Raw genomic sequence first — 57,671 nt, forward strand, 5'->3', positions numbered from 1 at the left:
GGCCAGCAGCAACGCCAGGCTGGCGATCACGAACAGCTGCTGATGATGGCCGCCGCTGGCATTGAAGATCAGCGAGTAGGCGGCCCCGGCCAGCGCCTGGAAGCTGGCGAAGGCCACGGTCGCGCGGCTCCAGGCGACCTGTTGGGCATGGGCGTGTTGCTTCAGTTCGTGGACCCTGGCCAGGGCCAGAGGCACGATGCCGGGTGGGAACGAGCCGACCAGTACCGCCAGCCCGCACAGCAGCCACGGCTGGCTGGTGATGCTCAACGCGCCCACCGCCAGCGCCTGCACGATCAGTACCCAGCGGATGCTGCGGCGGGCCCCGAGGTGGTCGGCGAGCATGCCGTAGACCATCGGCCCAAAGATCGCGCCGACCCCATACATCACCCACACCAGCGCCGCCACATGGGTGCCGGCATCGAGGCCGCGGGCCACGTAGTCCACCAGGAACACCATGGCCGGCACCAGCCCGGTGGCCATCAAGGCGTACTGGGTGAACAGCAGGCGCAGGCCGCGGCCGGACGCCGGGTCTTCATGGTTGGCCGGCTCGCTGGCCTTCACCGCGACAGCGGGCTCGGGCTGGCTCTGCGGCCAGCAGAACCAGCTGGCGGCGGTCAGCACCGCGGCCACCAGCCCCAGGCCTAGCCAGGTGTCGCGCAGGCCCCATTCCAGCAGGGCCGGCACCAGGGTGCCGGAGCCGGCGATGCCCAGGCCGATGCCGAGGAAGATCGCGCCGCTGGCCGCGCCTCGGCGCGCCGCCGGTACGTGGGGCAGCACGGTGGAGGCCACCAGCACCATGATGGCGCCGCCGGCAATGCCCGAGAGCAGGCGCCAGACGAAGAACCAGCTGAAGGACAGGGCCCAGGCACAGGCGAAGAACGACAGGGTGGCGACCACCAGCATCAGCCGCAGCACCCGCGGATTGCTCAGGCGCTTGCCCAGGGGATGGCCGATCAGCGCACCGATCAGGTAACCGGCGAGGTTGGCGGCGCCGAGGTAGACCACGTCGGCCTGGACGAACCAGTGGGCCTGGATCAGTTGCGGGATCAGCGGGGTATAGGCAAAGCGCGCCAGCCCGATACTGACCAGGCTGGCGCACAGGCCGGCGAAAATATGCAGCCAGACTGCATTGCGCATGGGGAGTGTCGCGGTGGTAGGCGCTGACATGGGGGCGTCCTTGATGGGTGAGCGGTGGAAAGGGATGGGCTGGGGTGGATTCTGCAAGGCGGCGCCTGTGCGGCGGAAATCATCGGCATCGATAGCGGATATGCCTCGCCGATATCGCCTCAAACGCTTGCGGGGCCTTGGCCGTTCGCCAGTCAGGCCCGGGGGCAAACGCCCCCAGGCCAGTGCCGGTCAAGGCATCTCGGGCAGTTCCTGCGCCCGCAGATCGAACACCAGCACTTCGGCATCCGCGCCGTTGCTCAAGGTCAGTGCCTGTTCCTTGCGGACCCGCACGCCATCGCCTTCCTGCAAGGACAGGCCGTTGAGCTCGACCGAGCCGCGGGCCACATGCACATAGGCGTAGCGGTCGGCGTCGAGCGTCAGGGTGGCGCTTTCCTGGCCATCGATCAGCCCGGCATAGACCCGCGCATCCTGGCGCACCTGCAGCGAACCGTCGGCGCCCTCGGGGGAGATGATCAGTTGCAGGCGACCGCGTTTTTGCTGCGGGCTGAAATGCTCCTGCTGGTAACGCGGCCTGGCGCCGCTGACATCCGGCACTATCCAGATCTGCAGGAAGTGCACAGGCTGGGTGGCCGAGTGGTTGTACTCGCTGTGCGCCACGCCGCTGCCAGCGCTCATCAGTTGCACGTCGCCAGGGCGGATCACCGAACCGGTGCCCAGGGTGTCCTTGTGTTCCAGGGCGCCTTCGAGCACATAGGAGAAAATCTCCATGTCCCGGTGCGGGTGCTGGCCGAAGCCCTTGCCGGCGGCGACCCGGTCGTCGTTGATCACCAGCAGGTCGGAAAAACCCTGCTCCCGCGGGTTGCGGTAGTTGGCGAAGGAAAAGGTGTGGAAGGACTTCAACCAACCGTGGTTGGCGGCGCCGCGATCAGAGGCTTTGCGAAGGGTCAGCATGGGGGAATCTCCTGTCGGGACGGGAATTCGTCCGGTTGAGGAGAAGGCTAATGTTTACCCTGTGATGCAATAAGTAGATGGAAACTGAAAGACTGTCCCTTTCGGGTTGACAATTTTGTGCGCTGAATCACGTATTCTTGTCCGACGATCGCGCGCCGTCCGGGCATAATCTGCAGGGTCGGCGTTAGGCTTTTAACCCTTTGATATCAGTGATCTTTACCCATGAAAACCGTGGCAATGGTGCTGTTTCCAGACTTTCTCCTGCTCGACATGGCCGGGCCCATGGAGGTGTTTTCCATCGCCAATCGTTATCTGGAGCCGAAGGACCATTACCAGCTCTCGACGATCGGCACCGAGCACGGCCCGTTGCGCGCTTCCAACGGCGTCAGCGTCCAGGCCGACATGCATATCGACCAGGCGCGCGACAACTATGACCTGCTGCTGGTGCCCGGGGGGCCGGGGGCCTACAACGAAAAGCATCCACCCTTGCTCGACTGGCTGGCGGGAGCCGTGCGCCGCTCGGCCGTCTATGGCTCGATCTGCACCGGGGCCTTCATCCTCGGGCATGCCGGGTTGCTCGACGGGTTTCGGGTGACGACCCACTGGCACTACACGGAGCGCCTGATCCGGGCCTTCCCCAAGGCAACGGTGGAGACCGATCAGATCTTCGTCGAGGACCGCAACCTGATCACCTCGGGCGGGGTCACCGCCGGCATCGACCTGGCATTGGCGGTGGTCGCCCGCGACCATGGCAAGAAAGTCGCCCAGGACGTGGCCAAGGTGTTGCTGGTGGTGATGAAGCGCCAGGGCGGGCAGGCGCAGTTCAGCCCGTTGATGGCCACGGTGGCGCCGCAGGAAACGCCGGTGACCCGGGTGCAGAACCATGTGCTCGAACGCCTGGACGAAGCCTTCAGCATCGAGCGCATGGCCAGCCTGGCGAACATGAGCACGCGCCATTTCGCCCGGGTGTTCGCCCGGGAAGTGAACATGACGCCGATGGAGTTCCTGCAAAGCGCACGCATCGACCGCGCGCGGAACCTGCTGGAGACCAGCGACCTGCCGCTCAAGACCGTGGCCTACAAAAGCGGCTTCGGCAGCGTGCGCCACATGCGCTTTCTGTTCAGTGAAAAGCTCGGCCTGACCCCCACCCAGTACCGCGAACAGTTCAGCTAGTGCCGGCTTGTCCGTCTGGCGCACCGCGATGGCCGTGACGCTCCCTCCAGGGCGGTTGTACCGTCATCGCTGCCTGCCAAGATACTGGGGAATTCTTGGTAATGGAGGTGCGGGAGCCTGGCGCCAGGCCGGGTTTCCAGCACGTGGATGCGCATGAACAGCGTCAGAGACTTGAACAGTGATGCAGTGCTGCGGTTCGGCCCCTACGCCTTCCACCTGCGGCAGCGGCTGGTCCTGGACGGCGATCGGCCGTTGCGCATGGGCGGGCGTGCCCTGGACATCCTGCGGGTGCTGGTCGAGCGCGCCGGCCAGGTGGTGGGCAAGGACGAACTGATCGCCTGCGTCTGGCCGAACTCGGTGGTCGAGGACATCAACCTGCGCGTGCACATCGCCGCCCTGCGGCGCGCCCTTGGCGAAGGCCCGGACGGGCAAGGCTACATCGTCAACATTCCGCAGCGCGGTTATTGCTTCATCGCCCCGGTGCTGCGCGAGGCGCAAGAAGAGCCGGTCGCGCTGGCCAGCCTGCACAAACCCCAACACAACCTGCCGGCACGGCTGACCCCGGTCACCGGTCGCGACCCGCTGGTCGGCAGCCTGGTCCGGCAGTTGCCAGTGCGCCGCTTCATGACCCTGGTCGGTCCGGCGGGGATCGGCAAGACCACGGTCGCGCTGCGGGTCGCCGAGCTGCTGTTGCAGCACTACTGCGATGGCGTGTGGTTCATCGACCTGGCGGCCATCGACGACCCGGCGCAACTGGTCGAGCACATGAGGCACAGCCTCGAGCTGGACGCCGGCCTGGAGGCGCTGGCAACCCGGCATGCCTTGCTGGTGCTGGACAATTGCGAGCACCTGCTCGAACGCTGCCGGGCCGTGGTCGAGCAGTTGCTGACCTCGGCGCCACGGCTGTCGATCCTGGCCACCAGCCGCGAACCGCTACAGGCTGCGGGGGAGACCGTGCATGGCCTGGCGGCCCTGTCGGTGCCGCCGGCTTCGGCGTTGCACAGCGTGGCCGAGGTCATGAGCCATTCTGCGGTGCAACTGTTCGTCAGCCGCGCCCGGGCCCGCCAGCAAGACTTTGCCTTGCGGGAACAGGACCTGGCAGCGGTGCGCGAAATCTGCCGACGGCTCGATGGCTTGCCATTGGCCATCGAACTGGCGGCGGCGCAGATCGATGCGCTGGCGCTGGTGGGGCTGCAAGCGCAGCTGGACAACTGCTTTCAACTGCTGACCCAGGGCCGGCGCACCGCCGTGGCGCGGCATCAGACGCTCAAGTCCGCCCTGGACTGGAGCTATCAACGCCTGAGCCGGCTGGAGCAGACACTGCTGCAGCGCCTGGCGGTGTTCGACACGGCCTTCACCGTGCGGGCCGCCACCGACGTCATCAGCTGTGCGGTGCTGCGGCCCGAGTGCGTGGCCGAGGTCATGGCGCAGCTGGCGCGCAAATCGCTGCTGGCGCTGGAGCAGGGCCAGGGCACGACGCATTACCGCTTTCTCAACACCACCCGCGCCTACGCGCTGGAAAAGCTCGAACACAGCGGGCAGTTGCGGGTGTTCGAACGGCGGCATGCCCACGCCATCGGCAAGACCCGCTGGCTGTCAGTCAGGAAGGTCTCGTTGCAGCTCATCGAGCAATTCACGGACGCGGGTTAGGTCCGGCGTGGCAAAACCTTCGGTGAACCGGGCGTAGAGTGGTGCGAGCAGCTCATGGGCGCGCCGGGCCTGGCCCTGGCGCTGCCAGAGCCGGGCGAGCGAGGTGGCGCTGCGCAATTCCCAGGTCAGCGCGCCCTGGGCCCTGGCCACTGCCAACGCCTGGTGCAGCACCGCTTCGGCGGTGCCAGGCGCATTGTCGGTCAGCAGCGCCTCGGCCCTGGCGCGCAGGATCTCCGCCGTGCTCCAGCCGGCCGTGCCGCTTTCGGCCCGTTGCAGCAAGGCGTTATCGATGAAAGCGCCGTCCAGGGTCACCATGATTTCGCCGATCAGCCCGACGCCGGATTGCGTCGGCGAGAACTCAGGGGCGCCTTCGATGACCTGCGCATAGTGCCGGCCCCAGGTGTAGAACAGCAGCACCGAATGCTTCTGCGCCTGCTCCAGCAGCAGGCGCAGGAGTTCGCGGGCGGTCGCGGTGTCGCCGTTGTAGTGGGCGATCAGGCAGCCGGCCAGCGCCAGGGTGTAGCAGATGGACGTGCCGTGGTTGATCTGCAAGGCGATCTCCAGGGCCTGGCGCGCGGTGCGCCAGGCTTTTTCCGGATGGCCCTGCAACCAGAGGATCCGCGCCAGGATCGTCAGGGCGGCGACGCTCTGGTCGTACTGCACGCCAAAGCCGCGGGTGAAGCGGCTCAGGTTGCCGCTCTGGGCCATCAGCTGGATGACTTGCTCGGCCTTGTCCCGGGCCTGCGGTTGGTCGCCGGCAAAGTGCAGGGCCAGCACCTGCAGGCGCTGGGTGCTGAGGGACATTGCGTTGGCGCCGGCGTCGCGCAGCGCCAGGTGGTCGAACTGCCGGCTTTGCTCCAGGGCCAGTTGGTAGTGGCCGCAACTGAGGTTGACCGCCATGTGCCCGGACACCGCCTTGAGCTGGGCGGCCACATCGTCGCTGCCTTCGGCCAGGGTCCTGGCGGCGACGAAGGCCTCGATGGCTTCGGCGCTGTTGCCCTGGGTGTGGTAGCAGGCGCTGCCGAGCGCCAGCTTGAGGGCCTGGGTCAGGCGCGGGCAGGGCTGCTCTGTCGCGTGCAGCAGGGTCAGGGCCTTGCGCACATGGGCGCCATGTTCCTTGAGCAGCGACAGCTCCTGCCACAGCGGCGCGGAGACCGCGGCCAGGCGGATCGCCAGCTGTTGCGGGCCCTGGGCATTCAGGCCCCAGTCGAGCGCCGCGCGGATGTCTTCCAGGCTGCGGGCGTGCCGCTCGACCCAGAGCGTCGAGGGGGTCTGTTCCCAATCGTCCTGGGCCTGGTGCATCAGGGCCAGGCAACGTTCGGCGTGTCGCCTGCGGGTAGCCGGCAGCTCGGCGGCCTGCTCGAGTTTTTCCAGGGCATAGCTGCGGGTGGTGTCCAGCAGGCGATAGAACACTTCCTCGTCGCCGACCTCCACGTTCAGCAGGGACTTGGCCACCAGTTGGGTGATCGAGGTAAAGACCACGCGGGCTTCGATGTGCTCGCCGACGATCACCGCCGCGGCCGATTGCAGGGTGAAGCCGCCCCGGAAGATGCCCAGCCGGCGCAGGCAGGCCTGCTCGCAGGCGCTGAGCAGCTCGAAGCTCCAGTCCAGGGTGGCGCGCAGGGTCTGATGACGGCCCGGGGTGATCTGGCCGCCCTGGGGCAGCAGGCGAAAACTGCCTTGCAACTGGCTGAGCAAGCCGGCGAGCCCCAGGTTGCCGACCTGGGCGGCGGCCAGTTCGATGGCCAGGGGAATGCCGTCCAGGCGCCGGCAGATATCGATCGCCAGGGGCAGTTCGGCGTGGCTCAGTTCGAAACTGTCGTGGCTGGCCATCGCCCGTTCGACGAACAACTGCAGGGCCGAAAAAGTCAGGGCCTGGGCGCGGTCCAGCACCGCGATGGGCGGTGGGCAATCGAGGGATTCCAGGCGTTGCACGAATTCGCCCTCGGCCCGCAGGCTCTCGCGGCTGGTGGCCAGGACATGCACCTGCGGCGCCGCGCGCAGGATGCTTTCGCAGAGCGGCGCAATGGCGTCGAGCAGGTGCTCGCAGTTGTCGATCACCAGCAGCATCTGCCGCTCGCGCAGGAAGCTCGCCAGGCCGGCCACCGGTTCGCCGTCGTGCAGCGCCAGGTCGAGGAGGGTCGCCAGGTGGCTGGTGATCATTTGCGGGTCGTTGAGCGGCGCCAGGTCCAGCAGGCGGATGCCGTCGCGGTACTGGCCGATCAGCTGTTCGGCGACCCGCAGGGCCACGGTGGTCTTGCCGATGCCGCCGGGGCCGACCAGGGTGATGAAACGCTGGCGTGCCAGTTGCCGCATCACATTGTCCACCAGCACCTGGCGGCCGATCAGGCGGGTGCGGCGCACCGGCAGGTTATGCCCACTCGGCTCGGTGGGAGCGCCTGCGGGGCTTTGCTCGAAACGCTCGGGGGAGAACGGCTCCAGGGAGAAGGGCGCGACGAAGCTGTAGCCGCGCTGGGCCACGGTGACGATGTAGCGCTGGCCGGCCTGGCCGTCGCCCAGGGCCTTGCGCAGCGCCGCCATGTGCACCCGCAGGTTGGTGTCTTCGACCACGCTCCTGGGCCAGACCCGGGCGATCAGTTGCTGCTTGCTGACCACTTCGCCGGCGTGTTCCAGGAGGATCAGCAGGATGTCCATGGAGCGGCGGCCCAGGCGCAAGGGCCGCTCGGCTTCCAGGATCAGGCGTTGCCCGGGGTAGATCCGGTAGGGGCCGAAATGCACAGCTTGTTCGGGGGCTAGGGTCAACGGCTCACTCCTGCTGCTTTGCTTTTTTCCAGTGCTTCCCGTGGCACCTGTGCGGGAAGGGCGGACGAAGGGCACGACCTTCTATCTCGCGGTTTTCGAGCATGTTCCTCAGGTTTCCCGAACAACGCAACGCGGCGCGGACGGGCGTGCATCCGGTGCGCTGACCGCAGCAATCTCCTTGCCAGCGATGAGGCCCGTATTCATTGGCCGCGGTCCTGGCGACGAGCGGGCAGGGGCGATGCCCGCGCCATTGAAAATTAACAACGTTTAACTCGCCCTGTATCCGCCCTACGCCCAAAACTCCAGGTCTTCATGTCGCCGATCGAAGGGACGATCGTGCATGCCGCGCGAAGAAAAAAGGGATGAACACGTCTGGAGGATGCCGGAATGAGCAAGGTGGTGGTGGTCTATCACAGTGGCTATGGCCATACCCGGGTCATGGCCGAAGCCGTGGCCCAGGGGGTGGAAAGCCACCTGAACAGCGCCTGCCGGCTGATCCCGGTCGAGGAGGTGCACGACCAGTGGGAGCGCCTGCACCAGGCCGACGCCATCATCTTCGGCGCGCCGACCTACATGGGCAGCGCCTCGGCGCCGTTCAAGGGCTTCATGGAAGCCACCGCGGCCTTCTACCTGGCCCAGCCCTGGCGCGACAAGCTCGCCGCCGGCTTCACCAATTCCGGTTGCCTGTGTGGCGACAAGCTCAACACCTTGTTGCAGATGGCGGTCTTCGCGGCCCAGCACTCGATGATCTGGGTCGGCCTCGACCTGCTGCCGGCGCGCTCCAGCAGCGGGGTATTCGATGGCCAGTTGAATCGCCTTGGCAGTTCCCTGGGCGCCATGGCCCAGTCGAATGTCGAACAGTCCCCCGAACACGCACCCCCGCTCGAAGACCGCCGCACCGCCGCGCACCTGGGCCAGCGGGTGGCGCGCCTGGCCGAGCGTATGGCCCATTCATCGATTTGAGTCACCCAACCCCCTGAAGGAGCAAAACGCCATGAGTACATTCACCACGCGCGACGGTACCGAGATCTATTACAAGGACTGGGGCAGCGGCCAACCCATCGTCTTCAGCCATGGCTGGCCGCTGAATGCCGACAGCTGGGAGGCGCAGATGATCTTCCTGGCGTCCAAGGGCTACCGGGTCATCGCCCATGACCGCCGCGGGCATGGCCGCTCCAGCCAACCCTGGTCGGGCAACGAGATGGACACCTACGCCGACGACCTGGCGCAGTTGATCGAACGCCTGGACCTGCAGAACGCGGTGCTGTTCGGCTTCTCCACCGGCGGTGGCGAAGTGGCGCGCTACATCGGTCGCCACGGCACGGCACGGGTCGCCAAGGCCGGGCTGATTTCCGCGGTGCCGCCGCTGATGCTCAGGACCGCGGCCAACCCTGGCGGCCTGCCGATCGAAGTCTTCGACGGCCTGCGCGAAGCGTCGCTGGCCGACCGTTCGCAGCTGTACAAGGACGTCGCCAGCGGGCCGTTCTTCGGGTTCAACCAGCCTGGCGCCAAGCCGTCCCAGGGCATGATCGACTGGTTCTGGATGCAGGGCATGATGGCGGGCCACAAGAACACCTATGACTGCATCAAGGCCTTCTCCGAAACCGACTTCACCGAAGACCTGAAGAAATTCGACGTGCCGACCCTGGTGGTGCACGGCGACGCCGACCAGATCGTGCCGATCGAAGCCGCCGGCATTGCCTCGGCCAAGCTGGTCAAGGACGCGAAGCTGCTGGTCTACCCAGGCGCGCCCCATGGCCTGACCGACACCCACAAGGATCAGCTCAACGCCGACCTGCTGGCGTTCATCGAGGCCTGAGTCGCTCGGCGACCTGCGCCTGATCCATAAAAAAACGCCGGGAGGTTTTTGCCTCTCGGCGTTTTTTATTGCCGGATCTCAAGCGTGTCGCGGCCTTATGCGCTTGCCTGGTTGAGGCAAGGGCGGGCGCGCAGGACCCGGCACCGCCAGGCGAACGGGTTGATGCCTTCGCTGTGGGTGAAGATGTGGCAGAAGTGCGCCTGGTCGCAGAAGCCGCATTCCAGGCTGATCTGCGTCAGGGTCAGGTCGGTGTCCTGGATCAGTTGCTTGGCCCGGGCGATGCGCTGGCAGCGGATCCATTCCTGGGGCGACAGGCCGGTGCTGCACTTGAAGGCGCGGGAGAAATGGCTGCGGGACAGGGCGCAGGCCCGGGCGAGCTCGGTGACTTCCAGGGTGCTGCTCAGGCCGTCGAGGATCATTTGCTTGACCAGGCTTTCGCGCCAGGGAGAAAGGCCGCCGGGGGTGGTTTTTCGGCTTTGTGGGGCGGGCGCCCTGACGGCGTTGTGCTGAGCGTGGGCCATGACGAAATTCCGTGTCGGTGGGCATGCGCCGACGCACCGCAGGGTGGGTCGGGCGCTTCCCGATTTAGAAAACAGGTCTGCGCAGAGGGCTTCATTCTTGGTGGCGTGGCGGGGGCTTGCGAGTTAAACGTTGTTAATTCCGTTAATCCGCAGGTGGGCAGTGGCCGCAACTGAGCACATGGCTGCAATTTTTGCGGCGCGCGGCCGGTGCATGATCGACCTTGTACGGCTGGCTCGGGAGTGGCCGTTTTTCTGACTCGATCAAAAAGGTGAAGGCATGACGCATTCTCTGCTGTGCACGCTGCGCGGAGCAGCCCTGGCATTGGCCCTGACATCGCTTGGCGCCCAGGCGCAGGCACCGGTCCAGGGCACCCAGGTACCCGGTTACTACCGCCTGGCGGTGGGCGACTACGAAGTGACGGCGCTGTTCGATGGCTACAACGACCTGTCGCCGAAGCTGCTCCAGGGCATGACCCAGGGCCAGATCCGCGCCTTGCTGGCCCGCCGCTCGATCGAGACCCCGGGGGTACAGACCGCCTTCAACGCCTTTTTGGTCAACACCGGCAAGCAACTGATCCTGGTGGACACCGGCGCCGGCCAGTGCATCGGCGCCACCGCCGGCATGCTCACGGCGAACATGCAGGCCGCCGGTTATCGCCCGGAGCAGGTCGACGCCATCCTGCTCACCCACCTGCACCTGGACCACGTGTGCGGGCTGGTGGATGGCAAGCAACAACCGCTGTTCGCCAACGCCACGGTCTACGCCGCCCAGGCCGAAGCCGACTACTGGCTCGATCCGCAGGCGCTGGCCAAGGCGCCCGCCGGTGCCCGGGAGTTTTTCAAGATCGCCCAGGACTCCACCGCCCCGTACCGCGCCGCCGGACGCTTCAAGACCTTCGCCAGCGGCCAGTCGCCGGTGCCGGGCGTCGAGGCCCAGCTGGAAGCCGGGCATACCCCGGGCAGCACCACCTACCGCTTCACTTCCCAGGGCCAGAGCATCCTGTTCATGGGCGACCTGGTGCATAACCTGGCGGTGCAGTTCGAGCACCCGGAAGTGTCGATCCGTTTCGACGTCGACAACCAGCAGGCGATCAAGGCCCGGGCCAAGGTCTTCAGCGAGGCGGCCAGCAACAAGACCTGGGTGACCGCGGCGCACCTGCCGTTCCCGGGCGTGGGCCATATCGCCGCGGTGGATGGGCATTTCCAGTGGGTGCCGGCCGAGTACGGGCCTTACCAGCGGGCGGCCAAGGTGCCGATGATCGAGTGACGTGCGCTGGCTGAACACACAAGGGGACTGCCGCTATGAACCGTAACGATCTGCGCCGCATCGACATGAACCTGCTGGTGATTTTCGAGGCCCTGATGTTCGAAAAGAACCTGACCCGGGTCGCGGAAAAACTGTTCATGGGCCAGCCCGCGGTGAGCGCCGCGCTCGGCCGCCTGCGCGACCTGTTCGACGATCCGCTGCTGTTGCGCAACGGCCGCGGGATGGAGCCGACGGCCCGGGCGCTGGTGATCCTCAAGGAGCTGCAACCGGCGATGGATGCGATCTCGGGCGCGGTCAGCCGGGCCAAGGAGTTCGATCCGGCGACCAGCTGCGACCTGTTCCGCATCGGCCTCTCGGACGATGCCGAGTTCGGCCTGTTCCCGCCGTTGTTGAGCCAGTTGCGCGAGGAGGCCCCGGGCATAGTCGTGGTGGTGCGCCGGGCCAACTACCTGTTGATGCCGGCCTTGCTGGCCTCGGGGGAGATCTCGGTCGGGGTCAGCTACACCACCGAGTTGCCGGCCAATGCCAAGCGCAAGAAGTTGCGCGATATCGGCTGCAAGGTGCTGCGCGGTGACAATCGGCCGGAGCCCCTGACCCTCGATGAATACTGCCGGCGGCCCCACGCCATGGTGTCGTTCTCCGGCGACCTGAGCGGCAATATCGACCTTGACCTGGCCAAGGTCGGACGCAGCCGCCGCGTGGTGTTAGGTGTGCCGCAGTTCAGCGGTTTGCGGGCCTTGCTCGCCGGCACCGAAATGATCGCCACCGTGCCCGACTACGCGGCCTGTGCCCTGGTCGAAGGCTGTGCCTTGCGCGCCGAGGACCCGCCGTTCGCCATCGAGGCGGCGCAGTTGTCCATGGCCTGGAGCGGGGTGCACGACAACGATCCGGCCGAGCGCTGGTTGCGTTCGCGGATCGCCCAGTTCATGTCCGAGCCCTTGAAGATCCACTCTGCCTAGATGCGGGCGGTCGTGCCGGGCCCTGGGGCGAAGAGAGCACATATGTTCAATTTTTCCCGCCCGTGCAGCGGCACCATTCACTCTCGGCGTCGACGCCGGGGATTTTTCAAATTGTGTGGGTGCGCCAATGAACGCTTCACCTTGGGATGAACGGGCCCGGGACCTCGGGCTGCTGTTTTTGCGAGTCAGCGCCGGGCTGTTTCTGCTGTGGGTGCACGGCCTGCCGAAACTGCTCGACTACAGCGCTGAGCTGCAACGCATCGAAGACCCGTTCCAGCTGGGCGCCAACCTGACGCTGATGCTGGCGATCTTCGCCGAGGTGCTGTGCCCGTTGCTGATCGTCGCCGGGGTGGCGGTGCGCCTGGCCTGCCTGCCGATCCTCGCGGTGCTGCTGGTGGCATTGCTGGTGGTGCACCCGCAGTGGAGCCTGGCCGAAGGCCAGTTCGCCTGGCTGCTGTTGATCCTGTTCAGCAGCATTCTTATCGCCGGCCCGGGACGGCTGGCCCTCAATGATCGTTTCGCCGGAGCCTTGCGTTATGTCTGATTCCAATCGCCTCGAGGCCAGCGCGCGGCCGGACTCCGATGAGGTCGTGACGCTGATCGTCAAGCACCGGGTCAAGGCTGGCCTGGAAGCGCCTTATGAAGCCTGGTTGCGGCGCATTGTCGGGGTTGCCGGGCAGTACGAAGGGCATCTGGGCGTGGACGTGATTCGCGGCAAGAGCGGCGGCCTCGACCTGTTCACCTGCGTGCTGCGCTTTTGCTCCACCGAGGCGATGCAGCGCTGGCTCGACTCCCCGCAACGCCGGGCGCTGGTCGACGAAGCCGCGCCGATGCTGGCCGACGGCGACCAGACCGAAGTCCACCCGGTCCATGAATTCTGGTTTTCCACCCAGGCTGATGCCGCCTCGCCACCGCCACGGTGGAAACAGGCGTTGTTGACTATGCTGGTCATTCTGCCGCACACCCTGCTGGTGCCGCTGATCTGGGGGCCTGTGCTGCAACTGAATGCCTGGCTTGGCAATTACGTGGTCGCCACTTTCCTGATCACCCTGACCATCGTGCTCTCGGTGGTCTACCTGTTCATGCCCCTGGCGACCCGGCTGTTCGCCCCCTGGTTGCAAGCCACTGTCACCGACCGACACCTGGAGCCCGGCCATGGCCAATAACGACGACCCGACCGATCCTCTGCGCCGCCACTTGCTCGCGGCCGGATCCTTGCTCAGCGCCGCGGCGGCTTTCTGGCCGCGCCTGTCCCTTGCCTCTTCCCATTCAGAAGGACATCCGATGAACGCCGATCTGATTCTGTTCAATGGTCAATTCCACACCGTCGACCGTGAGAAACCCCGCGCCAGCGCGGTCGCCATCAGCCAGGGGCGCTTCGTCGCGGTGGGCACCGATGCCGAGGCCATGGCCTTGCGCGGCAGCGCCACCCAGGTCATCGACCTCAAGGGCCGCACGGTGATCCCCGGCCTCAACGACTCGCACCTGCACCTGATCCGTGGCGGCCTGAACTACAACCTGGAACTGCGCTGGGAAGGCGTGCCGTCGCTGGCCGACGCCCTGCGCATGCTCAAGGACCAGGCCGACCGCACGCCGACCCCGCAATGGGTGCGGGTGGTGGGTGGCTGGAACGAGTTCCAGTTCGCCGAAAAGCGCATGCCGACCCTGGAAGAACTCAACCAGGCGGCGCCGGACACCCCGGTGTTCGTCCTGCACCTGTACGACCGCGCCTTGCTCAACCGCGCGGCCCTGCGCGTTGCCGGCTACACCCGCAACACGCCGAACCCGCCGGGCGGCGAGATCGTGCGCGACAGCAACGGCGAACCCACCGGCATGCTGGTGGCGCGGCCCAACGCGATGATCCTCTATTCGACCCTGGCCAAGGGGCCGAAGCTGCCGCTGGAATACCAGGTCAACTCGACCCGCCAGTTCATGCGCGAACTCAATCGCCTGGGCCTGACCAGCGCCATCGATGCCGGCGGCGGTTTCCAGAACTATCCGGACGACTACGCGGTGATCGAGCAACTGGCCCGGGAGCAGCAGTTGACGGTGCGCATCGCCTACAACCTGTTCACCCAGAAGCCCAAGGAAGAACTCACCGACTTCAAGAACTGGACCGGCAGCGTCAAGCTGCACCAGGGCGACGACTTCCTGCGCCACAACGGCGCCGGGGAAATGCTGGTGTTCTCCGCCGCCGACTTCGAGGACTTCCTCGAACCGCGTCCGGACCTGCCGCAGACCATGGAGCAGGAACTGGAGCCGGTGGTGCGCCATCTGGTGGAACAGCGCTGGCCGTTCCGTCTGCACGCGACCTACGACGAGTCGATCTCGCGCATGCTCGACGTGTTCGAGAAGGTCAACCGCGACATCCCATTCAACGGCCTGCCGTGGTTCTTCGACCACGCCGAAACCATCACGCCGAAAAACATCGAGCGGGTTCGCGCCCTCGGTGGCGGCATCGCGATCCAGGACCGCATGGCGTTCCAGGGCGAGTACTTCGTCGACCGCTACGGCGCCAAGGCCGCCGAACAGACCCCGCCGATCAAGCGCATGCTGGCCGAAGGCGTGCCAGTAGGCGCCGGCACCGATGCCACCCGCGTCTCCAGCTACAACCCCTGGACCTCGCTGTACTGGATGGTCAGCGGCAAGACCGTGGGCGGCATGGAGCTGCACGCCGAAGGCCTGCCGCGGCAGACCGCGCTGGAACTGTTCACCCACGGCAGCGCCTGGTTCTCCTCGGAGCAGGGCAAGAAGGGCCAGATCAAGGTCGGCCAGCTGGCGGACCTGGCGGCCCTGTCCGCGGACTTCTTCAGCGTCGAGGAAGAAGCCATCAAGTGGATCGAGTCGGTGCTGACCGTGGTCGACGGCAAGGTGGTGTACGCCGCCGGCGACTTCTCCAAGCTCTCGCCGCCGATGGTGCCGGTGCTGCCGGACTGGTCGCCGGTGGTCAAGGTGCCGGGGCACTGGCGTCCGACCTCGCCGCTGGTGGCCCAGGTGCACCAGTGCAGCGGCCCGTGCGCGGTGCACTCCCACAGCCACGAGCGGGCGCGCCTGTCGAATGTGCCGGTCAGTGACTTCCAGGGCTTCTGGGGCGCCTTCGGCTGCTCGTGCTTTGCCTTCTGACGATCCACAACAGTGCCGGCCGCAGCGGCCGGCACCCATAGCGACATCCACCCACCTAGGAGTTTCACATGAGCAACGTACCCTACAAACGTCTGGATATTAATGACGCCGTTGTCCTGCTGGTCGACCATCAGACCGGCCTGATCTCGCTGGTCCAGGATTTCTCGCCCAACGAGTTCAAGAACAACGTGCTGGCCCTGGCCGACTGCGCCAAGTTCTTCAAGCTGCCGACCATCCTCACCACCAGCTTCGAATCCGGCCCGAACGGCCCACTGGTACCCGAGCTGAAACAGATGTTCCCGGACGCGCCCTACATCGCTCGTCCAGGCCAGATCAATGCCTGGGACAACGAAGATTTCGTCAAGGCGATCAAGGCCACCGGCCGCAAGCAACTGATCATCGCCGGCGTCGTCACCGACGTCTGCGTGGCGTTCCCGACCCTGTGCGCACTGGAAGAAGGTTTTGACGTGTTCGTCGTGACCGACGCTTCCGGCACCTTCAACGAAGTGGTGCAGCAGGCTGCCTGGGCCCGCATGACCGCCGCCGGCGCGCAACTGGTCAACTGGTTCTCCGTGGCATGCGAGCTGCAGCGTGACTGGCGCAACGACATGGAAGGCCTGGCCAACCTGCTGTCGCAGCGTATCCCGAACTACCGCAACCTGATGAACAGCTACTCGGCATTCACTGCCAAATAAGCCCGGCGTTATCGCCGAGCTGAAAAAATGCCCGCCATTGTGCGGGCATTTTTTTGCCTCGCGGACAGCGCGATCCCTGTAGCCGCTGGCGTAGCCTGCGATCGGCGGCGCAGCCGTCGTAAAACCAGGCGATGTGGTTTTCCAGGCAGATCGCGGACTCAGGTTTTGCGGCAACTGCGTTGCCGTTCGCAGCCTCGCAAGCTCGGCAGCGGCTACACAGGCATCGCGGTCCCTATAGCCGCTGCCGCAGGCTGCGATCGGCGGCGTAGCCGTCGTAAAACCAGGCGATGTGGTTTTCCAGGCAGATCGCGGACTCGGGTTTTGCGGCAACTGCGTTGCCGTTCGCAGCCTCGCAAGCTCGGCAGCGGCTACACAGGCATCGCGGTCCCTGTAGCCGCTGCCGCAGGCTGCGATCGGCGGCGTAGCTGTCGTCAAACCAGGCGATGTGGTTTCCAGGCAGATCGCGGACTCAGGTTTTGCGGCAACTGCGTTGCCGTTCGCAGCCTCGCAAGCTCGGCAGCGGCTACACAGGCATCGCGGTCCTTGTAGCCGCTGGCGCAGGCTGCGATCGGCGGCGCAGCCGTCGTAAACCAGGCGAGGTGGTTTTCCAGGCAGATCGCAGACTCAGGTTTTGCGGCAACTGCGTTGCCGTTCGCAGCCTCGCAAGCTCGGCAGCGGCTACACAGGCATCGCGGTCCTTGTAGCCGCTGGCGCAGGCTGCGATCGACGGCGTAGCCGTCGTAAAACCAGGCGATGTGGTTTTCCAGGCAGATCGCGGACTCAGGTTTTGCGGCAACTGCGTTGCCGTTCGCAGCCTCGCAAGCTCGGCAGCGGCTACACAGGCAGCGCGATCCCTGTAGCCGCTGCCGCAGGCTGCGATCGGCGGCGCAGCCGTCGTAAACCAGGCGATGTGGTTTTCCAGGCAGATCGCGGACTCAGGTTTTGCGGCAACTGCGTTGCCGTTCGCAGCCTCGCAAGCTCGGCAGCGGCTACACGGGCATCGCGGTCCCTGTAGCCGCTGGCGTAGCCTGCGATCGGCGGCGTAGCCGTCGTCAAACCAGGCGATGTGGTTTTCCAGGCAGATCGCGGACTCAGGTTTTGCGGCAACTGCGTTGCCGTTCGCAGCCTCGCAAGCTCGGCAGCGGCTACACAGGCATCGCGGTCCCTGTAGCCGCTGCCGCAGGCTGCGATCGGCGGCGCAGCCGTCGTAAAACCAGGCGATGTGGTTTTCCAGGCAGATCGCGGACTCGGGTTTTGCGGCAACTGCGTTGCCGTTCGCAGCCTCGCAAGCTCGGCAGCGGCTACACGGGCATCGCGGTCCCTGTAGCCGCTGGCGTAGCCTGCGATCGGCGGCGCAGCCGGCGTAAAACCAGGTGATGTGGTTTTCCAGGTGGAATGAGGTGCCGGAACGCGAAAAAGCGGCTATAAAGCGTTCAGCTGTCAACCAGAGAGTGACAATGAACCCGTTCGAAGACATGCGTATTTTTTGCCAGGTCATGGACTCCGGCAGCTTCACCGCGGCGGCGGATCAGTTGGGCCTGTCCAAGCAGTTCGTCAGCCGGCGCCTGATGCAACTGGAGGAGCGCCTGGGCGTGCGCCTGCTCAATCGCTCGACCCGGCGCCTGGACGTGACACCCCTGGGGCAGAGCTATTACGAGTCGGCCCTGCGCCTGCTCAGCGAAGTCGAGCAGGTGGAGCAGGGCATCGCCGGCCAGACCGTCGAACCCCGGGGCACCATTCGCCTGAGCGCGCCGCTGTCGTTCGCCATGGCCCACCTGGGGGAACTGTTGCCGCTGTTCCTGCAGCGCTATCGCGATGTCGCGGTCGAGGTCGATCTCAGTGACCGCCCGGTGGACCTGCTCGGCGAGGGCTATGACCTGGCCTTGCGCATCGGCGTGCTGGAAGACTCGACGCTGATCGCCCGCCGCATCGCCTCGATCCAGCGGGTGTATTGCGCCAGCCCGGCGTACCTGGCCGAGCGCGGCACGCCGCTCAGGCCCGAGGAGCTGCAAGGCCACGACTGCCTGCCTTACGGCCACGGCCGGCAGGTGCAGTGGCGTTTCGAAGGGCAGGGCAACAAGCCCTTGCTGGTCAACGTCACCGGCAGGATGCGGGTCAACAACGGCGAGTTGCTCAAGGACGCGGCCATCGCCGGCATGGGCATCACTTACCTGCCGACCTTCATCGTCGAGGCGGCGCTCAAGGACGGGCGACTGGTGTCGCTGCTGGACGACTTCGAACCCGCGCCCCTGGCCTTGTCGGCGGTCTACCCCCAGCACCGCCAGGGAGCGCGACCGGTGCAGGTGTTTATCGAGTTCCTGCGTGAACAGCTGAATCGTGGCGTGGCGTCGGTCGCGCGATAAGGCGCGGGGAGCATGCGCTGGCGTTAGCGGCAGGAGCCTGGTGCCATCCGGGGCGGTTGCCGGTTCAGCGCCCGAACCCCGCAGGTTCTCCCAATAATGCCTTTTGCCGCCAGGCGGGCGCGCTGGTGGGGAAAAGCACTTCGGTCGGCCGCAAGCGCGCCATGCCGCAGGCCGCGGCGATACGCTGGCGTTGCTGGCCCCGGACAAGCGCTTGCCGATAACTGCTTTCGCTCTGTCGCAGCCCCAGCACATAACCCACGCCCGCCTGGAAATCGCCTGCATGGGCTTGCCACCAGGCTGCGATCAACGGCGGGTCGGGCCAGGGCAGGTTCTCATCGGGGTCCATGATGACATTGGCATCCTCAGGGTCGTCGTTCGGGCCGGCATCGAAATCCGGCAGGTCCTGCAATTCCAGATCGAGCAGCGCCAGGTCGGCGCCAGTCATCAGGCTGAAGGCCTCGCCAGCGACGCGGGCATGCGGCAGGTCGCTCATCTGCTGGATCAGCCACGGCACACTGACCGGGTCGCCCAGCAGCCCAACCGCCTGGATGCCGATGCGCCGCTGCTCGGGGTTCTGCATCAACTGGCGGATCCAGGCGATGCTGCGCTCGCGCTGTTGCCAGGCCAGCAATACGCAGAGCGCGCGGTACTGGAATTCGCCCGCTTGCTCGGCGAACTGGCGCAGCGGCTCCAAAGCTTCCTCGTCGCCCATCTGCGCGGTGGCCCAGTTGGCCCAGAAGCGTGGGGCTGCGTCCTTATGCTGGCGGTGGGCACGAATCGCCGGCATCAGGTCACGACGACGCAGCTCGCCCGCCATGCGCGCGGCCTGGGCGATAACGGCCGCATCGGCATGCGCCAATCCTGCAATCAACACTGCCCCCGGATCACGCCGGTGCATGCCGCAGGCGGCCAGGCCGATGCAGCGAAACAACGCTTCCGGCGAGCCGAGCAGCTTCTCCACCCAGGGTTCGACTCGGGGCCAGTCCAGCCAGCCCAGTGCGGCACCCATATAACGGGCACCGTCGGGGTGGGCGCGCAGATGTTCGGCCAACTGGGCCATTGCGCAAGTATTGGCGGCTTCGAAGGCCAGCACCGTGGCTGCGAATATCTCGCCCTCGGCGTTGGGGTTGAGCTGCTGGAGCACCAGGTCCAGGCTCTTTAGCCCGCCTATCTGCAAAGCATCCAGATGAGCTTCGATGCGCTTGTCGAGATCGAGCAGGTGCGCCAGGTCGTAGTGGGGGGCGTGCACGGCAAGGTCGCGCAGGCCGGCCAGAAAGGTGGCCTCCTCAATATGCTGGTCGATGACGATACTGAGGCTCGTCATCGATCAGTTTTCTGGGCAAACATGGCGCCGCCACGTGCTGCCGTCGAAACTGAGCACGCATTCGTCGCCTGCCACCCACAGCACATCGGGCTTGGCATCGATGGCGTAGTAGGCCTTTTTGCCCTTCAGCGGCACCTTGGTCTCGCGCAGCTGCATGCCGTCGTACTCGAGCAACTGGTCGGTTGCGGTCACGTAGAGCTTGCCGGCGAACTCAACCATGTTTTCCAGCACTTCGGCGCACAGGTCGCGATCACCGATATCTGTCCATCCCGCCTGCGCGCTGCCTCGTAGCAGGATCCCGCCGGACCCGCCGATGTACACCACACCATCGGCGGAGCAGTGCACGCAGTAAAGCGGCAGGTTGGTGGGTGCCACCGATGCCTGCCAGCCTTTGCCGTCCCAGTGCCAGATGGCGCCGCCATCGCCGACGGCATAGACGTCGTCGCGCGAGAACCCGTCAATGCCGTTCAGGCAGGCCGTGACCTCGTCCACCAACGGAACATAGAGCCCCTGGTCGATGCGCTGCCAGACGCCCTTGCTTTGCCTCAATACCTGGTTCTGTGTGCCGCAGGCATACAGTTCGCCGTCCACCTCGCAGAGGTCCATCAGGTAGACATTGTCGATGTCCAGCGTGGTGTCGGTGCTGGACTGCCCGGAGGGGTGTTCACGGAGTAGCCCGGCCCGCCCGAGGAAACAGTAGTTACCTTTCTGCTGCCCGTGCAGCGGTGCTCTCTGCAGAGCGCTGTAGACCACCTCGGGAATGTCGTAGACATGGAACCAGTCGTCCTGGTCGATCATCATCACCCGGGTTACGCTGGGCTCCGCGCCCTCCAGATAGAGATGCCCGCCGAGCAGCGCCTGCTCCGGTCCGATCGCGATAATGTTGGTGAAGTAGAGGGCGGTTTCGCTCTTTGCCATGGTTCAGATCCTATGGGCGTCCTGCGGGGGCTGGTGCGGAACGTGCGGGTGGTATGACTTTGCCCGCCGCGCCCGAGGCACGGAGGTTCAAAGTGTTGGTGCAGCCAGGTCCTTTCTTCGGCTTGGCCTTGTAGTACTGGTCGAGCTGGAAGGCAACGCACTCCTGCTCTTTTTTCGTCAGGTCGCGCGGGGGGCTCAGTGCGCCTCCTGCCGAGGCGGCCGCAGTGTTGCGTGCGGTTTCGTATTTGAACGGCTTGCCCTTGTCGAAGTGGTCCAATTCGACCGGATCGAACTTCGCATGGCAGCGTTTGTGCGAACCCTGGTGCTGGTTGCCGCGCGACACGCAGATCACCGGGGCTTTCGAGTGACTGTAGCCGGCCTTGCCGCGCATGCAGCGGCCGGGTATCAGATGGTGGCCGGTTTGCGCCGCTCCGCTCGCTGTGTTCGGACAGGCCTTGCTATAGGGCTGCAGGCGCAGGTGTCCCATGCCGGCGCACTTGCCGCCCGGCTTGAAGGCCGCCTTCATCTTCGAGGTGTGCGGCCAGGTTGCCGTGTTGCCAGGAGACGGATTGTGGTTGTGGGTGGTCAGGTCGAGATGGCGAACGACGTTCAATCCTTCGAACTTCACGTCCATCGACCAGGAGATGAAATAGACCTTCCCGGTGTTGGTACTGGTGATAATGCCTTTCTTCGGCGCTCGACCTGCCTCGTCGCCATAGCTCTTCTTGAAATGGCTCTTATTCTTGAGCATCACTTCCTTGCCGGTGATCTTGATGGTCCGACTGCCCTGCGTCGTGTCCTTCGACATGCCGGTATTCGGATAGGGGATCGGTACGCCCATGGGGGTAGGCGGTGCCTGTGGCGGGGTGAAGCAGACGTCGGGAAACGAGGCTATCGATTTCCCCGAGGCCGACTTGCAGGAAAGTTCTCGACCATTGGCGTAGACCTCATTGGCCATCTAGTTCGCCCTCACACGCTGGTAGCCGAGCACCATCGCCGCCCGCTCGCCCCCATCATTGCTCGAATGGCAGAGTACCTGCGCGCTGTGGCCGTAGCCTTTGCGCGAGGCAGCCAGGGCAATGCACAGCAGCGCGGGTCCGCTCATGGCCCCGCACTCGCCGATGCAGTCCGCGGGGCTCCAGAGCTCGACGCGCTCCTTGCGTACCCGCAGGGTCCGGCTCAGGGCCAGCGCGGCTTCCTTGAAGTAATACTGCTCACCCGTCAGGTCGGCGAGACGATAGTCGACATGCTCGAAACCGAAGCCGCAGTCATCGAACGCCGCTTTCACCGCCTGCGTGAGCCCGTCCGCGCGAAATGGCAGCCCCTCGCTTTCGACAGTAGCTTTTTCCCTTCCGAAACCAAGCCCAAGGCATAGCAGTTGCGGCTCTTCGCTGGCCCGCACGGCCGTCACCAGTATCGCCGCAGCTCCTTCGCCAGGAATGAAGCCGTTGTCGCAATGACTGCTGAGTAGCCGGTCTCGCTCCTGATAGGCCGCGAGCGTCGCCCCGGTGAGATAGGAATCGACACCTGCGATCAGTACCTTCGAACATCCCTGCTCGATGAGTTTACGTGCGTTGATCAATGCCACCGCGGCGCTCACCCGGCCCCGCGGGATCACGCAGGAGCGCTCGTGAAAGCGCTGGCCGAGGCGCTCCTCGATGGCCCGCAGCAAGGACTCGTCCAGGCGCTCCAGGCGTCCTGGCCGGTCGCTCTCGGCCACGCCGAGCAGCAGCGGTATGCCGTGGACGTCCTCGTCGGACAGACCGGACAGGCACTCTGCGATGGCCATGCTGGCCATTCCCACCAGTTGTGCATATCCGGAGGACGGCTCAGGCAGGATCACGGGCGCGCCGACCAACCATTCCCCTGCCTGGTCAATGAAACGGGTCTCCTGGAAGTTGTCGATAGCGCAACGGATCGCCGCGCAGCTCGCGGGGGCGCTGAGGCCAACGGCGCTGACCATGCCGGAGCCGACGATGCAGAGCGCGGTCATCAGGGCGTCTCCTCGGGCGTGCGTTTGGCTTTCACCAGGGCCGACAGCGACGGGTAGTAGTCCTTGCCCAGTTCGCGGGCGCGCCACCAGCCCGTGGACATGCTGCCCACCAGCACCTGGGCGATTTCGAACAGGTTGCGCTTGAGCGGGCGGCTGGTGCGCCAGGTGATCTCGACGCGTTGCGTATCGGTGTCGATCAGCAGGGTGTCGATCACCGCCTGCACGGTTTCATGGCCGCCTTTTTTCAGGAAGAAGGTCACCGGCACCTGCATTTCGGGAATGCGAAAGCCCGCGCGCTCCTGGGGCGTGAGGTTGAGCAACAGCACATCCTCGCCACCGCGCAGGTAGTGGGTCTGCTGATCCTCGGGGGCCGCCTGAAAGTAGCGCTGGTCGAAATCCGCCGGCAGAAAGGGAAAGCAGTCGGCCAGCCAGGCCTCGTCGTAGGTGCCGGCGAAGCGCGCGCGTTGTGGCCAGCCACGGCCGATGGGGCCGAGGGCCATGGGGCGGAAGTCGCCAGAGGGGCTGTCGATCGGTTTGCCCAACTCCTCGGTGCTTGGCATCGGCATACCGACGATGTCGGCACTGTCGGCGCTGCGCGGGTACCAGCCGCAACCGATCGGATTGTCCAGGTAGCAGTGACGCAATTGGGGGTCGTTGGCGATCGGATGGCTGCCGCCAAACGCCCGGGCGTAGGAGATGTCCTGCTCGGTAAACGGCTGCGGCAAGCCTGGAGCAACGCCCAACAGCCCCGATTGCCATTGCCGTGGACCGAGGACGGAAAAAGCCTTGCTCATCCGCCCGACGCGAATGCCCGCGGTCAACTGCGTCACGGGGCGCCCGCCTGGGGCGTAGGCCTTGCCGCGGACCAGGACATCGCAGCATGGCTTGACCGGGGCGAAGTCCATTTCCTGCAGCGGGGCGCTGAGGCCGGGCTCGCCGAGGAAGGTGTCGGCCATCAGCAGCGGTTGCTGGGTGTCGGCGAGGGTGGCCGCGCGGCCGTCCAGCGGCAGGTTGAACGTGCCTTTGGCCACCACCACCAGGGATTCGCGGCCATCGGGCGCCAGGCCCTGGGTATAGGCCGCAAGCAGTTTGCTGGCGTTGAGCAGTTCCATAGGCCGGATATCCGTTTAGTTGATCTGCACCGAACCGCCCTTGATGCGGTTGACCCCGCTGGAGCGGCTGGACAGGTAGGCACCCTGGATGATCACCTTGCCCGCGCGGGTCAGGGTGATGCTGGCCTTGCCGCAACGCAGCACGATCTCGCGTTCGGCGCTCAGTTCCAGGCAATGCTCGTCCAGCCGCACGCTGGCGGCTGGCTCGGGCGGGGCGTCCGCGCCGAGCAGGCGGCCGATCACCAAGGGGCAAGCCGGGTCGCCGCCTTCGAACATCAGCGCGACCTGGCCGCCGATATCCGCAGGCCCCAGCAGCGCGGTGCAGCGGGCAACGACGCCGCTGGCATCCGGGCAACCCGGGTAAACGACCCTGGGCGCACTGGCGTGCGGCAGCTCGAGCAGGGTGCCGATGACCACTGCGTCGATGCGGGCCTGTATGGGTAGCGGGTGCTGAATCGTCATATACACACCTCCACTGTGCTGGCTCTGTACGAAAAGTGGCTGCGCGCTGGGCGCCTTCGGCGCTACGCGGGCCATGCTGCGTTAAAAACAGGCCCTAGTTCTGCAGGATCTTCTGGCCTTTGACCACAACGTTCCTGTTGGCCTTGATGTTGATGGCGCCGGAGCCGTCGATGGTGATGTCCTTGCCGCGAATCATGATGGTGCCGTCCTTCTTCATGGTGATGCTGGCCGCGCCTGTGGTCAGGGTGATGGAGTCGCCGGCGGTGAGGGAGAAGTTCTTGCCGACGTCCAGGCTGTCGTTCTGCTGGATGTTGGTGGTGCGGTTCTGGTTAACGTCGCGGGATTCGTTCTGGCCGATCTGGGTACTCTGGTTGCCGTTGATCTCGATACCTTCGTTGCCCTTGACCGTTTCGTTGCGGTTGCCGGTGATGCCGATGGTCTCGTTGCCGCCCACGTCCTCGGTGCGGTTGCTGACGATGGTGATGGTTTCGTTGGCACCGACCTTTTCCCTGCGGTCCGCGCCTATGGTGATGGTCTCGTTGTTGCCAACGTCCTCGGTGCGGTTGGCGCCGATGGTGATTTTCTCGTCGCTGCCGACATCCTCGGTACGGTTCACACCGATGGAGATGGTCTCGTTATTGCCGACCTTTTCCTTGCGGTCCACGCCGATGGTGATGGTTTCGTTGTTGTCGACGGTTTCGGTGCGGTCGTGTTTGACGTGCACGGTCTCGTCGTTGTCGATGGTCTTGCTGCGGTCGTGGCCGACCCAGTGGGTCTCGTCGTTCTCGACCTCGATGTCCTGGTTTTTCTCGGCATGGATGAACAGCTGCTCCGCGCCCTTTTTGTCCTCCATGCGGATTTCATTGAAGTTGGCTGGCGAGCCTTCCTTGCTCGAGCGGCTTTTCACCCCGCTCTGGGTGGCATTGGCCGGCAGCTCGTAGGGCACGGTCTGCTCGGCGTTGTAGACGCGGCCGGTGATGATCGGGCGATCCGGGTCGCCTTCGAGGAAACTGACGATCACTTCCTGGCCGATCCGCGGGATCTGCACCGACCCCCAGTTCTTGCCGGCCCAGGCCTGCGACACGCGCATCCAGCAGGAGCTGTTTTCGTTGGATTGGTCGTGGCGATCCCAATAGAAATGCACCTTGACCCGGCCATACTGGTCGGTCCAGATCTCCTCGCCAGCGGGGCCTACCACCCTGGCGGTCTGCGGCCCGCGGACAATCGGCAGGGGCGTCAGGGGCAGGGGGCGGAAGGCCTGGCCGGCATCCATGCAGTCCAGTTCGCTGATGAACTGCTCGGCCAGGTCCAGCTGCCCGCTTTCATAAAGCTCCTGGCGGATCTGATAGCGGGCGACCACCACCAGGTATTCGCGATTCTGGTCGGCGCGGTCGTAGCCGGTCAGCTTGAACAGATGCCCGCAGCCCAGGCCGCGCGCCCGACCGCGCAACTGCACGCGCTCGAACTGGCTGTGAATCGCCTGGATGCGGGTGCGTGCGTAATGCTCGCCATCCTTGCTCTGTACGTATTCGCCCGGGTAGTCGTAGAGCGGATGGTCGCCGTTGCTGTGGCTGCGCGAGACGCTGGAGCGCACTTCGAGGCTGGCGCCGGGGCGCTGGAAGTCGTAGTCGTTCAACGCCAGCGAGCCCGGCTGGACTTCCCGCGCCAGTTGCCAGTCGTAGAAGTGGTCGCGCTCGCGCATCTGCTGATCGGGCGGGAAGAAGGGCACCGAAGCGTAGTCTGCCACCGTCGAGTGGGCGCCGTAGGCGTCGGCCAGCACCAGGACATGCCGCGCTTTCTCATGGCGGAAGTAGTAGTAGATGCCTTCCTGCTCCATCAGCCGGCTGATGAAGTCGAAGCTGGTTTCGCGGTATTGCACGCAGTATTCCCACTCGCGGTAACTGCCGCTCAGGTTGTCTTCGAAATCGGAGAAACCGAGGTCGCGGAACACCTGCTTGATGATGTCCGGCACCGTCTTGTTCTGGAAAATCCGGCAGTCCGAGGTGCGCGTGAGCAGCCAGAACCAGGGCCGCAGGCTGACCCGATAACCGGCGAACTGGCCGTGGCCGGTCAGTTGCCGGCAGCCGCAGGCAATGCCGTGGAAATAGCGTTTGCCGCCGCCGTGCAGCTCCAGGGTCAGGCCCATCGGCTTGCCCAGCAGCTGGTCGAATTTGATCGCCCGGTCTTCGGACGTGAGGTCCAGTTCGTAATGGAACAATCGCCCCAGCTCCTCGCTGCCTTCCATGCTCTGCAACAGCAGGACCTCGCCGCCGAGGGGGCTGTCGACCTGCACCAGGCGATTGCTTTGCGTGATTGCCATAAACGGCTTCCTCTGGCTCGCGTTGGGGCGTCAGTCATGCGGGTCGAATGCGTAGTGCAGCGCATTGTCCCGCTGGCTGATGCGCACGCCCGCCAGCGGCTTGCCCTCGAGCATGCGGGTGAGAAACTCCCGGCTCATGTCCGGCAACAGGGTATTGGTCAGGATGGCGTCGATCATCCGTCCGCCGCTCTCGATCTCGGTGCAGCGCGAGACGATCAGGTCGACCACGCTGTCGTCGTAGGCGAAGGGCACCTTGTGTCCGCTTTCCACGCGCTGCTTGATCCGCTCCAGTTGCAGGCGGGTGATGGCCTTGAGCATCTCGTCGCTCAGCGGGTAGTAGGGGACGGTCACCAGGCGCCCGAGCAGGGCCGGCGGGAAGACCTGGAGCAACGGCTCGCGCAGCGCCTTGGCGATGGCATCGGGATCGGGCAGCCGTCGCGGGTCACGGCACAGGCTGGCGATCATCTCGGTGCCGGCGTTGGTGGTGAGCAGGATCAGGCAGTTCTTGAAATTGATCAGGCGGCCTTCGCCGTCCTCCATCACGCCCTTGTCGAACACCTGGAAGAAGATTTCGTGCACGTCCGGATGGGCCTTTTCCACCTCGTCCAGCAACACCACGCTGTAGGGTTTGCGCCGCACCGCCTCGGTCAGTACGCCGCCTTCGCCGTAACCGACATAGCCGGGCGGGGCGCCCTTGAGGGTGGAGACGGTGTGCGCCTCCTGGAACTCGCTCATGTTGATGGTGATGATGTTCTGCTCGCCGCCGTACAGGGCTTCGGCCAGGGCCAGGGCGGTCTCGGTCTTGCCCACGCCCGAGGTGCCGGCGAGGAGGAACACGCCAATCGGTTTGCTTGGGTTGTCCAGCCCGGCGCGCGAGGTCTGGATGCGCTTGGCGATCATCGCCAGGGCATGGTCCTGGCCGATGATGCGTTTTTTCATGTGCTCGTCGAGCCTGAGCACGGTGTCGATTTCGTTGCGCGCCATGCGCCCGACCGGGATGCCGGTCCAGTCGGCGACCACCGCGGCCACCGCCTGGTAATCCACGGTGGGCAGAATCAACGGGCTTTCGCCCTGCAAGGTGGCGAGGCGGCTCTGCAGCTCGCCGAGCTTGTCGCGCAATGCCGTGCGTTCGGCTTCATCCAGGCGCGGCGATGGAGCAGCGGCCTCGTCGCTGGTGTCGTCCAGCGGCTCGGCGGCGGCGCGCAGGGTGGCGCGGGTCGCCAGCAGTTCATCGACCAGGGCTTTCTCTTCGCTCCAGCGACTCTCCAGGGTCGCCAGGCGTTGGCGTTCCTCGTCGAGGGCCGCCTCGACCTCCTGCTGGCGAGTACCGATGGCGATGCCGATGGCCTGCTCGCGGCCAATGATCGCCTGCTCGGTGCTCAGCGCCTCGATGCGTCGGCGGCTGTCGTCCACTTCGGCCGGCACCGCATGCAGGCTGATGGCGACCCGTGCGCAGGCGGTGTCGAGCAGGCTCACCGACTTGTCCGGCAGCTGCCGGGCCGGAATATAACGGTGCGACAGCTTGACCGAGGCCTCCAGCGCCTCGTCGAGGATCTGCACCTTGTGGTGCTGCTCCATGGTCGAGGCGACGCCGCGCATCATCAGGATCGCCTTGGCCTCGGACGGCTCGTCGACCTGCACCACCTGGAAGCGCCGGGTCAGGGCCGGGTCCTTCTCGATGTGCTTTTTGTATTCGGCCCAGGTGGTTGCCGCCACGGTGCGCAGGGTGCCACGGGCCAAGGCCGGCTTGAGCAGGTTGGCGGCATCGCCGGTACCGGCCGCGCCGCCGGCGCCGACCAGGGTATGGGCCTCGTCGATAAACAGGATGATCGGCTTGGGCGAGGCCTGCACATCCTCGATGACCTGGCGCAGGCGTTGCTCGAACTCGCCCTTCATGCTCGCGCCGGCCTGCAACAGGCCGACGTCCAGGCTGCGCAGTTCGACGTCCCTGAGGCTCGGCGGCACGTCGCCGGCGACGATACGCAGGGCGAAGCCCTCGACCACCGCGGTCTTGCCGACCCCGGCTTCGCCGGTGAGGATGGGGTTGTTCTGCCGGCGGCGCATGAGGATGTCGACCAGTTGGCGAATCTCCTCGTCGCGCCCGACTATGGGGTCGAGCTTACCGCTGCGGGCCTGTTCGGTGAGGTCTACGGTAAAGCGCTTGAGCGCCTCCTGCTTGCCCAGCGCACTGGGCGCCATGGCGCCGCTGGCTTCGCCCGGCGTGGCGCCAGCGTTGAAACCGTCGCTGGCGGCCAGGCCGTTTTCCGGCGAGTCGCCGAGGTATTCGTCGAAACGCTCGATCAGGTGCTCCACCTTGATCTTGTCGAACTCGCGGGAGAGGGCCGCGAGTGCGTGGCGCAGGCTCGGTGTCTTGAGCATGCCGACGATCAGGTGGGCGCTGCGTACCTGGCTCTCGCCGAACAGCAGACTGCCATAGACCCAGCCGCGCTCCACGGCTTCCTCGACCTGCACGGACAGGTCGGTAATCGAGGTCGAGCCGCGCGGCAGGCGGTCCAGGGCGTCGGTGATATCCCTGGACAGGCGCGCCGGGTCGAGGCTGAACTGACGGACCAGGCGGTGCAGGTCGCTGTCCTGCAATTGCAGGAGCTGATGCAGCCAATGCACCAGTTCCACATAGGGGTTGCCGCGCAGTTTGCAGAACACGGTGGCGGCTTCGATGGCCTTGTAGGCCGGGCTGTTCAACTTGCCGAACAGCGCGACGCGGCTGATCTCACTCATGATCGCGGCTCCTTGAGGGGGTGGTATGGCTGGCGTATTCGCGGACCAGCAGCAGGTCGTCGGCATCCGTCGGCGGGCTGCCGAGCCAGGTGTCGAAGCCCAGGCGGGTCTGGCCGTCGAGATCGATGCGCGGCACTTGCGCGCGCTGTAGCAGCAGATTGACTTCCCAATCCAGCTCCTCGCCCTGGTACTCGGCGACCCAGGCGGCCAGTTCGCCGAAGCTGTCCTGGCCGGGCAGCAGGCGTTGGTATTGCGCAAGGCTCAAAGGCCCCAGGCGGATGCGGAATTTATGCTGGCGATCCCAGACGTGGGTGCCCAGGCTCAGGTCGCTGCCGAGCGAGCACAGCGCCACGCCCAGCTGGCTGCGCTGCGGCAACTCCAGCCACTGGCCGACGTATTCCTCGATGCTCACCGGCACGCCGAAATAGTCTTCCAGGATCGCGCGCAAGCCGTCCGGGTAGCGGGTCTGTGCCGCCAGGTGGCCGGTGAAGTGGTAGCGCGCCGAGTCGGCGATCGGGCCCTGGCCGAGCAGGCTGGTCATGCCCCGCCCGGACAGTGCGGCCAGGCGCATCGACCAGTAGTCGTGGTCGGGGCGGTCGTGGCTGACGGTCGGCCGCGCCTCGGCCCAGGCGCGGTAGAACAGGCACAACAAGCGGTGATTGAACACGTCGAGAAAGCGCGTGAAGCTGGCGTCGCCGCTGTTGCGCTGGCGATCGCGGGCGTATTCGGTCAGGTGCAGCGGCAGCGGGCCGTTGGGCCCGGTCAGGCCGAAAAACAACTGCTCGATGCGCGGCGCGGCGCCCTCGGGGTCGGTCTCGATGCTGGCCAGGGTCGAGGGGGCGAAGCCGCAGTCGGGTTTCTGCCCCAGGCGCAGCGGGTCGTCATGCAAGCGCAGGGAATGGCCGATGCGCGGCCGGTCGCTGGCTTCGCACTCGATGCGCCGCAGCGCCTGGAAGAAGTCGTAGGCCCAGGGCTCATCGGCCATCCGATCGATGCTGTGCAGCGGTTTCAGAGGTTCGGTCGACATCCGGGGTGCGCCTGCCATCGCATGATTTCGCCACGCTCGGTGGTGCGCAGCACGGTTTCGGTGAAGCTGTTGATCGACACGTAACGGGCCAGGAAGCGCTCGAACACCGCGCCCAGCAGGTACACGCCGGTGCCACGGAAGGCGTTTTCGTCGAACTCCAGGCTGATCTCCAGGCCACGGCCAAACACGATCGGCCCCGGCATCGGCAACCGGCGGGTGCAGGGCGTGCTGCGCACCTGGCGCAGGCCTTCGATTTGCAACTGCAGCGCCGAATCGCCGGGGTCGCCGTACAGGCGCAGCAATTCGCGCAGCGCCGCGGCCCCCTGGCCCTGTTCGCTCAGCGACAGGTAGTTCAGCGATAGCTGGCTGATCAGCCGCCAGGCGCTGGCGTCGTGCGCGCGGCTCGGCCGTGGCCGGCTTGGCCCGGCCAGGCAGCGCACGGCCAGCACCGGGGCGCTGTCTTCCAGGGTGAAATCGCTTTTGCCGGTACCCACCGGCATCAGCAGCGGCAGGTCGCGGTTGGTGCACAGGGCGCCGAGGCCGAGCTGGCGCAAGTCGTGGCGATAGGGCGCCTGGTTGACATCCACCAACGAGACGAAGGTTTCGCTGCCGATATAGGTCGAGCGGGGCCCGCGGCGCCGTTGCTGGCTGGACAGGCGACGCGGCTCGCGGCGGACGATGTAGTAGGCCTGCTCGCGGCCATAACGCAGCGGATCGCGGATCGCATAGAACGGCTGGAACGGCTGCTCGGGGCCGCTGCCATGGCCGGTGACCTGGGTCAGGGAGTGGATCTCGAAATCCAGCGGCCGGGTGCGGTCGGCGATCACCTGGTGCTCATGCACCCGCTCGCTCAGGTGAATGCGATCGGCGCGGCGTGGAAACAGGTTCACCGCCGGCGTGCAGAAGGGCACGAACTGGGCCGCCGACACCGTGCCTTCCAGGGTGCTGTCGAGGCGATCGAACAGCACCACCAACTCCAGTTCCTGGCTGCCGCAGCGCCGCACACCGACGCTCAGCCCGGTGAAGTCGACGAACAGAAAACGATTGGGCAGGGCGAAATATTCCTGCAGCAGGCGATACCCCTGGAAGGCCCGGGGCACCACTGGCAGCACCGCGTCCTGATCGTCGAAGCCGCGCGGTTTGAGGCTCTCCACAGGCAAGCGCTCGGCCCAGTCGCCGTCGACGCTCTTGATAAACACGGCACAGGCATTGCCGAGCAACTGCTCGTACAGACGAAAAGGTTGCTCGTCGGCGCCATTGAGGTAGAGCGACAGGCTGTCCAGCGCCAGGGCGTTGAACGGCAACCCGGCGCCGCAACGCAAGCGCAGGCGCAGCCCGGCCTTGGCCTTGGGTACGCTGGCGGCAAGGCGGCCGAGGGTCGCTGCCGGGTTGCCGAAGTATTCGGCATGGCCGACCTGCAACGGCCACAGCGTCACCGCATGGGCGCTGCGGTATTCGCAGGCGGTCTGCTCGCCATGGCCGAGCTGGCCACGCAGGGCGGCCTGGCGTTCGACCGTGAAGCCGCTGGTCAGTGAGCCCTCGTTGGGGTCGGCGACCAGCTGGACCACCACCACCGAAGGCGTTGGCGCCAGGTAATGCGGGTAGGCGATTTCCAGCAGATTGTGGGTGAAGGTCGGGTATTCGGCGTCCAGCTTCAGGTGGACCCGCGCGCTCAGGTAGGCGAAGCCCTCCAGCAGGCGCTCGACATAGGGATCGGCGCATTCGATGCCGGACAGGGTCAGGCGGCTGGCGATCTTGGGGAACTCCTGGGCGAACTCGGCGGCGCTCTCGCGGATATGCTGCAGCTCCTGGTTGTAATACTCGAGCATGCGCGGGTTCATTGGCGTCTCCTGGCGGGCTCGGCCGGTGTCACCTTGACGTGCCCGGTTTCCAGGTCGAGGGCGGTGCTGAGCAGCAAGCGCAGGGGCACCGGCTCGGCCCACAGATCGCCCTCGATCTCGAAGCTCAGGGCGTTGTGGCTCATGTCATTGCCGTCGAGTCGCGCGCGAACCTTCAACGAGCCTTTGAGGATGCGCGGCTCGAACGTGGCGATGGTGTCGCTGAACAAGGCTTCGATGGCCTGTACATCGACACTCGAGGCGGTATGTCCGGCCAGGGGCGGCAGGCCGAAATTCAGCACCGAGTTGCCCGCCGGCATCTGCGCGGCCTGCTCCGGATCGAACAGCACGCAGGTGTTGAACAGCCAGGCCAGATCGCGCAGCACGCACGCTTTGAGCTGGGTCAGCGACATGACGCGGCGCTCGGCGGCTTCTTTCGGGTTGTGCGGATCATCGTCGGTCAGGCGATCGAGCAACGAGGGTTGCAGGCGTTCTTGCAGGGTCAGCTCGGCCATTTTCAGTTATCCCTGTCGGCGCAGCCGAGGCTGCGCAGTTGATCCCGCAGGGCCCGCAAGGCGCCGCCCAACTGACCTGCACCCATCGGCTGTTCGGCGTTCATTGCCATCTCCTTGTTCGCAGGCTTCGAGCCGAGCCCTGGCGTGCGGTCAAGCGTCGGGGTCGAACAGGCCGATAAACATTTTCTCATCCCACTGGAAAGGCGGGCAGGCCGTCACCCGGCTCACCGCCGACGAGGCTTCCAGAGTCTGATCGGAGCCGCTGCGTAGCGCTTGGATCTCGGTGCGGCAATCCCGACTGGGCGAGGGCAATTGCTCGCTGCTTTCCACCAAGATCACCTGGCGTGTCCCCACCTGCTTGGTGCGCAGCGTGCCGCTGGGGTCACGGTGGAACTGGCAAGGCCATTTCAGGCTCAGGTCGATGCCGGGTTGCTGCGGGACCAGCACGCGACAGTTGCCATTGCGCTCTTCCAGCAGCAGGTCCCGGGCCAGGAAGCGCGCCTGGGTGGCGCTGTCGGCCGGGTTCTGCGCGCAGGCGGGCAAAATCAGACCCGCCAAGCCCGCGACCATAAGGCGAAACCGGCGCTGACTCATGACAGCTCCCAGAACCACACCTGGGCGGAGTGGTTGGCCGGGTCGTCGTAGGTCTTGGTGAAACCGCGACTCCACAGGTCGATATGGTCGCCGGCCGCGCGACTCTCGCCACTGCGGGTAAAGCAATCCTTGAAAAAAATGATCCCGTTCTTCTCGTTGAGCTGCAGCTTGGCCTTGGCCGCATCGGTAAAGATGCTCGGCCGGCCCAGATGCTGGCGCCACAGCCAGTTCGCCAGCGACTCGGCGCCGCGGGCGTGGCCGTGGCTGCAGCGCGGTTCCGAATAGGTGTGGCCATCCACGAGGATGCTTCGCTCGGCGTTGAGCGTAATGCTCATGCGGATCGCGCATTGATTTTCCCAACCGCCATCGCAAGGCTGGCTTTCAGTCGGGTAGTTGTTCCACAGATTGATGAACGCGGGTCTGGCCATCATCGAACCTCCTGTTGCGCCGTGGCCCCTGGTACAAGCCGAGCACCCTGCGGCAGGGCTGCAGGGTGGCTGGCGTCACACCTTGACGTTTTGGCGGATATTCCAGCCGTACTTGACCGGGCCGCCGTCCTTGGAACCGTCCTGCTTCTGCGGTTGGTAGTCGACCAGCACCTGGCCGAAATTCAGCGCGATGTTTTCGGTCAGGCGATCCGCGCCGCCACTGCCGCCGGTGCCGATCGAGGACACCAGGACCTCCTTGAGGGTGATGGTCAGGTACTCGACCGGATCGTCGCCGCCGGCCTTGCGCACCGTCAGCTTGGCCTCGTCGTAATGCTTGCCGCTGGAGCAGGCCATCATCAGGTTGGGGGAGGATTTATCCACCCACTTGGTCAACGTCAGGTCGTGGATATTGACCTTGCCGGCACCGCCGCCACCGCCCACATGCATGTTGCCGGACTGGGCCATGGCCCAGCTCCAGGAAAGCACGTCGATCTCCTCCTTGTGGTTCTTGTCCTGGGACTCGCCCTTGACGTCGCCGATCTTGATAAACATATCAACAGCCATCATGCCTCCTTGAGTGGTCTACACCACTGTGCTCCAGCGATTGGCCACGCTGTGTTGCAGTGCACCCGCCACCACGGCGAGTGCCACCGGGGATGGATCAAACCGCCTTGGCGGATGGAAGCTTGGATACCAGCCGCAGCGATACCGTGAGCCCTTCGAGCTGGTAGTGCGGGCGCAGGTAGAACTTCGAGCTGTAGTAACCGGGATTGCCCTCGACCTCTTCGACCACCACCTCCGCCGCGGCCAGGGGGTGCTGGGCCTTGGTGGTTTCGGTGGAGTGGGCCGGGTCGCCGTCCACGTAATTGAGAATCCAGTTCTGCAGCCAGCGCTGCATGTCGTCCTTTTCCTTGAACGAGCCGATCTTGTCGCGAACGATGCACTTCAGGTAATGGGCGAAGCGGCAGGTGGCGAACAGGTAGGGCAGGCGTGCCGCCAGGTTGGCGTTGGCGGTGGCGTCGGGGTCGTCATACTCGGCCGGCTTCTGCAGCGATTGCGCGCCGATGAAGGCGGCGAGGTCGGTGTTCTTCTTGTGCAGCAGCGGCATGAAACCGTTCTTCGCCAGCTCCGCCTCGCGCCGGTCGGCGATGGCGATTTCGGTCGGGCATTTCATGTCCACGCCACCGTCGTCGGTCGGGAAGGTGTGCGTCGGCAGGTTCGGCACCTCGCCGCCGGACTCCACGCCGCGAATCCGCGAGCACCAGCCATAGAGCTTGAACGAGCGGTTGATGTTCACCGCCATCGCATAGGCCGAGTTGGCCCAGGTGTACTTGGAACTGTCGGCGCCGTTGGTTTCCTCCTCGAAGGCGAAGGCATCCACCGGGTCGGTCTTGGCGCCGTAGGGCAGGCGGGCGAGGAAACGCGGCATGGTCAGGCCGATGTAGCGTGAATCCTCGGAATCGCGCAGCGAGCGCCAGGCAGCGTATTCCGGCGTGGTGAAGATCTTGGTCAGGTCGCGCGGGTTGGACAGCTCCTGCCAGGAGCCCATGCCCATCACCGTCGGCGAGGCCGCGCTGATGAACGGCGCATGCATCGCCGCGCAGACCTTGGCCAGCTCGCCGAGCAGCTCGACGTCCGGCGACGACTGGTCGAAGTAGTAATCGCCCACCAGGCAGCCGAACGGCTCGCCGCCGAACTGGCCGTATTCCTCTTCGTACATTTTCTTGAAGATCGGGCTCTGGTCCCAGGCGGTGCCCTTGAACTTCTTCAGGGTCTTGTGCAGGTCGCCCTTGGCGATGCTCATCACGCGGATCTTCAGCTGCTCGTCGGTTTCCGTGTTGTTGACCAGGTAGTTCAGGCCGCGCCAGGCGCTTTCCAGTTGCTGGAAGTCGGCGTGATGCATGATCAGGTTGACCTGCGCGGTGAGCTTGGCGTCGATTGCGGCGATGATCGATTCGATGGATTTGATCGCGTCGTTGGAGATCAGCTCGGTCTTGCTCAGGGCCTGTTCGGCCAGGGTGCGCACGGCGCTTTCCACCGCCTCGCGGGCGTGCTCGGTCTTGGGTTTGAACTCTTGCAGGAGCAGGGCGGCGAAGTCGCTCGGTTGTTCGATCGCGGCGTCTGCCTGGGCCTGCGGGTCTTTCATCAATTCGGCCATGGTCTGCGTCCTCTGTCAGGCTTGCGGCTCGGGTTCGGTCGGTTTCGGCGCACTGGCCAATGCCTGCAACAGCGCCGGGTCCTTGATCGCCTTCATGATCATGTCCTCGGCGCCGGTCTTGCCGTCCATGTAGGTCAGCAGATTGGCCAGCTGGGTGCGGGCTTCGAGCAGTTGGTTGAGGGCATCGACCTTGCGCGCCACCGCGGCCGGGCTGAAGTCGTCCATGCTCTCGAACGTGATGTCCAGGCTCAGGTTGCCTTCGCCGGTCAGGGCATTGGGCACGTTGAACGCCACCCGCGGTTTCATCGCCTTGAGCCGCGAGTCGAAGTTGTCGACGTCGATCTCCAGGAACTTGCGGTCGGCCACCGCCGGCAGCGGTTCGGCGGGCTTGCCGACAAGGTCGGCCATCACCCCCATGACGAAGGGCAATTGCACCTTCTTCTCCGCACCGTAAAGCTCTACGTCGTACTCGATCTGCACCCGGGGAGCACGGTTACGGGCGATGAATTTCTGGCTGCTGGTGTTAGCCATTTTTCCTCCTGCGCTGCCTAGGCGGCTGTGTTGGATGGGCGTCGGTTAAGCGTTTTCACTCGGACTGTTCCCCTTCAGGCCCGCGCAATTTTTCGAACTGGGAAAAGCCGTCCGGAATCAGGTTGCTCACGATGGTGGCGAAATCCGCGCTGACCAGGCTCTTGGCGCGGCTCAAGAGCACGGGCACCGGGCTTGAGGGCTCGTGCCTGACGTAGTAACCGAGGATCCGGTCGAGGCTGCGCAGCACATCGTCACGGTTGCCGATCTCGCCCGCGATGCGCGGCGCGGCGGCGCTGGGGGCCGTGGACATGGCTGCATCGACAGGCTCGCCGGCTTGCGCGACAGCGCTGGAAACGCCCGGCTGCGGGGCGTGCTCGGCGATGATTTGCACCGCATGCCGAAGCAGTTGCTTGATCGTGCCCAGGTCCGCGCCGTGGTTGGAGCCGACCCGTTCGTTGACCTCGCGCTCTATGGTCAACAGCGTGCCATGGGCATCGTTCAGGGCGGCGCGGCAGGCCTCGAGCTGTTCGCCCGCGCAGTCCTGAAAGGCCGCGCCGAGCTGGTCCGGGCTGAGGCTTTCACTGGCGAAGCGCTGCAAGCCGGCGGCATTCAGCGCGGCCCGCAGGCCGACGTTGCCAAAGGCCCGCGAGCTGATCAGCGGCATGCCCCAGAGCAGGCGAATGACCGGCTCGGCGTTTAGGCCGGCGAGGGCGTTGATCCGGAAAGTGGGGTCATTGCCATCCTCTGCATCCAGCTTGGGATGCAGGTCGTCCCAATACTGCGCGAGCAACTGCTGGATCAGCTGTAACCCTTGCACCAGGCCGGGCAGGCCTTGCAGGGCAATGGCGCTTTGCAGGAAGTAGTTGGCGATGCGCAGGTCTTTGCTGCGCGTGAACAGCTCGACGCAGAGGTCGCGGACCTGGCGCCATTCCGGCGGTGTGGCGGGTAGCACGGCATCGCCCATCTGCCGTTCGGGCTGGCCTTGCGCCGCGCGTTCAAGCTCGAGAAAGGCGGCGTCGTACTCGAGGTCGCCGCCACAGGGGGAGTCAGGGGAAATGGTTTCCAACAAACGCTGTACATCCATCACGGACGTGATCTCCATATCGGCCCGGCAATCGGCGCCCGGTCAGGGCGAGCGCACGACAAAATCCCTTTCCTGCAGATGCGTGTTCTATCCAGACCCACTTTTTGGTCATTTCTGGATTCAATAATTGAACTGAAGTTTTAGCCCAGTTCAATTGTTGTCAAGAAACTCTCCGACCAATGGGGGGAACCTAGTGATGTTTGAAGATAGGTGGTGGGTGGTGGTTCTTTTAGTTTCTTTTGTTATAGGGCTTATTTGAAAAAAGCGAATATAAGCGCAGGAACTTTGAGGGCACGGAAATCTTTTAGGGGGCTATACTCGCTTTGCACTCGCTGGCATGCCCGAGCTGTTGTTATTGAGCAATACCGTACAAGGAGTTCTAATGCCGCTGCGTTTGACAATCACCAGTTATCACAAGCTGACTCCCGGCCAACGGGCGGAGTTCGAGCTTGATCGCGGTGAGCTGAAAATCGGTCGCAACCCCGAGAACGACTGGGTACTTCCAGACCCGGAGCGCCTGGTGTCCGGCCAGCACTGCGTCATTCAACTGCGTGACGGCACCTACTACCTGACCGACACCAGTACCAATGGCGTACAGCTGATGAATGCCGGCGTGCGCATGCACCGCGGCAACAGCGAACCCTTGCGCGACGGCGAACTGCTGCGCGTCGGCGAGTACGACATCCTGGTGCAGATCAACGGCGCGCCACAGATCGTCAGCGGCGCACCCGGGATGAGCGATCCCTTTACCGGCTTCGATGCGCTGATCAAGCGCCAGGCGCCGGGCGAGATTCCCGCCGCGGCGGCGCCCCCCAGCAGGGTGCAGATCCACGCGGGCGGTTCGCCCCTGGACACCAAGCCCGACCTGTTCGATTTTCTCGCGTCCCCGGCCGTCCCCCCTCCGGCCCTGGCCGACCACGTGCCGCCCGAACGCCATGATTTCCGCCCGCCCGAGCCACAACGCGCCAGCGCCCCCCCGGCCAGCGAAACCGGCGCGGCACCGGCGATTCCGGCGGATTGGGACCCCTTCACCGAGCTGGGTGCGGGCCCGGCGCCGGTGGCGCCGCCCCCTGTGCAAGCCCAGCCGCAACCATTGCCAGCGGCATCGGAGAATATTGCCAGCAGCGCACCCGAACCGGCCGTGCAACGGGCTGCGGTCGCGCCTGCAGCGCCGGCAATCGGGGGCGACAATGAACAGGTGCTGGAAGCCTTTCTCAGGGGCGCGGGGCTCGAGCACTTGCGTATCGACAGAGGCGAAACCCGCGCGCAAATGGAGGCCATCGGCCGCAGCTACCGGCATATGGTCGAGGGGTTGATCGAGGTGCTGCGCGCCCGTGCCAGCCTCAAGGGTGAGTTCCGCATGGCCCAGACCATGATCCGCCCGGTGGAGAACAACCCCCTCAAATTCGCCCCCAATGTCGATGAGGCGCTGCTGTTATTACTGCGTTCCGGCAACCAGGCCTTCATGCCGGCCGACCAGGCGATCAAGGAAAGCTTCGACGACCTGAAAGCGCATCAACTGGCCGTCATGGCGGGCGTACAAGCCTCGATCAAACACCTGCTCCAGCGTTTTCAGCCAGCGGTACTGGAAGCGCGTTTAAGTCAACCTTCGGCTATTGGCGCTTTGCTGCCCGGTAGGCGTCAAGCGCAATACTGGGAGTTGTTCACGGAACTCTATGCGAGCATTTCCAGGGAGGCCGAAGACGATTTCGAGGATTTGTTCGGGCGTGAATTCAGTCGAGCCTATGAAGAACAAAATACCAAGTTGCGAAAAGGCTGAGTGCCATCGGTTAGTTGGATAAAGGCTAATGGCTATTAAATAGTGAGTTGATCTTGTTTGGCTATCGGTAGTTTCGATTTGGAATAATAAATGTCAGTGAGGACGACGACATGCCAAAGTTCTTGTTGTTCGCAACAGTACTGCTGCTGACTGCCTGTAGTTCGAGTCCGCCGCCGCCCCCTACGCCTACTGTCGTTGTCATGCATATCCAGGCCGCTGCCGATCTGAATCTTTCGGCGGGCGGCCAGGCGACGCCGGTGCGGGTGCGTTTGTATGAGTTGAAAAACGGCGGAGCCTTCAGTCGCGCCGACTATTTCTCCCTGGTGAATGCCACCGGCGCGACCTTGTCCGCGGACCTGGTGGCGCAGGACGAATTGCTCATCCAGCCGGGTCAACGGCTGACCCTGGAGCGCACGCTCGACGAGCAGAGCCGTTTGCTCGGCCTGGTGGTGTCTTACCGTGAACTGGACAGCGCCGTGTGGCGCCAGGTGGTCAGTATCCCGAGCAATGAAACCACGCCATTGACGGTTTCCCTGACAGCCAGGGCGATCAGCGCGGCAGCCACGAAACCTGCGAATTAGTCCTGTCGAGGAAGCCAGCCCATGTCCTGGAATAACCGTGTGGTGTGGTCCGAAGGAATGTTTCTGCGGCCGCAGCATCTCCAGCAGCATGATCGCTACATGGAAGCCCTGATCGATGGCCGTTGCCGCCCGTTGAGCGCTGGGGGCTGGGGGTTCTCCGAGCTGCGCATCGACGAGTCCCTGCTCAGCCAGGGCAAGGTGGCGATTGTCAGCGCGCGCGGGGTGCTACCCGATGGCACGCCTTTCGACATTCCCGGCGACGATCTGCCGCCGCCGCCACTGAACGTGAACGACAACCTGCGCGATGCGCAGGTCTTCCTGGGCTTGCCGCTCAAGCGTGCCGGCAGCCGCGACACCGTGGGGGAGGGCGAGGCACCGGGCAGTGCGCGCTATATCAGCCAGGTGCGCGAAGTGCGCGATGACAACGCCGCCTTCGAGAGCCGCGCGTCGCTGGCGATCGGCGGCAAAGCCCTGCGCCTGCTGACCGAGCGCGACGGCCTCGGCGAATATGCCTGCCTCGGTTTGATCCGGGTCCTGGAAAAACGCGCGGACAATGCCGTGCAGCTGGACGACGACTATATTGCGCCGCTGCTCGATGTGGCCGCCTCCGGCGTGCTGGCGGCCTTTCGCAGCGAGCTGCAAGGGCTGTTGCACCAGCGCGGCGAGGCCCTGGCAGGCAGGGTGGTGGCCTCGGGGGCCGGCGGTGCCTCGGAGATTGCCGACTTTCTGCTGCTGCAACTGGTCAATCGCGCCGAGCCCCTGCTCAGCCACCTGGCCCGGTTGAGCCCCTTGCACCCGCAGGACTTCTATCGCGAGGCGGTCTGCCTGGCGGGGGAGTTCGCCACCTTTTCCGCCGCCGGGCGTCGCCCCAGCGACTACCCGGCCTATGCCCACGACGACCTGGCGAGCAGTTTCGCCCCGGTGATGCACGATCTGCGGCAAGCCTTGTCGATGGTCATCGATACCCGCGCCACGCCGATTCCCATCGTCGAGAAATCCTACGGCGTGCATGTGGCGATGCTGGCCGACAAGAGCTTGCTGGAAATGGCCAGCTTCGTCCTGGTGGTGCGGGCCGAGGTACCGGCCGAAACCCTGCGCACGCATTTCCCCCAGCAGGCCAAGATCGGCTCGGTGGAGCACATCCGCGACCTGGTCAACCTGCAGTTGCCGGGCATCGCCTTGCTGTCCATGCCCGTGGCGCCGCGGCAGATTCCCTATCACGCCGGCTCAAGCTATTTCGAACTGGACCGTGGCAGCGAGCACTGGAAACAGTTGGCCAACTCAGGGGGATTCGCCTTTCACATTGCCGGCCAGTTCCCGGGCCTGAACCTGGCCTTCTGGGCCATCCGAGGATAATTCGTCATGCACCCGATCGATGATCCCTTCGGCAGCTCTGGCGTAGGCGGCACTTCAGGCGGCGCCTCGCCGGGCGGCAACGACCATACCCTGATCATGCCGCGGCCCGGCGGGCGCTCCGTCGATGCCTCTGCCCCAAGGAAGGATGGCGCCAGCGCCGCCGATCCGCACATTGCGATGCCGGGCGCGCCAGTGGCGAGCAGCCTGGCCCAGGGCCTCAACCCGCTGGAGCGGGCGGCCGGCCCGATACTGGCGCTGCTGACCCGCTTGCGCAGCACCCTCGCTCACCCGCAACCGGCCAGCCTGCGCGCCCAGTTGCTGGCCTACCTGCGCCAGTTCGAGGAGCAGGCGCGCGCCGCCGGCGTCGCCCAGGATGAGGTGATGCTCAGCCGTTATGTGCTCTGCACCGCGCTGGACGAGGCGGTACTCAGTACGCCCTGGGGCAGTACCAGCGACTGGGGCAAGCAGAGCCTGCTGATCACCCTGCACAACGAAGCCTGGGGCGGCGAAAAAGTCTTCCAGCTGCTCGAGCACTGTCTGCAGAACCCACAGCAGCGCCTGCACATTCTCGAGCTGCTGTACCTCTGTATCTGCCTGGGCTTCGAGGGCCGCTACCGGGTCATGAATGACGGCCGCAGCCAGCTGGAGGCCTTGCGCGAGCGCACCAGCGCGACCATTCGCAGCGTGCGCGGCGAATTCGAGCGCGAGCTGTCGCCGCATTGGCGGGGGCTCAGCGTGGTGCGCGATCGCTTGTCGCAATTCCTGCCGCCCTGGGTTGGCGTGGCCATTTGCCTGGCCGTGCTGTTGCTGCTGCTGTTCGGCTTGCGCCTGAAGCTGGCGGCCGACGCCGAGCCGGTGTTTCGCAATATCCACGCCCTGGGCGAGATCCCGGTGCAAACCATCGACCGTCCAGCGCAGCAGCCCAGGTTGATCGAACGCCCACGCCTGGCGCGCTTCCTCGCCGAGGACATCAAGGCCCAGCGCGTCGCCGTGGAGGATGCGCTGGATCGCTCGGTGGTGACCATTCGTGGCGACGAGTTGTTCGCCTCGGGCAGCGCGAGCATTTCCGAACAGTTGCAGCCCTTGCTGCTGCGGGTCGCCGATGCCCTGCGCCAGGTCAAGGGCACGGTGCAGGTCACCGGGCACAGCGATAACCGACCGATCGCCACCTTGCGCTACCCCTCGAACTGGAAGCTGTCGCAGGATCGGGCGCAGCAAGTGATGGAGATCCTCGCCGCCCGCAGCGGGCAACCCCAGCGCTTCACCGCCGAAGGGCGCAGCGACGCGGAACCTGTTGCTTCCAATGACAGCGCCGCCGGACGCGCCAGGAACAGGCGCGTAGAGATTACCGTGCTAGCGGAGGGCAACCAGTGAAGGCCTTTATCAATTTCCTGGTGCGCTGGGTGGTGCCGCTGCTCGGCCTGCTCGCCCTGAGCCTGGTGATCTGGTTCCTCGGTCCGCTGATCATCGTCGCCGCCTATGAACCCTTGGCCCCGGCGGCCGTACGCTGGGCGCTGATCGGCCTGTTGTTCCTGGCCTGGATCGGTGTGCGCGTATTGCGCATCGTCCAGGCCCGGCGCAACGCCGCCAAGGTCATGCAGGGCCTGGCGGCGGTGGCGCCGGATGCGGCCAGCGTCGCCACCGCCGAAGAGCTGGCGGCCCTCAAGCAACGCATGGACGAAGCGCTGCTATTGCTCAAGCGCAGCAAGCTCGGCGGTAACGAGCGGCGCAACCTTTACGAGCTGCCCTGGTACGTGATCATCGGCCCGCCGGGCTCGGGCAAGACCACCGCGCTGGTCAATTCCGGGATGCACTTTCCACTGGCCGAACAGATGGGGAGCGGGGCGATTCGCGGCGTCGGCGGTACGCGCAACTGCGACTGGTGGTTCACCGACGAAGCGGTGCTGCTGGACACCGCCGGGCGCTACACCACCCAGGACAGTCATGCGGCGGTGGACAAGGCGGCCTGGCTGGGCTTTCTCGACCTGTTGAAGAACCAGCGCAAGCGCCGGCCGATCGATGGCGTCTTCGTCGCCATCAGCCTGTCCGACCTGTTATTGGGCAGCGAGGCCGAGCGCAGCGCCCATGCCCGGGCCATCCGCACGCGGGTGCAGGAGCTGTATAGCCAGCTCGGTGTGCGCTTCCCGATCTACGTGATGCTCACCAAGTTCGACCTGGTGCCGGGGTTCATGGAGTTCTTCGACGCGCTGAGCAAGGAAGAGCGCGCCCAGGTCTGGGGCGTCACCTTTGCCCTGGACGATGGCAAGAGCCCCCAAGGCCCGCTGGCCCGTTTCGACGAGGAGTTCACCGCCCTCGAGGCGCGTCTTACCGAGCGTTTGGTGGAACGCCTGCAACAGGAGCGCGACCCCAACCGACGCGATCTGATCTACGGCTTCATCCAGCAGTTCGCGGCGTTGCGGCACAACCTGTCGTCCTTCCTCGAGGGGGTATTCAAGCCCAATCCCTATGAAGAACGTGCGCTGTTGCGCGGGCTTTACTTCACCAGCGGCACCCAGGAAGGCAGCCCCATCGACCGTCTGATCGGCAGCATGGCGCAGAGCATGAACCTGGATCGCCAGCACCTGGCGCGCCAGACCGGCACCGGTCGCAGTTACTTCATCACCCGCTTGTTCCGCGATGTCGCCTTTGGCGAGCGCGGCCTGGTCGGCAGCAACCCCAAGGTCGAGCGCCGGCATCGCTGGATCAATCGTGGCGTACTCGCCGCCAGTGCCGTGGTCTTGCTTGCGGTGACGGCCATCTGGGTCGCCAGCTACCGCGCCAATCAGGCCTATATCGCCGAGGTGGATGCGCGCCTGGCGCCGCTCAAGGGGCAGGTCGAATCGCTCAGCCCGGCGCAGCGCGAGGTATTGGCTGTGCTGCCGCTGCTCAACGCCGTTCGCCATGTCGCCGACAATTCGCTGTCCTGGGCCGAAGGCTATGGCCTGTTCCAGGGCGACATGCTCGGCGCCGAAGCCACCAGCGTGTACCGCAAGCTGCTGATCGCGGTGCTGGCGCCACGACTGCTGACGCGCATCGAGGAACAGTTGCGCAGCGGCGGCAACACCGAGTTTCTCTACGAAGGCCTCAAGGTCTACCTGATGCTGGCCAGCGCCGAGCACTATGACGCCGATGCCATCAAGACCTGGATCAACCTCGACTGGGACCGCAGCCTGCCGCGCGACCTGGCCCCGGAACAGCGGCTGGCCCTGGCCGAGCATCTCAATGCGCTGTTCGCCCACAAGCCACCACCGGCGAGGCTGGATGAGGAACTGCTGGCCGACCTGCGTCGGCAGTTGCAACAGATGTCCGTGGCGCAGCGGGTCTACAGCCGGGTGAAACGCCAGAAGCTGCCCGAGGGCGTAGCGGATTTTCGCCTCAGCGAAGCGGCCGGGCGCGACGCCGCCCTGGTGTTCACGCGCAAGAGCGGCAAGCCGCTGAGCGATCCGTTATCCGGTTTCTATACCTACCGCGGCTATCGCCAGGCGTTCATGGTCGCCAGTCTCAGCCAGTCCGGCGCCCTGGCCGAGGAACAATGGGTACTCGGCCGGCCGCTGAACGACAACCAGGATGTCGCCAGCCTGGCCCTGGAGGTGCGGGCCCTGTACTTCCAGGATTTCCTCAACCAATGGGAAACACTGCTCGGCGATCTCGACTTCGTCTCGGTCAACAGCATCGCCCAGGCTGCCGATGTGCTGCGGGTGCTCTCCGGGCCAAACTCGCCACTGAAGAAACTGCTCGCCGCAGTGGCCAAGGAAACCAACCTGCAACAAGAGGATCGCCTGCTGGCCGAGAAGCTCAAGGCCGCCGACGGCACCGTGGACAAACTCAAGCAGCAGCTCGGCTCGCTGGTCGGCCAATCGGCCCAGGAAGATTCGTCGGCAGCCTCGCAGGTCGATCCCATCACCGCGCGCTTCGCCGAGCTCAATAGCCTGCTGGCCACCAGCGGGGAGGGGCCCGCGCCGATCGACGATCTGCTGGCCCAGCTCAACGAGCTCTATGTGCAGGTCAGCGCCATGAGCGGCGCCAGCGGCGAGGCCTTGCTGGGCGAGGCGAAGAACCAGGCGGTGGCCACGGCATCGCGGGTCAAGCTCGGCGCCGAACGTCAGCCGCCACTGGTGCAGAAGCTGGTCAACTCGGTGGTCAACGCCACCACCAGCAGCATGATGGGCGGCATCCGCACCCAGCTGAACGCGGCCTGGATCAGTGAGGTGGTGAATGTCTACCGCCAGTCCCTGGCTGGCCGTTACCCCATGGTCAACTCCAGTTCGCGGGAGGCGACCCTGGAGGACTTCGGCAACTTCTTCGGCGTGGGCGGGGTGATGGACAACTACTTTCGCAAGTACCTGCAACCCTACGTCAACACCTCGACCAGCAGCTGGCGCTGGCAGCCGGGCGCAGCGGAAAAACTCGGCATAGGCCCGGGCGTGCTGCAAACCTTCCAGCGCGCCGCGGCCATTCGCGATGCCTACTTCCGCGCCGGAGGCACCCGGCCGACGGTTCGCTTCGAGCTCAAGCCCGTGGCGATGGACGCCTCCATCAGCCAGTTCCTGCTCGACCTGGACGGCCAGCAGCTCAGCTACGACCATGGCCCCAGCCGGCCGATGGCGATGCAATGGCCCAGTCCCAACAGCCTGGGGGTGGTGCGCCTGTCCGTCACGCCGCCCACCAGCGCCGGTCGTTCGGGGCTGACCCTGGAAGGGCCCTGGGCCTGGTTTCGCCTGCTGGAACAGTCCGACCTGACCCAGGGCAACGCCCCGGACCGCTTCACCCTGCGCATGCGCGTCGACAGCTCCAGCATCTCCTGCGAGCTGCGCGCCAGCAGCGCGTTCAACCCGTTCAAGGGCCGGCTGCTGTCCGGCTTCAGCCTGCCGGAGCGCTTGTGAGCAGCCCCGGTTTCTACGGCAAGCTGGCCGGCCGCGGGGACTTCATCCACCGCGGCCTGTCGCCGAGCTTTATCGAGCGCTGGGATGCCTGGCTCTCCGCCGGCATGGCCACCAGCCAGGCGGCGCTCGGGGCGGCCTGGCTGGATGCCTACCTGGTCAGCCCGCTGTGGCGCTTTGCCGTGGCGCCGGGCCTGCTCGGCAATGAGGCGGTGGTGGGGGTGATGATGCCCAGCGTCGACCGGGTCGGGCGCTACTTCCCACTGACCATCGCGTTGCAGCTGGAGGCCGAGACCGATCTGGGCGCGCTGGTGGCCGGCCCGGATGACTGGTTCGAGGCGGCCGAAGCCCTGTTGCTCTCGACCCTGGAGCCCGAGGCCGATGTCGAGGCCTTCGAGGCCGCGGTGCCGGCCCTCGGTAGTCCGGTCTGTAGCGTGCAGGTGCTGTGCATGCCGGCGCTGGAGGGGCAGATGCGTTTCGCCGCCACGACTGCGGCGGCGCGCGGGGCGGTGCTGCTGCAGCACGCCTGCGAGGGCGCGAGCCTCTGGTGGGGCAAGGGCTCCGGACGGGTCGCCGCTGGGCTGCTGCGTTGCCAGGGGTTGCCGGCGGCGCAGGATTTCAGCGGTTTTCTGCTGGGCGAGGGCGGCTGCGCGTCGCTTGCGCAAACCGTGCAGTTCGATTTCGGGAGCTGATTTTAAGAGCTGATTTTGGAAGCTAGGGACATTTCGGGAGCCAGGGCATGTCGTCAGCCGTAACGCGTTACGAATCCGCCAGCCACAGCCATGTCGGCATGGTGCGTCAGGTCAACGAGGATGCCTGTCTGGATGCCGTGCAAGCCGGCCTCTGGGCGGTGGCCGACGGCATGGGCGGGTATGCGGCGGGCGATTTCGTCAGCAGCCTGATCGTCGACACGCTGCGCGCCATCCCGCCCGAGCCCGCCTTGCCGGCCTATGTCCAGGCGTTGCGGGCGGGGCTGGAGCAGGCCAACGCGGCGGTTCGCCAGGAAACCGCGCAGCGCGGCGTCGGCATCATGGGCAGCACCCTGGTGCTGCTGGCCGCCCGAGCAGACAAGGCCACCTGCCTGTGGGCCGGCGACAGCCGCCTGTATCGCCTGCGCGAGGGCCAGCTGGAGGTCATCAGCCACGACCACAGTTATGTCCAGGAGTTGCTGGACAGCAGGCTGCTCAGCGAGGACGAGGCGCGCGAGCACCCCATGTCCAACATCGTCACCCGCGCCGTGGGCACCCAGGACCGGCTGGAGCTCTCGGCGGTGGACCTGGATGTGCGTCCCGGCGACAGCTTCCTGCTGTGCAGCGACGGGCTGACCAAGACCGTCGAGGACCATGAACTGCGCGACGTGCTGGGCAACGCGAGCCCCTATGAGGTGGTCCGCAGCCTGGTGCACCTGGGGCTGACCCGGGGCGCTCCCGACAACATCACGGCGGTAGTCGTCAATGCCCACTGAAAACGCATCAGCTGAAGAACGCTCGAGTCTGGACATGGACATTCCCGGCTATGCGATCGAGCGCGAGCTGGGCGAGGGCGCCATGGCCACGGTCTACCTGGCGACCCAGCGCTCGCTGGAGCGCAAGGTGGCGCTCAAGGTCATGGCCGCCGCGCTGGCCGCCGACCGCAGCTTCTGTGAACGCTTCCTGCGCGAGGGCAAGACCCTGGCGCGGCTCTCCCACCCGCACACAGTGACCATCTACGACATCGGCAATGTCGGCCACTTCTACTACATGGCCATGGAGTACCTGCCGAACGGGACGCTCAAGGAGCGGATTGCCGAGGGGCTCAGCCCGCAGCAGGGCCTGGTCTACCTGCGCCAGATCGCCCTGGCCCTGGGGTATGCCCATGCCCAGGGCCTGGTGCACCGGGACGTCAAGCCGGCCAATATCCTGTTTCGCGCCAACGGTTCGGCGGTGCTCTCGGACTTCGGCATCGCCAAGTCCCTGGAAGACCACACCCAGTTCACCCAGGCCGGTTTCGCCGTGGGCACGCCCAGCTACATGAGCCCCGAACAGGCCCGCGGCCAGCAGATCGACGGGCGCACCGACCTCTACGCCCTGGGGGTGGTGCTCTACGAGATACTCACCGGCAAGCTGCCCTATATCGGCAGCGACTCGCTGTCCACGGCCCTGGCCCACTTGACCGAGCCGCTGCCCGAACTGCCCATCGCCCACGGCCGTTACCAGGGGATCCTGCGCAAGCTGCTGGCCAAGGACCCGGCCGAGCGCTTTGCCGATGCCGATGCCCTGATCGCCGCGCTGGACCATCTGCCGCCCGCCGGGCCGGCCGAGTCCGAGGCGACGCAGTTGCGCCCATTGCCGTTGCCGCCCACCGCGGCGGCCGCCGGCCAATCCGCGACGACCGACCTGGGCGGGCTGGCGCCGGTTTCCCTCGACATGCCGCCGCTCGCTGCGCCAAAGCCCGCGCCTGAGCACGCACCCGAGCCAGCCGCCACAGCCACCCGGGCCGCAAGCCTCGGCGCAGAGCCGCCGGCCGGGTCGCGCGGGCCGTTATGGGCACTGTTCGGTGTGGTCGTGGCCGGGGTACTGGCCTTGGCTGGCGGGGGCTACTGGTGGCTGCGTCCGGCGCCGCCGGTGGAACCGCAAAACGACCAGGTCGAGGCGCAAAAAACGCCGGCTGGCGATGCGCAGGACTTGCCCGCCAAGACGGCCAGCGCAGCGCAACCGCCGCTGGCGACGAACGCCGATGGCGGCGACCGTCCGCTGCTGATGCCGGGCAAGAAAACCCTGTTCCAGCGGGTGCTGAGCAAGCCCGGCGCACAGGTGTCCGGCCAGCCCGGGGTTGCGCCCGACGGTGCGGCGCTGCCGGCGTTCTCGGTGCTGTATGTCTATCAGCGCAAGGCGGTGGCGGGTGGCAGCTGGCTGGAGGTCGGCGCCGCCAGCGATGGCCAGCGCGATGGCTGGTTGCCGGCCGAGCAGGTCAGCGACTGGAAGCAGAGCCTGGTGCTGAAATTCACCGAGCGCTCCGGTCGTTCGCCGGTCATGTTCCTGCGCGAGGAGAGCAGCCTCGAACGGTTCCTGGCTGACACGGCGCAGGCCCGCGCGGCCCTGCACAAGGCGCAGAACGAAGGCAGCGTGGACCCGCAGATCGTCGCGCTGGAGCCTGTGGCCAGCGCCATCCCCCAGGACCAGTTCTACCTGCTGCCGATTTTCCAGGCCCGAGAGAGCTTCGATGCCAACGGCCAGCCGGTGCAACTGCTCAACGTGGCCTCCATCGACCCCGGCAATACGCCCCAGGGCAAGGCCGAGGGGGCGGCCAGGGCCGGCGGCGATGCCTTCCGCACGGCGATAGTGCTGGTGGTCGACACCTCGGTGTCGATGCAGCCCTACATCGACCGGGTGCGTAAGGTCGTGCAGGCACTGCACCAGCAGATCGCCGACCGTGGCGACCTGGACAGCGTCAGCTTCGGCCTGGTGGGGTTTCGCAGCAATGTCGAGAAGACCCCGGGCCTGGAATATGTGGCGCAAACCCTGGTGAGCCTGGAGGAGGGTCGCGATCCACAGCGCTTCCTCGAGCTGGCTGGCCAGGTCAAGGCCGCCCAGGTGTCCAGCCACGCCTTCAATGAGGATGCCTTCGCCGGTGTGATGGCGGCGGTCGAGGGTACGGACTGGAGCCCCTATGCCGGGCGGCTGATCCTGCTGGTCACCGACGCAGGCGCCCTGCGCAAGAACGATCCGCTGGGGCGCACCCAGATGAACGAAGCCGAGGTGCGCGAAGCCGCCCTCAGCAAACAGGTCAAGATCTATGCGCTGCACTTGCGCACCGAGGCCGGCCGGAAAAACCACGGCTTCGCCGAGCAGCAGTACCGCAGCCTGACGGCCGACGCCAACCCGCAGATCGGCGACCTGTACATCCCGGTGGCGGGCGGCGATGTCGGTCGCTTCGGCGATACGGTCGCCGAGATCGGCTCGGTATTCGCCGAACAGGTGCATCAGGCGCGCAACAACCAGCTGCCGAGCCTGCCGCCGCTACAGGGGGCCGCGAGCGTCGCGAGCAAGGCCACGGCCATCGGCTACGCCATGCAAATGGACTTTCTCGGCCGCCAGTCGGCGGTCCGTGCGCCGCAGCTGATCACCGCCTGGACCTCCGACCACGACCTGACCAACCCCTCGCTGCCGGCCTTCCAGGTCTGCGTGCTGCTGACCAAGCTGCAGCTCAACGACCTGCAGCAGTCGCTGAAACTGATCGTCGATGCGGCCCGCCGTACCCAGACCTCGCCCAAGGATTTCTTCCAGGAAATCGCCAGCGCCAGCGCCCACATGAGCCGCGACCCGACGCGGTTGAAGCAGGGCGGCAACCTGGTCGAAGGCGGCATCCTCGGCGAGTACCTGGACGGCCTGCCGTATCGCAGCAAATCGCTGAGCATGACCCAGGACCTCTGGCTGTCCCTGAGCGTGGCCGAGCAGCAGGACTTCATCGACGAACTGGAGTCGAAGATCCGCCTGTACGAGACCTTCCACAACGACATTGCCAACTGGGTCCGCTTCGGCGAGGCCCAACCGGGCGATGCGCTGTACCGCGTGCCCCTGGCGACGCTGCCCTGATGTTCAAGCTCAGGGATGTCCGCAAGACCCGCGGCGAGGGGCCACAGCGCTACAGCCTGGTGGTGCCCCAGCTCGACCTGCGCCCGGGTCAGCGCCTGGCCCTGGTAGGCCCCAGCGGCAGCGGCAAGAGCACCTTGCTGGACCTGCTGGCCCTGGTGCTGTCGCCGGACCCGGGCGGCGTCTTCGAATGCCGCGCCGACGACCGTACGCTGGATGTCGCCGGGCTCTGGCGCAGCGGCCGCCAGGATGTGCTGGCCGGGTTGCGCAGCCGGGTCATGGGCTATGTGCTGCAGACGGGCGGGTTGCTGGGGTTTCTCGACGTGCAGCGCAACATCGGGTTGTCGCGGGCGCTGCTCGGCCTGCCGGCCGATGCCACGATCTGGCGCCTGGCCGAGCAGCTGGAAATCGCCGACCAGCTGCACAAGCTGCCGGCGGCACTCTCCGTGGGCCAGCGCCAGCGGGTCAGCATCGCCCGGGCCCTGGCCCATGGACCGAGCATCGTGCTGGCGGACGAGCCCACCGCCTCGCTGGACCCGCTGAACGCCGAACGGGTCATGCAGCTGCTGGTGGCCCAGGCCGAGGAGCGCGGCGTGTGCATCCTGGTCGCCACCCATGACGAGGCGCTGGCCCGGCGCGCCGGGCTGCAGTTGCATCCCTTGCAGGTGCAGCGCGGCGCGGATGGCGGGGTCACCGCGACGCTGGCGGGAGGTGGTTGATGCGGCTTGCCCTGATGGCCCTGCTGGCCTGGCACGACTACCGCGCCGAGGTGCGCCTGTCGGCTTGCGCGGTCCTGGCCCTGGTCGCCGTGCTCGCGCCCTTGCTGGTGCTGTTCGGCCTCAAGTTCGGCCTGGTCACTACCCTGACCGAACGCCTGGAGCGCGACCCCGCCGTGCGCGAAGTGGTGCCCATGGGCGGCGGGCGCTTCAGCGCCCAGGCCATCGCCGAACTGGCCGCGCGTCCCGAAGTCGCCTTCGTCGTGCCGCGTACCCGACAGATCGCCGCGACTGCCGACCTCTACCCGGACTCGGCTGGCCAGGCCTTGACGGTCGAGATGATCCCCACCGCCGCGGGCGACCCGCTGGTGGCGCCCGCGCTGCTGCTCCAGGCGCCGGACCAGGTACTGCTCAGCCAGCGGGCGGCGGAGAAACTCGGGGTCCAGGGCGGCGACGTGCTGAGCGCCGCGTTCGGCCGTCAGGTAGCCGGGCGCCAGGAGTACCAGCGCACCCGCCTGCGAGTGCAGGGGGTCTTGCCACTCGCGGCCTTCCCGCGCGATGCGCTGTTCGCGCCCCTGGCCCTGCTGGAGGCCGCCGAAGACTACCGCGACGGCCAGGCCTGGCCTGGGTATGAGCCACAGCTGAACCCGGCGCGGGTGTATCCGGGGTTCCGTCTCTACGCCGCGGACCTGGACGGCGTGGAGCGCCTGCGCCGGTATTTCGCCGAGCGCGGGCTTGAGGTCGCGACCCAGGCCGGCATCATCGCCCAGGTGCGCTCCCTCAGCCACAACCTGACCCTGGTGTTCTGGATCATCGCCAGCCTGGCCCTGGCCGGGGCCTTCGCGGCGATGACCGCCAGCGCCCTGGCCGCCGTCGAGCGCAAGCGCAGGGCCTTGTCGGTGTTGCGCCTGCTGGGTTTTTCGACCGGCGCCCTGATCGCTTTCGTCGTACTGCAGGCGCTGTACACCGGGGTGTTCGGCCTGCTGCTGGCCTGGGGCTTGTACGGCATGGCCGAAACCGGGCTGAACCGGCTGTTCGCACCGGCGGCGGGGGAGTACGCCTGCCGGCTGCTGCCGGTCCACTACCTGCTGGCCCTGCTGCTGACGCTGCTCTGCTGCCTGCTGGCAGCGGCCTGCGGTGGCTGGCGCGCGGCGCGGATCGAAGCATCGGAAGGATTGCGCGATGTGTAACTGGCTGAGGGTTCTGGTCTGGCTGAGGGGCCTGGTTTGGCTGAGGGCTCTGGTCTGGCTGAAGGCTCTGGTCATGCTGGCGCTGGCCGGCACAGTACAGGCGGAGAGCGCCCCGGCGGATAATCCGAAACCGCTGCCCGATGACCTCAGCCTGCCGCTGCCCTGCGACGGTGAACTGGTGTTCCGCTACGTCTATGTCCTCGCCAAGGGCACCCTGGACGACCGCGAGGTCAATCTCGGCTACCCCTTCAGCGATGACGATCCGGGCTACCGGCAATCCTTCATCTCCGGTTACCGGCGCGACTACATCAACGGTCAGTTCGTCCTCGACGACCTGCCGGCCGACTGGCAAGCCAGGATCGCCCCGGCCCTGCCCAAGAGCGGGGCCGACAGCCTGCTCAAGCCGATGTTCTATTTCGTCGGCAAATACGAGGTCACCGAGCGTCAATACGCCCTGGTCATGGCCCAGGAGGCGGCCTTGGCGGGGCAGGGCGAGGCACCGGCCTGCGCCCCCATGAACGACATGTCTGCGCGTTTGCCCAAGGTCAAGCTGTCGCGCCTCGAGGCCGAGCGCTTTGCCGCGGTGTACAGCGCCTGGTTGCTCAAATACCACCGTGACCGGTTGCCGGTCAGCGGCCGTGGCAAAGCGGTCGAGGACGGCGGCATGGGCTTCGTCCGCCTGCCGACCGAAGTGGAGTGGGAATTCGCCGCCCGCGGTGGCCAGGCGGTCAGTCGCCAGGCGTTGGAGGCGCGGTTGTTTCCGCGCAAGGTGCAAGGCAGCGACAGCGATGGCCCGCTAGGGGACTGGGCAGTGTTCAGCCAGGTCGCCGGGGGCACGGGGCAGGGCGCGCGGCTGTTGCCGATCGGGCTGAAAAACCCCAATCCATTGGGACTGTTCGACGTGATCGGCAATGCCGCGGAGATGGTCCAGGAGTCCTTCCAACTGGTCCACGCCGGCCGCCGCCAGGGCAGTTACGGCGGCTTCGTGGTCAAGGGTGGCAACTACCTGGAAGGCGAGCTGACGCTGTTCACCGGCATGCGCCGGGAGTATCCGCTGTTTGCCGCCGACGGCAGCGAACAGCGCAACGCCACCACCGGTTTCCGGGTGGCCCTGGGCGCGTTGTCGGCACCGCGCTCTCGCTACGAGGAACTGTTCGAGCAGTGGCAGCAGGAAGGCCGCCTGGCAGGCCTGACCGATGAAATCGAGGCTGCCGAAGATCCGACCCAATTACTCGATAGTCTCATCGCCAGCAGCACCGACCCGAATTTGCAGGCCCGCCTGGCGCGGGTGAACGAAGAGCTCAAGCGCAATGTGTCGCTGATCGCCCGGCAGCGCGAGGAGGCCGCCGGCAACCTGATCCAGTCGGCGGCCCTGGTGGCCGAGACCGTCAACAACTACAACATTCGCCTGACCAACCTGAAGAAGGATCGCGATCAGGCGCGGGCCGCCCAGGACGAAGCCACCGCCAAGCTCTATGAAACGGCTATCGCCAATGGACGCAGTGCGCTCGAGGGTGCCCTGGCGATCTACATCGACAACCTGGCGAACGGAACGCGCTACACCGACGCGGTGATCCAGGCGCAGTTCCAGCGGACCCGGGAAGAGCTCAATCACAAGCCGGTGCTGGGAAAAAGCCTGGTCGCCCGGGCCACGCTTTTCGTCAGGCACGTGGGCCAGTTTCGCCAGCAGCGCCGAGCCGATCCGGAGACGATCCTGAAGGAGCTGCTTGGACCCTGAGCAGGGTGTCGGAACGGCCGTCGGTGGCGGCGAAGACCAGCTAGGCTGGATGTAGCGTCGGCAGGCTTCGCTCACGTCGGACAGCGCTCACGCTGCGCAGAAGCCGAAACGGAATTGATACGCACAAAAAGGAGAGACATGACCATGGATACTTCACTCAAGAACTGCGCTTCGATCCTTGCTCGTACCCTGCCGTTGCCTACCGCGGTCTGCTGCGCCCTGCTGCTGGGCGGATGCGCGGGCTTCGGGGCTCCAAGCTCGAAGGTCGCGGCCCAGACCAAGGTCGAGTACTACCCGCAATGCTATGAGCCGGTCAGCCAGTTGCGCAGTTCCGACAAGTCGATGACCAAGTCGGTGGCCACCGGCGCCATTGCCGGTGGCCTGCTCGGCGGCCTGACCGGGGCCCTGGTCGGCAATAGCGGCGATGCCGGCCGCAATGCCCTGATAGGCGCCGCCGCCGGGGCCCTGGTCGGCGGCGCGACCGGCTACTACAGCGAACGCCAGAAGCAGATCAGCGACGACCGTGCGCGCATTGCTTCCTACGCCAGCGACATCGACCACAGTACCGGCGAAATCGACCGCAGCATCAGCTACACCCGTACCGCGCAGAACTGCTACCAGCGTGAGTTCACCTCACTGCTCAATGCGCGCAAGACGAAGAAGATCAGCGACAGCGAAGGGCGCCTGCGTCTGGCCGAGATCGTCAGCGGCCTGAAGGAAACCAACGAGCTGATGGCCGCCGTGGACGGGCGTGCGGGCGAGAGCATCGAAGTCTACACCCAGGCCTATGAGAAAGACCTGCAGACGGTCGGTGTGCAACGCCAGGACGTCGCCCAGGTGGCCGCCGTGAAGCCTCCGGCCGCCACCGATAAGAAGGCGACCAACAAGAAGGCCAGCGTCAAGCCGACGACGAAGAAGAATGTGCCCAAAGAAGCCGTCACCACCGAGCGCACCTTGCAGCAAGCCACGGCCAAGCGTGAGGAAGGCCAGAAAATCGCTGCCCGTGGCCAGACCATGGTCAACGACGTGTGCAGCAACCCCGACATGGGTGACTGGGCACCGCCTGCTTGCTCGAAAGCCTGATGCGAGAAAAAGGGCAGCGGGATCCTGTCTATGGCCATCATCGACAGGTATCTGGCTCGTCACCTTGATCGCCTGGTCGAGGACTCTGGCAAGGAGGGGGTGGGCCTCTTTCCAGGGTTTGGGTGAGCCGATTGGAAGCTCAATCTGTTTGACGACGACGTCCTTGATGTCCGGCGCGGCCAGCCCAGCAATGAATTTCTGGAGGTCGACGGGTTTGGGGGGAGAGGTGCCGTCTTCTGGATTGAGCGGCGGGCCACATCACGTCGTCGGGTGGCGGTATTTTTGTATTTTGTGTTAATTAGAAACAATCGTGGTAAGCTGGCCGGCGGATGATTGGAGCGCTCCGACAAAGCCTCGATCAGTCAACGGGTGTCAGGGGCGCGCTCTATATCCCCTCATCTGGCATGACGTCCTGTTGAGTCTTGAGACGACCTACTTCGTCCAGATGCTTCCAGAGAAATTGCGCGGCTTCTTCGCGCCGATCAGATTCGATGAGGTCGAGCAAATGGATGTGCTCCTGGCATTGCGCCATAAGACGGGTGCGGTCGACGTTGGCCTTGTAGCCGATGAAGCGCCTGAGCTGATTCTGCTGGCGTATGGCATCGATGAAAAACACATTGCCGGAGCACTGCACGATCAGTTCGTGAAACTGGGCGCCCACCTGGAACAGCTGGGCACGGGACAAGGTCTGGATATCCCCGTCGAGCAGGGCCTGCTGTTGCTGCCTGGCCTGGGCGAACGCGGCGTGATTGACCTGATAACCCGGCTCGAGCAGGGCCGCCGGTTCGATGGCCATGCGGAAGCGGTAGCTCTGGATGTGTGCCTGGGCGTTATGCACGAAGTCCTTCAGACCCCATCCTTGCCCCGGCTTGCGTTCCACCATGGCTTCGCTGGCCAGCCTGTTCAAGACCTTGAGCAACTGCCCGCGCGGTACTTCGTAACGGCGCAGCAGCTGGGCTTCGAAAAAGTGCTCAGGTATCTCGCCCCCCAGAATGTCGTCGACCACCCGAAGGTAAAAGTCTTCGAAAGGATCGCTGGCGAGCGGGAAGGTCGTTTCTTGAATCTGCCCGGCGTCTTGTTTCAGAAAGTAGCCACGATTGGGTTCCTGGATGGCGAGGTCCCATTCCGCGAGCAAGGCAAACACTCGCCGGACCGGCGAGCGCGAAACACCCAGCGCCTGGGCAAACGTCTGCTCGCGCAACGGCTCGCCGGCTTTCATCGAGCGCGCGCGAATCATCTCGATAACGCGGGGGGCCAACTGCAAGGCGAGGTCTTTCTTGATCACAGGCTCTCTCTCGGATGAATGACGTCAGTCCGTTTCCGCTGGGGCGGGTGCCCCCACCAAACTGGAGTTGGAAAATACCATACGAAGGTGTGGGTATCTGCACAAAGAGCACTGGCGGATGGGGCGAACAATCTGGTCGAGGTACATGAGCATGAAGGCTCCACGTATTTTCCTGATCCACGCGACGGCACTGGCGATCGATCCGATCGCGACGGCCTTTGCCCGGCATTGGCCGCAGGCACAGGTGATCAATCTGCTCGAAGACTCGTTGTCCCGGGACCGCGTGGAGGAGGGCGAACTGACCGCGAGCATGAAGGCGCGCTTTCTGACGCTGTCCCATTACGCCGTGCAAAGCGCAGCGGACGCGATTCTGTTTACCTGCTCGGCTTTTGGCGATGCCATCGACCTGTGCAAGCCCGAGATTGCCATTCCACTACTCAAACCGAACGAAGCCATGATCAACCTGGCTCTCACGCAAGCATCGCGTATTGCGGTGCTGGCGACGTTCGAGCCGACCATCGTCTCGATCATGGCCGAGTTCAGGCAAGCGGCTGAGCACAGCGGTCGAGCGCTGGAGCTGGTGCCCTATTTTGTCCCTGGGGCGATGCAGGCGTTGAGTGAAGGGGACAAGGAAGGTCACGATCGCGCCATCGTACAAATGGCCACTCAGGTCGACGCCTGCGACCTGATCTGTTTCGCCCAGTTTTCAATGACCAGCGCCGCAGGGCAGGCGCAGGCTCGCTCCGGTCTGCCGGTGTTGACTACGCCCGACAGTGCGGTGCTGGAGATGCGCAGGATGCTTCAGGCCGATGATTTCATTTCTTCCCAGGACGGATGTTTACCCCATGCTCAAGTTCAATGCTCATCTCGGTTTCCAGTTCAATGAATGGCCTTTTCTGCAGCGCATCGAGGCTGCCGCCGCCGCTGGTTTTCGGGCGGTGGAGTTCCCGTCGCCCTATGAGTTCGACGCCAGTCTCCTGGCCGACCACCTGGCTCAGCACAGCCTGTCGTTGATTCAGTTCGCGGCACCGGCCGG

Annotated in this window: 47 protein-coding genes (1 of these 47 running past the window's edge); 25 read left to right on the forward strand and 22 right to left on the reverse strand. The window is 65.6% G+C overall.

Annotated features, from left to right (window positions below; genetic code table 11):
* Together J4D28_RS22190 and J4D28_RS22195 are read right to left on the reverse strand one after the other, a co-directional pair.
* Positions 1-1,167: YbfB/YjiJ family MFS transporter (locus tag J4D28_RS22190; RefSeq protein WP_207246450.1), on the reverse strand; the 1,167-nt coding region annotated here is incomplete at its 3' end.
* A gap of 189 nt (positions 1,168-1,356) precedes the next feature.
* Positions 1,357-2,079, reverse strand: a complete 723-nt coding sequence (locus J4D28_RS22195; protein WP_103331884.1) for a pirin family protein — start codon at positions 2,077-2,079, stop codon at positions 1,357-1,359.
* Between the two features lie 222 nt (positions 2,080-2,301).
* On the opposite strand from J4D28_RS22195, the gene J4D28_RS22200 reads away from it, so the two are divergent.
* Both J4D28_RS22200 and J4D28_RS22205 read left to right on the forward strand, forming a co-directional pair.
* Entirely contained in the window at positions 2,302-3,252 is a 951-nt protein-coding gene (locus J4D28_RS22200) for a GlxA family transcriptional regulator (protein WP_009049592.1), read from the forward strand.
* Between the two features lie 153 nt (positions 3,253-3,405).
* Positions 3,406-4,902, forward strand: coding sequence for a winged helix-turn-helix domain-containing protein (locus tag J4D28_RS22205; protein WP_103331885.1), 1,497 nt, complete (start codon positions 3,406-3,408; stop codon positions 4,900-4,902).
* Here the strand turns inward: J4D28_RS22205 and J4D28_RS22210 are convergent.
* Positions 4,849-7,665 (reverse strand): winged helix-turn-helix domain-containing protein, encoded by a 2,817-nt coding sequence (locus J4D28_RS22210; RefSeq protein WP_103331886.1) that lies wholly within the window; start codon positions 7,663-7,665, stop codon positions 4,849-4,851. The two genes, J4D28_RS22205 and J4D28_RS22210, sit on opposite strands and share 54 nt — an antisense overlap.
* A 387-nt stretch (positions 7,666-8,052) precedes the next feature.
* Between J4D28_RS22210 and J4D28_RS22215 the strand changes: the two genes are divergently transcribed.
* Positions 8,053-8,628, forward strand: coding sequence for a flavodoxin family protein (locus tag J4D28_RS22215; RefSeq protein ID WP_009049589.1), 576 nt, complete (start codon positions 8,053-8,055; stop codon positions 8,626-8,628).
* Positions 8,629-8,659: 31 nt separating this feature from the next.
* Complete coding sequence (locus J4D28_RS22220; RefSeq protein WP_016703074.1) at positions 8,660-9,484, forward strand: alpha/beta fold hydrolase; 825 nt, start codon at positions 8,660-8,662, stop codon at positions 9,482-9,484.
* Positions 9,485-9,579: 95 nt separating this feature from the next.
* Here J4D28_RS22220 and J4D28_RS22225 read toward each other — a convergent pair whose 3' ends face one another.
* Complete coding sequence (locus J4D28_RS22225; RefSeq protein WP_009049587.1) at positions 9,580-10,005, reverse strand: AraC family transcriptional regulator; 426 nt, start codon at positions 10,003-10,005, stop codon at positions 9,580-9,582.
* Between the two features lie 277 nt (positions 10,006-10,282).
* On the opposite strand from J4D28_RS22225, the gene J4D28_RS22230 reads away from it, so the two are divergent.
* The 7 genes from J4D28_RS22230 to J4D28_RS22260 all read left to right on the forward strand — a co-directional run bounded on the left by J4D28_RS22230 (position 10,283) and on the right by J4D28_RS22260 (position 18,412).
* Entirely contained in the window at positions 10,283-11,272 is a 990-nt protein-coding gene (locus tag J4D28_RS22230) for an MBL fold metallo-hydrolase (protein ID WP_016703073.1), read from the forward strand.
* Positions 11,273-11,307: 35 nt separating this feature from the next.
* Positions 11,308-12,231, forward strand: coding sequence for a LysR family transcriptional regulator (locus J4D28_RS22235; RefSeq protein ID WP_009049585.1), 924 nt, complete (start codon positions 11,308-11,310; stop codon positions 12,229-12,231).
* A gap of 127 nt (positions 12,232-12,358) precedes the next feature.
* Positions 12,359-12,775, forward strand: a complete 417-nt coding sequence (locus J4D28_RS22240) for a DoxX family protein (protein WP_009049584.1) — start codon at positions 12,359-12,361, stop codon at positions 12,773-12,775.
* Positions 12,768-13,397 (forward strand): antibiotic biosynthesis monooxygenase, encoded by a 630-nt coding sequence (locus J4D28_RS22245; protein ID WP_009049583.1) that lies wholly within the window; start codon positions 12,768-12,770, stop codon positions 13,395-13,397. Before J4D28_RS22240 ends, J4D28_RS22245 begins: the two co-directional genes overlap by 8 nt.
* A gap of 118 nt (positions 13,398-13,515) precedes the next feature.
* Entirely contained in the window at positions 13,516-15,354 is a 1,839-nt protein-coding gene (locus J4D28_RS22250; RefSeq protein WP_009049582.1) for an amidohydrolase, read from the forward strand.
* A gap of 68 nt (positions 15,355-15,422) precedes the next feature.
* Positions 15,423-16,049 (forward strand): isochorismate family cysteine hydrolase YcaC, encoded by a 627-nt coding sequence (gene ycaC / locus J4D28_RS22255; RefSeq protein WP_009049581.1) that lies wholly within the window; start codon positions 15,423-15,425, stop codon positions 16,047-16,049.
* Between the two features lie 1,457 nt (positions 16,050-17,506).
* On the forward strand, positions 17,507-18,412 hold the full coding sequence (locus J4D28_RS22260) for a LysR family transcriptional regulator (protein ID WP_041989533.1): 906 nt from the start codon (positions 17,507-17,509) through the stop codon (positions 18,410-18,412).
* Between the two features lie 64 nt (positions 18,413-18,476).
* Here the strand turns inward: J4D28_RS22260 and J4D28_RS22265 are convergent, their stop codons facing one another.
* The 17 genes from J4D28_RS22265 to tssA all read right to left on the reverse strand — a co-directional run bounded on the left by J4D28_RS22265 (position 18,477) and on the right by tssA (position 37,455).
* Complete coding sequence (locus tag J4D28_RS22265; protein ID WP_103331482.1) at positions 18,477-19,736, reverse strand: TIGR02270 family protein; 1,260 nt, start codon at positions 19,734-19,736, stop codon at positions 18,477-18,479.
* A 3-nt stretch (positions 19,737-19,739) separates the two neighbouring features.
* Positions 19,740-20,654, reverse strand: coding sequence for a hypothetical protein (locus tag J4D28_RS22270; protein ID WP_103331483.1), 915 nt, complete (start codon positions 20,652-20,654; stop codon positions 19,740-19,742).
* 10 nt (positions 20,655-20,664) lie between these two features.
* The gene (locus J4D28_RS30485; RefSeq protein ID WP_009049577.1) at positions 20,665-21,612 is read right to left on the reverse strand and encodes a DUF4150 domain-containing protein; all 948 of its coding nucleotides are present in this window, start codon (positions 21,610-21,612) and stop codon (positions 20,665-20,667) included.
* Positions 21,613-22,647, reverse strand: a complete 1,035-nt coding sequence (locus J4D28_RS22280; protein WP_103331484.1) for a 3-oxoacyl-ACP synthase — start codon at positions 22,645-22,647, stop codon at positions 21,613-21,615.
* Positions 22,647-23,759 (reverse strand): DUF2169 domain-containing protein, encoded by a 1,113-nt coding sequence (locus J4D28_RS22285; RefSeq protein WP_103331485.1) that lies wholly within the window; start codon positions 23,757-23,759, stop codon positions 22,647-22,649. Before J4D28_RS22285 ends, J4D28_RS22280 begins: the two co-directional genes overlap by 1 nt.
* 15 nt (positions 23,760-23,774) lie before the next feature.
* A complete protein-coding gene (locus tag J4D28_RS22290; protein WP_103331486.1) occupies positions 23,775-24,221 on the reverse strand; it encodes a DUF6484 domain-containing protein in 447 nt (148 codons plus the stop codon).
* Between the two features lie 94 nt (positions 24,222-24,315).
* Positions 24,316-26,541, reverse strand: a complete 2,226-nt coding sequence (locus J4D28_RS22295) for a type VI secretion system Vgr family protein (RefSeq protein ID WP_016703062.1) — start codon at positions 26,539-26,541, stop codon at positions 24,316-24,318.
* A 30-nt stretch (positions 26,542-26,571) separates the two neighbouring features.
* On the reverse strand, positions 26,572-29,280 hold the full coding sequence (gene tssH, locus J4D28_RS22300; protein ID WP_103331487.1) for a type VI secretion system ATPase TssH: 2,709 nt from the start codon (positions 29,278-29,280) through the stop codon (positions 26,572-26,574).
* The gene (tssG, locus tag J4D28_RS22305; protein ID WP_103331488.1) at positions 29,273-30,307 is read right to left on the reverse strand and encodes a type VI secretion system baseplate subunit TssG; all 1,035 of its coding nucleotides are present in this window, start codon (positions 30,305-30,307) and stop codon (positions 29,273-29,275) included. Before tssG ends, tssH begins: the two co-directional genes overlap by 8 nt.
* A complete protein-coding gene (tssF, locus tag J4D28_RS22310) occupies positions 30,289-32,148 on the reverse strand; it encodes a type VI secretion system baseplate subunit TssF (protein ID WP_103331489.1) in 1,860 nt (619 codons plus the stop codon). The genes tssG and tssF overlap by 19 nt, the downstream gene beginning before the upstream one ends.
* Entirely contained in the window at positions 32,145-32,660 is a 516-nt protein-coding gene (tssE, locus tag J4D28_RS22315; protein WP_009044342.1) for a type VI secretion system baseplate subunit TssE, read from the reverse strand. The genes tssF and tssE overlap by 4 nt, the downstream gene beginning before the upstream one ends.
* A gap of 150 nt (positions 32,661-32,810) precedes the next feature.
* Positions 32,811-33,254: a hypothetical protein gene (locus J4D28_RS22320; protein ID WP_053269330.1), complete on the reverse strand. Its 444-nt coding sequence runs from the start codon at positions 33,252-33,254 to the stop codon at positions 32,811-32,813.
* A complete protein-coding gene (locus J4D28_RS22325; RefSeq protein ID WP_028682143.1) occupies positions 33,251-33,682 on the reverse strand; it encodes a type VI secretion system amidase effector protein Tae4 in 432 nt (143 codons plus the stop codon). The genes J4D28_RS22320 and J4D28_RS22325 overlap by 4 nt, the downstream gene beginning before the upstream one ends.
* A 75-nt stretch (positions 33,683-33,757) precedes the next feature.
* Positions 33,758-34,246: a type VI secretion system tube protein Hcp gene (locus J4D28_RS22330; RefSeq protein ID WP_009044340.1), complete on the reverse strand. Its 489-nt coding sequence runs from the start codon at positions 34,244-34,246 to the stop codon at positions 33,758-33,760.
* 97 nt (positions 34,247-34,343) lie between these two features.
* Positions 34,344-35,840, reverse strand: coding sequence for a type VI secretion system contractile sheath large subunit (gene tssC / locus J4D28_RS22335; protein ID WP_016703058.1), 1,497 nt, complete (start codon positions 35,838-35,840; stop codon positions 34,344-34,346).
* A 15-nt stretch (positions 35,841-35,855) separates the two neighbouring features.
* Positions 35,856-36,371, reverse strand: coding sequence for a type VI secretion system contractile sheath small subunit (tssB, locus tag J4D28_RS22340; RefSeq protein WP_009049566.1), 516 nt, complete (start codon positions 36,369-36,371; stop codon positions 35,856-35,858).
* 55 nt (positions 36,372-36,426) lie between these two features.
* A complete protein-coding gene (gene tssA, locus J4D28_RS22345) occupies positions 36,427-37,455 on the reverse strand; it encodes a type VI secretion system protein TssA (RefSeq protein ID WP_103331490.1) in 1,029 nt (342 codons plus the stop codon).
* 382 nt (positions 37,456-37,837) lie between these two features.
* Between tssA and tagH the strand changes: the two genes are divergently transcribed.
* From tagH to tagQ, 12 genes are all read left to right on the forward strand, one after another.
* Complete coding sequence (gene tagH / locus J4D28_RS22350; protein WP_103331491.1) at positions 37,838-39,235, forward strand: type VI secretion system-associated FHA domain protein TagH; 1,398 nt, start codon at positions 37,838-37,840, stop codon at positions 39,233-39,235.
* A gap of 110 nt (positions 39,236-39,345) precedes the next feature.
* Positions 39,346-39,816 carry a type VI secretion system lipoprotein TssJ gene (gene tssJ / locus J4D28_RS22355; protein WP_029526547.1) on the forward strand — a complete coding sequence of 157 codons (471 nt, stop codon included), beginning with the start codon at positions 39,346-39,348 and terminating at the stop codon, positions 39,814-39,816.
* A gap of 21 nt (positions 39,817-39,837) precedes the next feature.
* Positions 39,838-41,172, forward strand: coding sequence for a type VI secretion system baseplate subunit TssK (gene tssK / locus J4D28_RS22360; protein ID WP_101282735.1), 1,335 nt, complete (start codon positions 39,838-39,840; stop codon positions 41,170-41,172).
* A gap of 6 nt (positions 41,173-41,178) precedes the next feature.
* On the forward strand, positions 41,179-42,546 hold the full coding sequence (locus tag J4D28_RS22365) for a DotU family type VI secretion system protein (protein ID WP_041989559.1): 1,368 nt from the start codon (positions 41,179-41,181) through the stop codon (positions 42,544-42,546).
* Positions 42,543-46,055, forward strand: a complete 3,513-nt coding sequence (tssM, locus tag J4D28_RS22370; RefSeq protein WP_103331492.1) for a type VI secretion system membrane subunit TssM — start codon at positions 42,543-42,545, stop codon at positions 46,053-46,055. The genes J4D28_RS22365 and tssM overlap by 4 nt, the downstream gene beginning before the upstream one ends.
* Complete coding sequence (gene tagF / locus J4D28_RS22375; protein ID WP_016703052.1) at positions 46,052-46,744, forward strand: type VI secretion system-associated protein TagF; 693 nt, start codon at positions 46,052-46,054, stop codon at positions 46,742-46,744. Before tssM ends, tagF begins: the two co-directional genes overlap by 4 nt.
* 47 nt (positions 46,745-46,791) lie before the next feature.
* Positions 46,792-47,517, forward strand: a complete 726-nt coding sequence (locus J4D28_RS22380; protein WP_009049558.1) for a PP2C family serine/threonine-protein phosphatase — start codon at positions 46,792-46,794, stop codon at positions 47,515-47,517.
* 34 nt (positions 47,518-47,551) lie between these two features.
* Complete coding sequence (locus tag J4D28_RS22385; protein WP_177477904.1) at positions 47,552-50,626, forward strand: serine/threonine-protein kinase; 3,075 nt, start codon at positions 47,552-47,554, stop codon at positions 50,624-50,626.
* A complete protein-coding gene (locus J4D28_RS22390; RefSeq protein ID WP_009049556.1) occupies positions 50,626-51,342 on the forward strand; it encodes an ABC transporter ATP-binding protein in 717 nt (238 codons plus the stop codon). The genes J4D28_RS22385 and J4D28_RS22390 overlap by 1 nt, the downstream gene beginning before the upstream one ends.
* On the forward strand, positions 51,342-52,529 hold the full coding sequence (locus J4D28_RS22395; protein WP_028682151.1) for an ABC transporter permease: 1,188 nt from the start codon (positions 51,342-51,344) through the stop codon (positions 52,527-52,529). Before J4D28_RS22390 ends, J4D28_RS22395 begins: the two co-directional genes overlap by 1 nt.
* The gene (locus tag J4D28_RS22400; RefSeq protein WP_103331493.1) at positions 52,522-54,267 is read left to right on the forward strand and encodes an SUMF1/EgtB/PvdO family nonheme iron enzyme; all 1,746 of its coding nucleotides are present in this window, start codon (positions 52,522-52,524) and stop codon (positions 54,265-54,267) included. Before J4D28_RS22395 ends, J4D28_RS22400 begins: the two co-directional genes overlap by 8 nt.
* Before the next feature lie 144 nt (positions 54,268-54,411).
* Positions 54,412-55,350, forward strand: coding sequence for a type VI secretion system-associated lipoprotein TagQ (tagQ, locus tag J4D28_RS22405; protein WP_110176987.1), 939 nt, complete (start codon positions 54,412-54,414; stop codon positions 55,348-55,350).
* Between the two features lie 385 nt (positions 55,351-55,735).
* On the opposite strand, the gene J4D28_RS22410 is transcribed toward tagQ, so the two are convergent.
* Complete coding sequence (locus J4D28_RS22410) at positions 55,736-56,635, reverse strand: GntR family transcriptional regulator (protein ID WP_009049552.1); 900 nt, start codon at positions 56,633-56,635, stop codon at positions 55,736-55,738.
* Positions 56,636-56,786: 151 nt separating this feature from the next.
* Here J4D28_RS22410 and J4D28_RS22415 point away from each other — a divergent pair, with 151 nt between their 5' ends.
* Both J4D28_RS22415 and J4D28_RS22420 read left to right on the forward strand, forming a co-directional pair.
* Positions 56,787-57,521, forward strand: a complete 735-nt coding sequence (locus tag J4D28_RS22415; RefSeq protein WP_103331511.1) for an arylsulfatase — start codon at positions 56,787-56,789, stop codon at positions 57,519-57,521.
* Positions 57,481-57,671, forward strand: the beginning of a protein-coding gene (locus J4D28_RS22420) for a hydroxypyruvate isomerase family protein (RefSeq protein WP_103331494.1). Its footprint extends 559 nt past the window's final position; only the first 191 of its 750 coding nucleotides appear in the window; its start codon is at positions 57,481-57,483; its stop codon lies beyond the right edge, outside the window. The genes J4D28_RS22415 and J4D28_RS22420 overlap by 41 nt, the downstream gene beginning before the upstream one ends.

It is taken from the genome of Pseudomonas sp. GW531-T4 (assembly GCF_017349615.1).
Lineage (GTDB): Bacteria > Pseudomonadota > Gammaproteobacteria > Pseudomonadales > Pseudomonadaceae > Aquipseudomonas > Aquipseudomonas chlororaphis_I.

Bases quoted from the DNA above. Each gene is read 5' to 3' on its own strand.
- J4D28_RS22195 (WP_103331884.1), bottom strand. From the start codon at position 2,079: ATGCTGACCCTTCGCAAAGCCTCTGATCGCGGCGCCGCCAACCACGGT.
- J4D28_RS22200 (WP_009049592.1), top strand. From the start codon at position 2,302: ATGAAAACCGTGGCAATGGTGCTGTTTCCAGACTTTCTCCTGCTCGAC.
- J4D28_RS22205 (WP_103331885.1), top strand. From the start codon at position 3,406: ATGAACAGCGTCAGAGACTTGAACAGTGATGCAGTGCTGCGGTTCGGC.
- J4D28_RS22215 (WP_009049589.1), top strand. From the start codon at position 8,053: ATGAGCAAGGTGGTGGTGGTCTATCACAGTGGCTATGGCCATACCCGG.
- J4D28_RS22220 (WP_016703074.1), top strand. From the start codon at position 8,660: ATGAGTACATTCACCACGCGCGACGGTACCGAGATCTATTACAAGGAC.
- J4D28_RS22225 (WP_009049587.1), bottom strand. From the start codon at position 10,005: ATGGCCCACGCTCAGCACAACGCCGTCAGGGCGCCCGCCCCACAAAGC.
- J4D28_RS22230 (WP_016703073.1), top strand. From the start codon at position 10,283: ATGACGCATTCTCTGCTGTGCACGCTGCGCGGAGCAGCCCTGGCATTG.
- J4D28_RS22235 (WP_009049585.1), top strand. From the start codon at position 11,308: ATGAACCGTAACGATCTGCGCCGCATCGACATGAACCTGCTGGTGATT.
- J4D28_RS22240 (WP_009049584.1), top strand. From the start codon at position 12,359: ATGAACGCTTCACCTTGGGATGAACGGGCCCGGGACCTCGGGCTGCTG.
- J4D28_RS22245 (WP_009049583.1), top strand. From the start codon at position 12,768: ATGTCTGATTCCAATCGCCTCGAGGCCAGCGCGCGGCCGGACTCCGAT.
- J4D28_RS22250 (WP_009049582.1), top strand. From the start codon at position 13,516: ATGAACGCCGATCTGATTCTGTTCAATGGTCAATTCCACACCGTCGAC.
- ycaC (WP_009049581.1), top strand. From the start codon at position 15,423: ATGAGCAACGTACCCTACAAACGTCTGGATATTAATGACGCCGTTGTC.
- J4D28_RS22260 (WP_041989533.1), top strand. From the start codon at position 17,507: ATGAACCCGTTCGAAGACATGCGTATTTTTTGCCAGGTCATGGACTCC.
- J4D28_RS22265 (WP_103331482.1), bottom strand. From the start codon at position 19,736: ATGACGAGCCTCAGTATCGTCATCGACCAGCATATTGAGGAGGCCACC.
- J4D28_RS22270 (WP_103331483.1), bottom strand. From the start codon at position 20,654: ATGGCAAAGAGCGAAACCGCCCTCTACTTCACCAACATTATCGCGATC.
- J4D28_RS30485 (WP_009049577.1), bottom strand. From the start codon at position 21,612: ATGGCCAATGAGGTCTACGCCAATGGTCGAGAACTTTCCTGCAAGTCG.
- J4D28_RS22280 (WP_103331484.1), bottom strand. From the start codon at position 22,647: ATGACCGCGCTCTGCATCGTCGGCTCCGGCATGGTCAGCGCCGTTGGC.
- J4D28_RS22285 (WP_103331485.1), bottom strand. From the start codon at position 23,759: ATGGAACTGCTCAACGCCAGCAAACTGCTTGCGGCCTATACCCAGGGC.
- J4D28_RS22290 (WP_103331486.1), bottom strand. From the start codon at position 24,221: ATGACGATTCAGCACCCGCTACCCATACAGGCCCGCATCGACGCAGTG.
- J4D28_RS22295 (WP_016703062.1), bottom strand. From the start codon at position 26,541: ATGGCAATCACGCAAAGCAATCGCCTGGTGCAGGTCGACAGCCCCCTC.
- tssH (WP_103331487.1), bottom strand. From the start codon at position 29,280: ATGAGTGAGATCAGCCGCGTCGCGCTGTTCGGCAAGTTGAACAGCCCG.
- tssG (WP_103331488.1), bottom strand. From the start codon at position 30,307: ATGTCGACCGAACCTCTGAAACCGCTGCACAGCATCGATCGGATGGCC.
- tssF (WP_103331489.1), bottom strand. From the start codon at position 32,148: ATGAACCCGCGCATGCTCGAGTATTACAACCAGGAGCTGCAGCATATC.
- tssE (WP_009044342.1), bottom strand. From the start codon at position 32,660: ATGGCCGAGCTGACCCTGCAAGAACGCCTGCAACCCTCGTTGCTCGAT.
- J4D28_RS22320 (WP_053269330.1), bottom strand. From the start codon at position 33,254: ATGAGTCAGCGCCGGTTTCGCCTTATGGTCGCGGGCTTGGCGGGTCTG.
- J4D28_RS22325 (WP_028682143.1), bottom strand. From the start codon at position 33,682: ATGGCCAGACCCGCGTTCATCAATCTGTGGAACAACTACCCGACTGAA.
- J4D28_RS22330 (WP_009044340.1), bottom strand. From the start codon at position 34,246: ATGGCTGTTGATATGTTTATCAAGATCGGCGACGTCAAGGGCGAGTCC.
- tssC (WP_016703058.1), bottom strand. From the start codon at position 35,840: ATGGCCGAATTGATGAAAGACCCGCAGGCCCAGGCAGACGCCGCGATC.
- tssB (WP_009049566.1), bottom strand. From the start codon at position 36,371: ATGGCTAACACCAGCAGCCAGAAATTCATCGCCCGTAACCGTGCTCCC.
- tssA (WP_103331490.1), bottom strand. From the start codon at position 37,455: ATGGATGTACAGCGTTTGTTGGAAACCATTTCCCCTGACTCCCCCTGT.
- tagH (WP_103331491.1), top strand. From the start codon at position 37,838: ATGCCGCTGCGTTTGACAATCACCAGTTATCACAAGCTGACTCCCGGC.
- tssJ (WP_029526547.1), top strand. From the start codon at position 39,346: ATGCCAAAGTTCTTGTTGTTCGCAACAGTACTGCTGCTGACTGCCTGT.
- tssK (WP_101282735.1), top strand. From the start codon at position 39,838: ATGTCCTGGAATAACCGTGTGGTGTGGTCCGAAGGAATGTTTCTGCGG.
- J4D28_RS22365 (WP_041989559.1), top strand. From the start codon at position 41,179: ATGCACCCGATCGATGATCCCTTCGGCAGCTCTGGCGTAGGCGGCACT.
- J4D28_RS22380 (WP_009049558.1), top strand. From the start codon at position 46,792: ATGTCGTCAGCCGTAACGCGTTACGAATCCGCCAGCCACAGCCATGTC.
- J4D28_RS22385 (WP_177477904.1), top strand. From the start codon at position 47,552: ATGGACATTCCCGGCTATGCGATCGAGCGCGAGCTGGGCGAGGGCGCC.
- J4D28_RS22390 (WP_009049556.1), top strand. From the start codon at position 50,626: ATGTTCAAGCTCAGGGATGTCCGCAAGACCCGCGGCGAGGGGCCACAG.
- J4D28_RS22395 (WP_028682151.1), top strand. From the start codon at position 51,342: ATGCGGCTTGCCCTGATGGCCCTGCTGGCCTGGCACGACTACCGCGCC.
- J4D28_RS22400 (WP_103331493.1), top strand. From the start codon at position 52,522: ATGTGTAACTGGCTGAGGGTTCTGGTCTGGCTGAGGGGCCTGGTTTGG.
- tagQ (WP_110176987.1), top strand. From the start codon at position 54,412: ATGGATACTTCACTCAAGAACTGCGCTTCGATCCTTGCTCGTACCCTG.
- J4D28_RS22415 (WP_103331511.1), top strand. From the start codon at position 56,787: ATGAAGGCTCCACGTATTTTCCTGATCCACGCGACGGCACTGGCGATC.